This is a genomic window from Thermomonas sp. (assembly GCF_046293095.1).
Lineage (GTDB): Bacteria > Pseudomonadota > Gammaproteobacteria > Xanthomonadales > Xanthomonadaceae > Thermomonas.
Genome location: NZ_JBKBPN010000001.1, coordinates 54,936 through 110,398 on the forward strand (window position 1 = coordinate 54,936; position 55,463 = coordinate 110,398).

Annotated in this window: 55 protein-coding genes and 2 tRNA genes (2 of these 57 cut by a window edge); 23 read left to right on the plus strand and 34 right to left on the minus strand. The window is 67.5% G+C overall.

What is annotated here, in order from left to right; translation table 11 throughout:
* The 7 genes in view from ACK4SG_RS00295 to ACK4SG_RS00325 are tightly spaced (at most 17 nt apart) and all read left to right on the plus strand, a layout consistent with a single transcriptional unit that may run on beyond the window.
* Positions 1-952 carry the 3' portion of an NAD(P)/FAD-dependent oxidoreductase gene (locus ACK4SG_RS00295; protein WP_409598875.1) on the plus strand. 311 nt of this gene lie to the left of the window's left edge, so the window shows 952 of its 1,263 coding nt (coding positions 312-1,263); the start codon falls outside the window, past its left edge; the stop codon is at positions 950-952.
* Positions 949-1,725 carry a DUF1365 domain-containing protein gene (locus ACK4SG_RS00300; protein ID WP_409598876.1) on the plus strand — a complete coding sequence of 259 codons (777 nt, stop codon included), beginning with the start codon at positions 949-951 and terminating at the stop codon, positions 1,723-1,725. Before ACK4SG_RS00295 ends, ACK4SG_RS00300 begins: the two co-directional genes overlap by 4 nt.
* Positions 1,722-2,975, plus strand: a complete 1,254-nt coding sequence (locus tag ACK4SG_RS00305) for a class I SAM-dependent methyltransferase (protein ID WP_409598877.1) — start codon at positions 1,722-1,724, stop codon at positions 2,973-2,975. The genes ACK4SG_RS00300 and ACK4SG_RS00305 overlap by 4 nt, the downstream gene beginning before the upstream one ends.
* Positions 2,972-3,481: a DUF2878 domain-containing protein gene (locus ACK4SG_RS00310; protein WP_409598878.1), complete on the plus strand. Its 510-nt coding sequence runs from the start codon at positions 2,972-2,974 to the stop codon at positions 3,479-3,481. The genes ACK4SG_RS00305 and ACK4SG_RS00310 overlap by 4 nt, the downstream gene beginning before the upstream one ends.
* Before the next feature lie 17 nt (positions 3,482-3,498).
* A complete protein-coding gene (locus ACK4SG_RS00315) occupies positions 3,499-4,272 on the plus strand; it encodes a DUF1295 domain-containing protein (protein ID WP_409598879.1) in 774 nt (257 codons plus the stop codon).
* Between the two features lie 17 nt (positions 4,273-4,289).
* Complete coding sequence (locus ACK4SG_RS00320) at positions 4,290-5,375, plus strand: SAM-dependent methyltransferase (protein ID WP_409598880.1); 1,086 nt, start codon at positions 4,290-4,292, stop codon at positions 5,373-5,375.
* Positions 5,376-5,381: 6 nt separating this feature from the next.
* Positions 5,382-5,939: a lipocalin family protein gene (locus tag ACK4SG_RS00325; RefSeq protein ID WP_409598881.1), complete on the plus strand. Its 558-nt coding sequence runs from the start codon at positions 5,382-5,384 to the stop codon at positions 5,937-5,939.
* A gap of 6 nt (positions 5,940-5,945) precedes the next feature.
* On the opposite strand, the gene ACK4SG_RS00330 is transcribed toward ACK4SG_RS00325, so the two are convergent.
* The 3 genes from ACK4SG_RS00330 to ACK4SG_RS00340 all read right to left on the minus strand — a co-directional run bounded on the left by ACK4SG_RS00330 (position 5,946) and on the right by ACK4SG_RS00340 (position 9,098).
* The gene (locus ACK4SG_RS00330; RefSeq protein ID WP_409598882.1) at positions 5,946-6,341 is read right to left on the minus strand and encodes a hypothetical protein; all 396 of its coding nucleotides are present in this window, start codon (positions 6,339-6,341) and stop codon (positions 5,946-5,948) included.
* A 100-nt stretch (positions 6,342-6,441) separates the two neighbouring features.
* A complete protein-coding gene (gene cueR, locus ACK4SG_RS00335; protein WP_409598883.1) occupies positions 6,442-6,888 on the minus strand; it encodes a Cu(I)-responsive transcriptional regulator in 447 nt (148 codons plus the stop codon).
* Between the two features lie 17 nt (positions 6,889-6,905).
* A complete protein-coding gene (locus ACK4SG_RS00340) occupies positions 6,906-9,098 on the minus strand; it encodes a heavy metal translocating P-type ATPase (RefSeq protein WP_409598884.1) in 2,193 nt (730 codons plus the stop codon).
* A gap of 139 nt (positions 9,099-9,237) precedes the next feature.
* Here ACK4SG_RS00340 and ACK4SG_RS00345 point away from each other — a divergent pair, with 139 nt between their 5' ends.
* From ACK4SG_RS00345 to ACK4SG_RS00355, 3 genes are all read left to right on the plus strand, one after another.
* Complete coding sequence (locus tag ACK4SG_RS00345; protein WP_409598885.1) at positions 9,238-9,444, plus strand: heavy-metal-associated domain-containing protein; 207 nt, start codon at positions 9,238-9,240, stop codon at positions 9,442-9,444.
* A gap of 1 nt (position 9,445) precedes the next feature.
* Positions 9,446-11,194 carry a copper resistance system multicopper oxidase gene (locus tag ACK4SG_RS00350; RefSeq protein WP_409598886.1) on the plus strand — a complete coding sequence of 583 codons (1,749 nt, stop codon included), beginning with the start codon at positions 9,446-9,448 and terminating at the stop codon, positions 11,192-11,194.
* 77 nt (positions 11,195-11,271) lie between these two features.
* Entirely contained in the window at positions 11,272-12,093 is an 822-nt protein-coding gene (locus tag ACK4SG_RS00355; RefSeq protein WP_409598887.1) for a copper resistance protein B, read from the plus strand.
* A gap of 58 nt (positions 12,094-12,151) precedes the next feature.
* Here ACK4SG_RS00355 and fur read toward each other — a convergent pair whose 3' ends face one another.
* Positions 12,152-12,550: a ferric iron uptake transcriptional regulator gene (gene fur, locus ACK4SG_RS00360; protein WP_409598888.1), complete on the minus strand. Its 399-nt coding sequence runs from the start codon at positions 12,548-12,550 to the stop codon at positions 12,152-12,154.
* A 145-nt stretch (positions 12,551-12,695) separates the two neighbouring features.
* On the opposite strand from fur, the gene ACK4SG_RS00365 reads away from it, so the two are divergent.
* Positions 12,696-13,085 (plus strand): outer membrane protein assembly factor BamE, encoded by a 390-nt coding sequence (locus tag ACK4SG_RS00365; protein ID WP_409598889.1) that lies wholly within the window; start codon positions 12,696-12,698, stop codon positions 13,083-13,085.
* Between the two features lie 13 nt (positions 13,086-13,098).
* On the opposite strand, the gene ACK4SG_RS00370 is transcribed toward ACK4SG_RS00365, so the two are convergent.
* Both ACK4SG_RS00370 and ACK4SG_RS00375 read right to left on the minus strand, forming a co-directional pair.
* Complete coding sequence (locus tag ACK4SG_RS00370) at positions 13,099-13,368, minus strand: RnfH family protein (protein WP_409598890.1); 270 nt, start codon at positions 13,366-13,368, stop codon at positions 13,099-13,101.
* Complete coding sequence (locus tag ACK4SG_RS00375; protein ID WP_409598891.1) at positions 13,369-13,800, minus strand: type II toxin-antitoxin system RatA family toxin; 432 nt, start codon at positions 13,798-13,800, stop codon at positions 13,369-13,371.
* A 59-nt stretch (positions 13,801-13,859) separates the two neighbouring features.
* Between ACK4SG_RS00375 and smpB the strand changes: the two genes are divergently transcribed.
* Positions 13,860-14,354: an SsrA-binding protein SmpB gene (smpB, locus tag ACK4SG_RS00380; protein ID WP_409598892.1), complete on the plus strand. Its 495-nt coding sequence runs from the start codon at positions 13,860-13,862 to the stop codon at positions 14,352-14,354.
* A 106-nt stretch (positions 14,355-14,460) separates the two neighbouring features.
* Here smpB and ACK4SG_RS00385 read toward each other — a convergent pair.
* The 4 genes from ACK4SG_RS00385 to ACK4SG_RS00400 form a co-directional block, all read right to left on the minus strand.
* Positions 14,461-14,536: transfer RNA gene (locus ACK4SG_RS00385), tRNA-Glu, on the minus strand.
* 23 nt (positions 14,537-14,559) lie between these two features.
* Positions 14,560-14,635 (minus strand) — tRNA-Ala (locus ACK4SG_RS00390).
* Positions 14,636-14,704: 69 nt separating this feature from the next.
* Positions 14,705-15,178 (minus strand): DUF1249 domain-containing protein, encoded by a 474-nt coding sequence (locus tag ACK4SG_RS00395; RefSeq protein WP_409598893.1) that lies wholly within the window; start codon positions 15,176-15,178, stop codon positions 14,705-14,707.
* 85 nt (positions 15,179-15,263) lie between these two features.
* A complete protein-coding gene (locus ACK4SG_RS00400; RefSeq protein ID WP_409598894.1) occupies positions 15,264-16,085 on the minus strand; it encodes a pyruvate, water dikinase regulatory protein in 822 nt (273 codons plus the stop codon).
* Positions 16,086-16,163: 78 nt separating this feature from the next.
* On the opposite strand from ACK4SG_RS00400, the gene ppsA reads away from it, so the two are divergent.
* Together ppsA and ACK4SG_RS00410 are read left to right on the plus strand one after the other, a co-directional pair.
* The gene (gene ppsA / locus ACK4SG_RS00405; protein WP_409598895.1) at positions 16,164-18,551 is read left to right on the plus strand and encodes a phosphoenolpyruvate synthase; all 2,388 of its coding nucleotides are present in this window, start codon (positions 16,164-16,166) and stop codon (positions 18,549-18,551) included.
* 90 nt (positions 18,552-18,641) lie between these two features.
* On the plus strand, positions 18,642-19,541 hold the full coding sequence (locus ACK4SG_RS00410; RefSeq protein ID WP_409598896.1) for a mechanosensitive ion channel family protein: 900 nt from the start codon (positions 18,642-18,644) through the stop codon (positions 19,539-19,541).
* Between the two features lie 20 nt (positions 19,542-19,561).
* Here the strand turns inward: ACK4SG_RS00410 and orn are convergent, their stop codons facing one another.
* Positions 19,562-20,134, minus strand: a complete 573-nt coding sequence (gene orn / locus ACK4SG_RS00415; protein ID WP_409598897.1) for an oligoribonuclease — start codon at positions 20,132-20,134, stop codon at positions 19,562-19,564.
* Between the two features lie 58 nt (positions 20,135-20,192).
* On the opposite strand from orn, the gene ACK4SG_RS00420 reads away from it, so the two are divergent.
* Entirely contained in the window at positions 20,193-20,672 is a 480-nt protein-coding gene (locus ACK4SG_RS00420; RefSeq protein WP_409598898.1) for a DUF2721 domain-containing protein, read from the plus strand.
* On the opposite strand, the gene tadA is transcribed toward ACK4SG_RS00420, so the two are convergent.
* The 12 genes from tadA to ndk form a co-directional block, all read right to left on the minus strand.
* Entirely contained in the window at positions 20,673-21,155 is a 483-nt protein-coding gene (gene tadA / locus ACK4SG_RS00425) for a tRNA adenosine(34) deaminase TadA (protein ID WP_409599671.1), read from the minus strand.
* A 133-nt stretch (positions 21,156-21,288) separates the two neighbouring features.
* Entirely contained in the window at positions 21,289-22,863 is a 1,575-nt protein-coding gene (gene guaA, locus ACK4SG_RS00430) for a glutamine-hydrolyzing GMP synthase (protein WP_409598899.1), read from the minus strand.
* A gap of 63 nt (positions 22,864-22,926) precedes the next feature.
* Positions 22,927-24,387: an IMP dehydrogenase gene (gene guaB / locus ACK4SG_RS00435; RefSeq protein ID WP_409598900.1), complete on the minus strand. Its 1,461-nt coding sequence runs from the start codon at positions 24,385-24,387 to the stop codon at positions 22,927-22,929.
* Positions 24,388-24,607: 220 nt separating this feature from the next.
* The gene (gene folD, locus ACK4SG_RS00440; RefSeq protein ID WP_409598901.1) at positions 24,608-25,474 is read right to left on the minus strand and encodes a bifunctional methylenetetrahydrofolate dehydrogenase/methenyltetrahydrofolate cyclohydrolase FolD; all 867 of its coding nucleotides are present in this window, start codon (positions 25,472-25,474) and stop codon (positions 24,608-24,610) included.
* A 66-nt stretch (positions 25,475-25,540) separates the two neighbouring features.
* Positions 25,541-26,575, minus strand: a complete 1,035-nt coding sequence (locus tag ACK4SG_RS00445; protein WP_409598902.1) for a DUF2272 domain-containing protein — start codon at positions 26,573-26,575, stop codon at positions 25,541-25,543.
* A 70-nt stretch (positions 26,576-26,645) separates the two neighbouring features.
* On the minus strand, positions 26,646-28,046 hold the full coding sequence (der, locus tag ACK4SG_RS00450) for a ribosome biogenesis GTPase Der (RefSeq protein ID WP_409598903.1): 1,401 nt from the start codon (positions 28,044-28,046) through the stop codon (positions 26,646-26,648).
* Positions 28,047-28,187: 141 nt separating this feature from the next.
* Positions 28,188-29,366 carry an outer membrane protein assembly factor BamB gene (gene bamB / locus ACK4SG_RS00455; protein WP_409598904.1) on the minus strand — a complete coding sequence of 393 codons (1,179 nt, stop codon included), beginning with the start codon at positions 29,364-29,366 and terminating at the stop codon, positions 28,188-28,190.
* The gene (locus tag ACK4SG_RS00460) at positions 29,366-30,013 is read right to left on the minus strand and encodes a YfgM family protein (protein WP_409598905.1); all 648 of its coding nucleotides are present in this window, start codon (positions 30,011-30,013) and stop codon (positions 29,366-29,368) included. Before ACK4SG_RS00460 ends, bamB begins: the two co-directional genes overlap by 1 nt.
* A gap of 71 nt (positions 30,014-30,084) precedes the next feature.
* The gene (locus ACK4SG_RS00465) at positions 30,085-30,873 is read right to left on the minus strand and encodes a helix-turn-helix domain-containing protein (RefSeq protein WP_409598906.1); all 789 of its coding nucleotides are present in this window, start codon (positions 30,871-30,873) and stop codon (positions 30,085-30,087) included.
* A gap of 2 nt (positions 30,874-30,875) precedes the next feature.
* On the minus strand, positions 30,876-31,685 hold the full coding sequence (locus ACK4SG_RS00470) for a tetratricopeptide repeat protein (RefSeq protein WP_409598907.1): 810 nt from the start codon (positions 31,683-31,685) through the stop codon (positions 30,876-30,878).
* Positions 31,675-32,901: a 23S rRNA (adenine(2503)-C(2))-methyltransferase RlmN gene (gene rlmN, locus ACK4SG_RS00475; protein WP_409598908.1), complete on the minus strand. Its 1,227-nt coding sequence runs from the start codon at positions 32,899-32,901 to the stop codon at positions 31,675-31,677. The genes ACK4SG_RS00470 and rlmN overlap by 11 nt, the downstream gene beginning before the upstream one ends.
* Before the next feature lie 13 nt (positions 32,902-32,914).
* A complete protein-coding gene (ndk, locus tag ACK4SG_RS00480) occupies positions 32,915-33,340 on the minus strand; it encodes a nucleoside-diphosphate kinase (protein WP_409598909.1) in 426 nt (141 codons plus the stop codon).
* 222 nt (positions 33,341-33,562) lie between these two features.
* Here ndk and ACK4SG_RS00485 point away from each other — a divergent pair, with 222 nt between their 5' ends.
* The 3 genes from ACK4SG_RS00485 to ACK4SG_RS00495 all read left to right on the plus strand — a co-directional run bounded on the left by ACK4SG_RS00485 (position 33,563) and on the right by ACK4SG_RS00495 (position 37,930).
* Positions 33,563-34,192 (plus strand): TetR/AcrR family transcriptional regulator, encoded by a 630-nt coding sequence (locus tag ACK4SG_RS00485; protein ID WP_409598910.1) that lies wholly within the window; start codon positions 33,563-33,565, stop codon positions 34,190-34,192.
* A gap of 21 nt (positions 34,193-34,213) precedes the next feature.
* Positions 34,214-36,583: a 3-hydroxyacyl-CoA dehydrogenase/enoyl-CoA hydratase family protein gene (locus ACK4SG_RS00490; protein WP_409598911.1), complete on the plus strand. Its 2,370-nt coding sequence runs from the start codon at positions 34,214-34,216 to the stop codon at positions 36,581-36,583.
* Between the two features lie 141 nt (positions 36,584-36,724).
* Positions 36,725-37,930, plus strand: coding sequence for an acetyl-CoA C-acyltransferase (locus ACK4SG_RS00495; RefSeq protein WP_409598912.1), 1,206 nt, complete (start codon positions 36,725-36,727; stop codon positions 37,928-37,930).
* Between the two features lie 66 nt (positions 37,931-37,996).
* Here the strand turns inward: ACK4SG_RS00495 and galU are convergent, their stop codons facing one another.
* From galU to cmk, 7 genes are all read right to left on the minus strand, one after another.
* A complete protein-coding gene (gene galU / locus ACK4SG_RS00500; protein ID WP_409598913.1) occupies positions 37,997-38,908 on the minus strand; it encodes a UTP--glucose-1-phosphate uridylyltransferase GalU in 912 nt (303 codons plus the stop codon).
* A gap of 10 nt (positions 38,909-38,918) precedes the next feature.
* Complete coding sequence (locus ACK4SG_RS00505) at positions 38,919-40,847, minus strand: polysaccharide biosynthesis protein (RefSeq protein ID WP_409599673.1); 1,929 nt, start codon at positions 40,845-40,847, stop codon at positions 38,919-38,921.
* The gene (locus ACK4SG_RS00510) at positions 40,844-41,842 is read right to left on the minus strand and encodes a hypothetical protein (RefSeq protein ID WP_409598914.1); all 999 of its coding nucleotides are present in this window, start codon (positions 41,840-41,842) and stop codon (positions 40,844-40,846) included. Before ACK4SG_RS00510 ends, ACK4SG_RS00505 begins: the two co-directional genes overlap by 4 nt.
* Positions 41,829-43,007 (minus strand): lipopolysaccharide assembly protein LapB, encoded by a 1,179-nt coding sequence (lapB, locus tag ACK4SG_RS00515; protein ID WP_409598915.1) that lies wholly within the window; start codon positions 43,005-43,007, stop codon positions 41,829-41,831. Before lapB ends, ACK4SG_RS00510 begins: the two co-directional genes overlap by 14 nt.
* 317 nt (positions 43,008-43,324) lie before the next feature.
* Entirely contained in the window at positions 43,325-43,627 is a 303-nt protein-coding gene (locus ACK4SG_RS00520) for an integration host factor subunit beta (RefSeq protein WP_409598916.1), read from the minus strand.
* A 79-nt stretch (positions 43,628-43,706) separates the two neighbouring features.
* Positions 43,707-45,407, minus strand: a complete 1,701-nt coding sequence (gene rpsA / locus ACK4SG_RS00525; protein ID WP_409598917.1) for a 30S ribosomal protein S1 — start codon at positions 45,405-45,407, stop codon at positions 43,707-43,709.
* Positions 45,408-45,574: 167 nt separating this feature from the next.
* Positions 45,575-46,255 (minus strand): (d)CMP kinase, encoded by a 681-nt coding sequence (cmk, locus tag ACK4SG_RS00530; protein ID WP_409598918.1) that lies wholly within the window; start codon positions 46,253-46,255, stop codon positions 45,575-45,577.
* 138 nt (positions 46,256-46,393) lie between these two features.
* Between cmk and ykgO the strand changes: the two genes are divergently transcribed.
* From ykgO to ACK4SG_RS00555, 5 genes are all read left to right on the plus strand, one after another.
* Entirely contained in the window at positions 46,394-46,519 is a 126-nt protein-coding gene (ykgO, locus tag ACK4SG_RS00535) for a type B 50S ribosomal protein L36 (RefSeq protein ID WP_010342887.1), read from the plus strand.
* A gap of 115 nt (positions 46,520-46,634) precedes the next feature.
* Positions 46,635-46,964, plus strand: coding sequence for a hypothetical protein (locus tag ACK4SG_RS00540; RefSeq protein WP_409598919.1), 330 nt, complete (start codon positions 46,635-46,637; stop codon positions 46,962-46,964).
* A 51-nt stretch (positions 46,965-47,015) separates the two neighbouring features.
* Positions 47,016-48,047 carry an agmatine/peptidylarginine deiminase gene (locus ACK4SG_RS00545; protein WP_409598920.1) on the plus strand — a complete coding sequence of 344 codons (1,032 nt, stop codon included), beginning with the start codon at positions 47,016-47,018 and terminating at the stop codon, positions 48,045-48,047.
* Positions 48,047-48,934: a carbon-nitrogen hydrolase gene (locus ACK4SG_RS00550; protein ID WP_409598921.1), complete on the plus strand. Its 888-nt coding sequence runs from the start codon at positions 48,047-48,049 to the stop codon at positions 48,932-48,934. The genes ACK4SG_RS00545 and ACK4SG_RS00550 overlap by 1 nt, the downstream gene beginning before the upstream one ends.
* On the plus strand, positions 48,927-50,141 hold the full coding sequence (locus ACK4SG_RS00555; RefSeq protein ID WP_409598922.1) for a TraB/GumN family protein: 1,215 nt from the start codon (positions 48,927-48,929) through the stop codon (positions 50,139-50,141). Before ACK4SG_RS00550 ends, ACK4SG_RS00555 begins: the two co-directional genes overlap by 8 nt.
* 9 nt (positions 50,142-50,150) lie before the next feature.
* Here the strand turns inward: ACK4SG_RS00555 and ACK4SG_RS00560 are convergent, their stop codons facing one another.
* From ACK4SG_RS00560 to ACK4SG_RS00575, 4 genes are all read right to left on the minus strand, one after another.
* Complete coding sequence (locus ACK4SG_RS00560; protein ID WP_409598923.1) at positions 50,151-52,856, minus strand: GNAT family N-acetyltransferase; 2,706 nt, start codon at positions 52,854-52,856, stop codon at positions 50,151-50,153.
* Positions 52,857-52,961: 105 nt separating this feature from the next.
* A complete protein-coding gene (locus ACK4SG_RS00565) occupies positions 52,962-53,381 on the minus strand; it encodes a DUF6326 family protein (RefSeq protein ID WP_409598924.1) in 420 nt (139 codons plus the stop codon).
* Between the two features lie 22 nt (positions 53,382-53,403).
* Positions 53,404-54,099: a DUF4386 domain-containing protein gene (locus tag ACK4SG_RS00570; RefSeq protein WP_409598925.1), complete on the minus strand. Its 696-nt coding sequence runs from the start codon at positions 54,097-54,099 to the stop codon at positions 53,404-53,406.
* Positions 54,096-55,463, minus strand: the end of a protein-coding gene (locus ACK4SG_RS00575) for an efflux RND transporter permease subunit (protein ID WP_409598926.1). It continues 1,707 nt past the right edge of the window; 1,368 of the gene's 3,075 nt are visible here — the last part of the coding sequence; its start codon lies beyond the right edge, outside the window; its stop codon occupies positions 54,096-54,098. The genes ACK4SG_RS00570 and ACK4SG_RS00575 overlap by 4 nt, the downstream gene beginning before the upstream one ends.

Genomic DNA, 55,463 nt, shown 5'->3' on the forward strand with positions numbered 1-55,463 from the left:
GTTCTGTCATCGCCGCAACCTGGTCTCACCGCGCTTCCTGGGCATGGTGCGCGACCTGTTCCGGTTCTACCGGCAGGCGCCCTCGCTGCTGGACGGCGACAGCCCCGGCCCGGGCATCGGCGACTGGCTGGATGACAACGGCTACGGCGAGGCCTTCCGCGACGACCATCTGGTGCCGATGGCGTCGGCGCTGTGGTCCTCCCCGCCGGAGCAGATCCTGGCCTTCCCGGCCCGCTATCTCGTGCAGTTCATGGCCAACCACCAGATGCTGCAGGTCAGCGGCCGCCCCGAATGGCGGGTGGTCCGCGGCGGTTCGTCCACCTACGTGGCGGCCCTGCGTGCACGCTGGCAGGTGCAGGAGCGGCTGCGCTGTCCAGTACGCAGCGTAAGCCGCGATGCCCACGGCGTGACCGTGGACAGCGCGGTGGGTAGCGAACGCTTTGACCGCATCGTACTGGCTTGTCACAGCGACCAAGCCTTGGCCCTGTTGACGGATGCCACCGCCGAAGAGCGCGACGTACTGGGCGCCATCGCCTACCAGCCCAACGACGTGGTGCTGCATACCGATGCCCGCCTGCTACCACGCAATCGCAAAGCCTGGGCTGCCTGGAACGCCTACGTGCCCGGCACCCCGGATGCGCCCTGCACAGTCAGCTACTGCATGAACCTGCTGCAGGGCCTGCAGTCACCCGAGCCGTTCGTGGTCACCTTGAACCGCAGCGACGCCATCGACCCGGCCAAGGTCTTGCGCCGCCTGCATTACCAGCACCCGGTCTATAACGCCGTCTCGGTAGCGGCACAGCGCCGCAAGGCGCGCATCCAGGGCCACCACCACACCTGGTTCGCGGGCGCCTACTGGGGCTGGGGCTTCCATGAGGACGGCATGAGAAGCGCCGTCGAAGTCGCCGCCGGCCTGGGCGTCCGTTGGTCCGAGGACGGGAGTTCGCAATGAGCTCGCACCCGTGCAGCGCGGTGTACGAAGGCACGGTTCGACATCGTCGCCACCTGCCGCGCCCACATGCGTTCGAATACCGGATGGCGCAGCTGTATCTGGATCTCGACGAGCTGGAAACGGTGTTTCGTGGGCGCTGGCTGTGGTCAGCGACGCGACGCGCACTGGCCGAGTTTCGCCGGTCGGATTTCCTTGGCCCGCCGGAGCGCCCGCTCAAAGAAGCCGTGAAGGATCGCGTCGAAACCGCCACCGGCGAGCGCCCGGCTGGCCCGGTGCGGCTGCTGACACACCTGCGTTATGCCGGGGTGATCTTCAACCCGGTCAGCTTCTACTACTGTTTCGACGCCGACGGTGAGACCCTGCACAGCATCGTCGCGGAGATCACCAACACGCCGTGGCAGGAGCGCCATGCCTACGTGCTGCCGGTCGCCCAGGCGGTCCGGCATGGCCGCAGCCTGCACTGGCAGTTCGACAAGACCTTCCACGTCTCCCCCTTCATTGGCATGGCGCGTCGCTATGACTGGCGTTTCAGTGTTCCCGGGGAGGATTTGCATGTGCATATGGACGTGTTCGACGGTCAGTCGCGCGAGTTCGACGCCCATCTGACCCTGCACCGCCGCCCCCTGACCGGCGCGGCACTGGCCCGCGTGCTGTGGCGCTATCCCCTCATGACCACCCAGGTGGTGGCCGCCATCCATTGGCAGGCGCTGCGGCTGTGGCTGAAGCGCACGCCCGTCCACGACCATCCCCGTTTGTCCGGAGGCCGTCCTTGAACGCCATCGTCCAGTCCGACCCCGCGCCGCGCTTCGGCGCCTTCGATCGCTTCCTGCGCCAGCGCCTGCTGGAGCGCCTGACCGGCTTCGGCCACGGTCACCTGGAAGTCCGCGACGCGCTGGGCATCATCACGTTCGGCCGTGCGGGTGATGGCCCCAGCGTCACCCTGGAGGTGCTGGACCCGGGCTTCTACCGCGCGCTGGCCGGCAACGGCAGCGTGGGCGCGGGCGAGGCCTACATGGACGGCCTGTGGCGCTGCAGTGACCTGGTGGGCCTGGTGCGCCTGCTGGTGCGCAACCGCGACCTGCTGGATGGCATGGAAACCGGCAGTGCACGACTGGGCGGCTTGGCGATGAAGGCCATCCACCTGCTCCGCCGCAACACCCGCTCGGGCAGCCGGCGCAACATCGCCGCCCATTACGACCTTGGCAACGATTTCTTCCGGCTGTTCCTGTCGGAGGACATGATGTACTCCTCCGCTTACTGGGCCAGCGCCGATGACACGTTGGAGGCCGCCTCCACCCGCAAACTGGACTTGATCTGCCGCAAGCTGAACTTAAGCCCCAACGATCATGTGATCGAGATCGGCACCGGCTGGGGCGGGTTTGCCGTGCACGCCGCCAGGTACTACGGCTGCCGCGTCACCACCACCACTATTTCGCACGAGCAGTACACGCTGGCGCGTCAACGCGTGCAGGCCGCCGGGCTTGGCGACCGCATCACCCTGCTGCAATCGGACTACCGCGACCTCACCGGCCAGTACGACAAGCTGGTGTCGATCGAGATGATCGAGGCCATCGGCGCCGAGTATCAGCCCGCTTACTTCGGCCAGATCGGGCGGCTGCTCAAGCCGGATGGGCTGGCGCTGGTGCAGGCCATCACCATCGAGGATCACCGTTACGAACAGGCGCTGACTTCGGTCGATTTCATCAAGCGGCACATTTTCCCGGGCTGCTTCATCCCCTCGATCAACGCCATGCTGGCGGCCAAGACCCATAGCAGCGATCTGGCGCTGGTGGGGCTGGAAGATTTCGGGCTGTCCTACGCCCGCACCCTGCAGGCCTGGCGGGAACGCTTCCTCGCCCAGCTGCCGGCAGTGCGCGCACAGGGGTATGACGAACGCTTCATTCGCATGTGGGAGTTCTATCTGGCCTATTGCGAGGGCGGGTTCCGCGAGCGCGCCCTGGGCGTGGCGCATCTGTTGCTGGCCAAACCCGGCTGGCGCCCGTCCGGAGCGGAGGCGGCATGACCGTCTGGCTGACCCTGCTGGGGTATCAGGCCGTCTGGTTTGCGGCGGTGATCGGTGCCGGCCACGGCCTGTGGTGGCCGGGGGTCACCGCCGCCGCGCTGTTTGCGCTGTGGCGGCTGTGGGTGTCGTCGCAGCGCCTGCTGGAAGCCCGGCTGGCGCTGCTCGGCGTGGGCCTGGGTCTGGTGCTGGAAACCCTGTGGGTGCGCACCGGCCTGCTGGACTACGCAGCAGCCCCGGCACATGGCGTGCCGCTGTGGATTCTGGCGCTGTGGCTGGCGTTTTCCCTGTGCGTGGTGCCATTGCTGGGCTACCTGCACCGGCGCCTGCTGCTGGCTGCGGTGTTGGGGGCCATCGGCGGCCCGCTGGCCTATCTCGGTGCCGCGCGCGGCTGGCACGTCGTCGAGTTCGCCCAGCCGCACTGGCAGAGCCTGCTGGCACTGGCGGCAGGCTGGGCGGTGGCGATGCCGCTGCTCGCCTGGCGCGCCCGGCTCGGCCTGCAACCCTGACATTTGCGAGGTGCATCATGCGTCTGAGCGAACAAGCACTGCTGATCTGGCTGCTGGCGGCCGCAATGATGGTGCTGGGCTGGCGCTGGCAGCGTCGGCGCAACAACGCCGGCATCGTCGATGTGCTGTGGTCGGCAGGGCTGGGCATGGCCGCGCTGGTGCTGGCCTTGACTGGCACCGGTGCGCTGTCCGCCCGCCTGCTGGTGGGCGTGATGGCCACTGCCTGGGCGCTGCGGTTGGCCCTGCACCTGTGGGCGCGCGTGCGGAGCGAACCCGAGGACGGCCGCTACCGCGCCTTGCGCGAGCACTGGCACGGCAGCCAGGCAATGTTCTTCGGCTTTTTCCAGTTCCAGGCACTGCTGGTGGTGCTGTTCGCATTGCCGCTGGCGGCGGTGGCCGCGCATCCCGCCCCGGCGACCTGGCAGCTCGCCGCGGCGGCGCTGATCTGGCTGTTTTCGGTTGCCGGTGAGGCGCTGGCAGATGCACAGCTGGCGCGTTTCCGGGCCAATCCGGCCAACCGCGGCAAGACCTGTCGCAGCGGACTGTGGCGCTACTCGCGGCACCCCAACTACTTCTTCGAATGGCTGCACTGGTTCAGCTACGCCATCGCCGCCATTGGCAGCCCGCTGGCCTGGCTGGGCTGGCTGGGGCCGGTGGTGATGTACCTGTTCCTGCGCTACCTGAGCGGCATTCCGTTCACCGAACAGCAGGCCCTGCGCACGCGGGGCGATGACTACCGGGACTACCAGCGCCGCACCCCGATGCTGTTCCCCTGGTTTCCCAAATCCTGACACTGAAAGGAGCGCCCATGTCCGTGGTCACCCTGCAACACGACGAACTGCCCCGCGACCGACCTGCTCCGGGTCTGCTGGGCCTGGCCGAACGCGGCTGGCTGCCGGATGCCCTGATCCGCGCCGGCATCCGTCGCCTGTGCAGACAGCGCCTGAAGGAAGAACTGGCCGGCGGCGTGGAAGCCCAGTCCGCACGCCAGCGTGCGCGGCTTGATGCGTTACGGGAAAGCCCGCTTGCGATCGAAACCGAGGCCGCCAATGCCCAGCACTACGAGCTGCCGCCGGCGTTTTTCACCCGGTGCCTCGGCCCACGGTTGAAGTATTCCTGCTGTTACTACCCGCGCGGCGACGAAACGCTGGGCGAGGCGGAGGACGCGATGCTGGCGCTGTACTGCGAACGCGCCGGGCTGGCCGACGGCCAGGACATTCTGGAGCTGGGCTGCGGCTGGGGCTCGCTGACCTTGTGGATGGCCGAGCGCTTCCCGAACGCCCGCATCACCGCGGTCTCCAACTCCAACGGCCAGCGTGGCTTCATCGAAGCCCGTTGTCGCGAGCGCGGGCTGGAGAACGTGCGCGTGCTGACCCGTGACGTGAACACACTGGAGCTGCCGACGGACGCCTTCGACCGCTGCGTGTCGGTCGAGATGTTCGAGCACATGCGCAATTACGAGCGCCTGCTGGGGCGCATCGGCAGCTGGCTGCGCCCGGGCGGCCGGCTGTTCGTGCACATTTTCGCGCACCGCACCCTGCTCTACCCGTTCGAGACGCAGGGTGAGGACAACTGGATGGGCCGGCACTTCTTCACTGGTGGCCTGATGCCGGCGGCCGACACCCTGCTGCATTTCCAGGGCGCACTGCACATCCGCCAGCAATGGTTGCTAGACGGCACCCACTACGAGAAGACGGCCAACCACTGGCTGCAACAGCAGGACGCGCATCGTGACGAGGTGATGGCGATCCTGCGCGAGGCCTGCGGCGACGCGGCCGGGCTGTGGTACCAGCGCTGGCGGATGTTCTGGATGGCCTGCGCCGAGCTGTTCGGTTACGCCGATGGCCAGGAATGGCTGGTGTCGCATTACCTGTTCGAGCGGGCCAGGCGCTGAACCGGCATGTCCAGAAGGCTGACCCGCTGGCGGATGCTATGGCTGGGGCTGATGCTTGCCTGCGCCCAGGCCGCCGCCCGCCGCCTGCCGCCCATTCCGGCGGCGGCCCAGCTCGACCTGCCGCGCTTCATGGGCACCTGGTATCTGGTCGGCGGCATCCCTACCCCGTTCGAGCGCCACGCCTGGAATGCCGTGCAGACCTACACGCTGCGCGATGACGGCAGCATCCTGACCACCCTTACCTTCCACGAGAAACGCGCCGACGGGCCACGCCGGCACACCGAGGCACCCGCCACGGTGCGTCCGGGCACCGGCAACGCGGTGTGGGACGTGCGTGTGTTCGGCCCCTTCAGGTCGCAATACAAAGTGGTCTGGCTGCGCGCCGATTACGGGGCGATGCTGGTGGCGCGCGATGCCCGTGACTACGCCTGGCTGTTTTCCCGCACCCCGCAGGTGAGCGCAGCCGATCGTGCGCATGCGCGCCAGCTGCTGGCGGATGCCGGATACCCGTTAGAGCACTGGCGCGATATCCCGCACACGGCACGCGCCGGCAGTCATCGCTGAACGGGCTCAGCCGCCGCAAACAGCGCGCACCTGCGCATCCAGCCGGCTCAGCTGGGCAAACCTTCGACGCAGCCCCAGCCGCTCCAGGGCCGCCCGGCGCTTGGCATGGGCGGCGCGGCAGCGGTCAGCGGTGGTCGCGACCAGATGATGCTGCCGCGGCCCGGCGGCAAGCCGGCCAGGTGGTTGGCTTGCCCGGCGCGGGCGCGTCGCCGCCTGCGCTGCGGGGACCACCGGATCAGGCCAATAGTCCACGACCCGGTCCAACCGCGTCGCCCCGGTGCAGGGCCGGGACTGGTAGCTGACCGCAGCCGCCGGACCCACGCAGCGATAGAGCTGCTCGGCCTGCGCAGGCCAGGCAATCGCACTGCAAAGCAGCAGGACAATACGGACGAGTCGCTGCATCGGTCGCTCCGGCGGGATGGGAGCAGACAGGATTGCGCCGGATGCCGGCCAGCGCCGTCGGCGCACACACCGTCAGGGGGTCGGAAAACGGCGCACCGATTCACTTGCCGTCAGCGAGATCCTCCAGGATCGGGCAGGTCGGCCGGTCGTCGCCCTGGCACTTGCGTGCCAGGGTTTCCAGCGTGTGCTGCATCGCCTGCAACTCGCGGATCTTTTCACCCAGCGCGGCTGCATGGGCGCGCGCCAGCTGCTTGACCTCGGCGCTGGCGCGGTGCGGGTTGTCCCACAGCGCCAGCAGGGCCTCGATCTGCTTGATCGAAAAGCACAGCGAACGCGCGCGCCGGATGAAGCGCAGCCGGTGCAGGTCGGCCTCGCCGTACAGCCGGTAGTTGGCGAACGTGCGCGCCGCCGGCGCCACCAGGCCGATGCTTTCGTAGTGGCGGATCATCTTGGCCGAAACACCGGTCAGCGTCGCGGCCTGGCCGATGTTGTGCAAGCCCTGCTCCAGCGCATCGGCCAGCTCGGGGCGAACGGTCTTGCAGGTCATGGCGTTTTCCTTGCAGGTCAATCGCGGGCGCGTGGCGTCCAGCGCCGCAGCAGCAGGGCGTTGGTGACGACGCTGACGCTGGACAGCGCCATCGCGGCACCGGCCAGCATCGGATCAAGCAGGCCCAGCGCCGCCAGCGGGATGCCCACCACGTTGTAGACGAAAGCCCAGAACAGGTTCTGGTGGATCTTGCGGACGGTGCGCCTGGAGATGTCGATGGCGTCCGTCACCAACCGCGGATCCGGCCGCATCAGGGTGACGCCGGCCGCGTGCATCGCCACGTCGGTGCCGCTGCCCATCGCGAAGCCGACCGTCGCCGCGGCCAGTGCCGGCGCATCATTGAGACCGTCCCCGACCATCCCGACCGGGCCCTGCGCCGCCAGCGCGCGGATCGCCGCCACCTTGTCCTCCGGCAGCAGTTCGGCGCGGACGTCGTCGTCACGCAAACCGATCGCGGCGCCGATGGCATGGGCCGCACCGCGGCTGTCGCCGGACAGCATCACCGGCCGCAGGCCCATGGCCCGCAGCGCGGCGATGGCCTCGGCGGACTGCGGGCGCACCGCGTCGCCAAAGGCCAGCAACCCGCGCAGCTGCCAACCCGCGGGCGTGGCCACGGCCAGCCACGACGGGGTCAGCCCGGCCTGCGCGGCGGCATCCGCCAGCATCCGCACGGTGGACAGGTCGACGCCCAGCTCGCCCATCCAGCGGGCATGCCCCAGCGCGACCCGGGCCTCCCCCAGACGCCCCTGCACGCCGCGCCCGGCCACCGCGGTGATGTCGGTGACCCCGGCGGCCGCGATGCCGCGTTCTCGTGCGGCATCCAGCACCGCCTTCGCAAGCGGATGCTCGCTACCCTGCTGCAACCCGGCCGCCACCGCCAGCAACCCCGTCTCGTCGCCATCCAGCGCATGCAGCCGCACCAGCGCCGGTTTGCCGACGGTGAGCGTCCCGGTCTTGTCGAACGCCACTGTGCGTAGGTGGCGCGTGGTTTCCAGCGCTTCCACGTCCTTCACCAGGATGCCGGCGCGCGCCGCCACGCCGGTCCCGGCCATGACCGCCGCAGGCGTGGCCAGCCCCAGCGCGCAAGGACAGGCGATGACCAGCACCGCGACCGCATTGAGCAGCGCCTGCGTCCAGTCGCCCTGCAGCAGCCCCCACCCCAGCAGCGTGGCAAGGGCGATCACGATGACGGTCGGGACGAACACCGCGCTGACGCGGTCGACGATGCGCTGGATCGGCGCCTTCTTCGCCTGCGCGTCCTCCACCAGCCGCACGACTCGGGCCAACGCGGTCTCGGCGCCCACCGCGGTGGTGCGCAGCCGCAGCCGCCCCTCGCCATTCATCGCACCGCCGGTCACGGTGTCACCCGGCGCTTTCGGCACCGGCAGCGACTCGCCGCTGAGCAGCGATTCATCGCTATGGCTGCGGCCGTCCAGCACCACGCCGTCCACCGGGATGCGCTCGCCAGGCAGCACCACCACCTCGTCGCCCACCGCCACGTCGTCGATCGGCACGCTGGTCTCGACGCCCGCGCGCAACACCCGCGCGGTCCCGGGGCGCAGCGCCTGCAGCGCGCGGATGGCGTCGGTGGCCTGGCGCTTGGCGCGCCCCTCCAGCCATTTGCCCAGCAGGATCAGGGTCACCACGACGGCCGACGATTCGAAATACAGCGGCGGCGCGTGGTGGCCCTCCGCCGGCGCCAGCAGGTGGTACACGCTCAGCCCGTAGGCGGCGCTGGTGCCCAGCGCGACGAGCTGGTCCATGTTGCCGCTGCGCGCGCGCAGCGCCGCAAACCCGGCGCGGTAGAACCGTGCGCCCAGCCAAAACTGCACCGGCGTTGCCAGCAGCCACTGCGCCCAACCGGGAAGCGCCCAGTGCACGCCGAGCGGCATCAGCAGCATCGGCGCCGCCAACGGCAGTGACAGCAGCATGGCCAACCACAGGTGGCGGGTCTCCCGGGACTCACCGCCGGCAGACGTCGGTGGCGCGGCCTCGGCGTGCAAACGCGCGTGGTACCCCGCCTGTTCAACCGCCTGCAACAGCCGTTCGGCGGGAACGCCGGGCGCGACGACCGCGGCGGTTTCGGTGGCGAGGTTCACGCTGGCGTCGCGGACGCCCTCGACCTTGCGCAGGGCCTTTTCCACCCGGCCCGCACACGATGCGCAAGTCATCCCGGTGATGTCCAGGCGCAGGGGGGAATCGGATGGCATGGCAGCCTCCATCGGCGGAATTGACAGGCACCAGCTTGAACTTTACCAAGATGGGAAGGTCAACAGGCTTGAACCCGCTTGACCTTCCCACGGTGGCAGGCCAGACACTGCCCCCTGTTTCGTCCATGTGGAGTTCCCCATGCTGCTTCAAGTCCGGAACATGTCTTGCCAGCACTGCGTCCAGGCCGTGACCCGTGCACTGCGCGCGCTGGACCCTAACGCCACCGTGGAGGTGGATCTGGCCCGCGGAGAGGTGCGTGCACAGGGCGCCTTCGGCGCGGATGCCGCCCTCGCCGCACTGGCCGACGCCGACTATCCGGCCACCCTGCTCTCGCTGGAGGACTGACATGGCCCGCCCGCCCGACGCCGACCGCCGACGTCTGCTGCGCGGTATGGCGCTGGGCGCCACCGCGCTGGGGCTGCGGCCGTTGTGGGCGCTGGCCTCGCCGGGCCAGCCCACCGTGCTGGCCGGCAACGCCTTCGACCTGAGGCTGGGCCGCACGCCGGTCAACATCACCGGGAAGACCGTGTCGGCGTTCGCCGTGAACGATCTGTTGCCGGGTCCGATCCTGCGCTGGCGTGAGGGCGACACCGTGCGTATCCGCGTGCGCAACACGCTGGCGGAAACGAGTTCGATCCATTGGCACGGCCTGCTGCTGCCGGCCAACATGGACGGCGTGCCGGGGATGAGCTTCGATGGCATCCCGCCCGGCGGCGACTATCTGTATCAGTTCAAGGTGCGTCAGAGCGGCACCTACTGGTACCACAGCCATTCCAGCCTGCAGGAGCAGGCCGGCCTGCTGGGGCCGATCATCATCGACCCGCTGGGGCCGGACCCGCTGGCCTGCGCGCGCGACTACGTGGTGCTGCTGTCGGACTGGACCGACCTCGACCCGATGCACCTGTTCGCGCGCATGAAGAAGCGCAGCGACTACGACAACCTCTACAAGCGGACCGCGCTGGATTTCCTGCGCGATGCCCGCAAGGACGGGCTCGACGCCACCCTGGCCGACCGCAAGGCCTGGGGCGCGATGCGGATGAGCCCCACCGACCTGGCCGATGTCAACGGTCACACCTACACCTACCTGGCCAACGGCCATACCGCCGCACAGAACTGGACCGCGCTGTTCACGCCCGGCGAGCGAGTCCGCCTGCGTTTCATCAACGGTGCGGCGATGACGTTTTTCGACGTGCGGATTCCCGGCCTGACGCTCACCGTGATGGCCGCCGACGGGCAACCGATCCAACCGGTGGACATTGACGAGTTCCGCATCGCGCCGGCGGAAACGTTCGATGTGATCGTGCAACCGCAGGACGATGCGGCCTACACCGTGTTCGCGCAGGCAATGGACCGCAGCGGCTATACCCGCATCACCCTGGCGCCACGCCCCGGCATGGCGGCCGCGGTTCCGGTACCCGACAAGCGTCCGCTGCTGACCATGGACGACATGGGCCACGGTGGCCACGCCGGCCACGGCAAGCCCGCCGCCACCGAAATGGCCTGCGGCGCCGCGATGGGCATGCCCGGCATGGCCATGGCCGGGATGGACCACGGGACGCACGGCGGCGCCATGCAGAACCACCCCGCCAGTGAGACCGGCAACCCGGATGTGGACATGCAAACCATGATGCCTGTGCCGCGCCTGGACGACCCTGGCATCGGCCTGCGTGACAATGGCCGCCGGGTGCTGCGCTACGCCGACCTGCACAGCCTGCAGCCCCCGGCTGACGACCGCGAACCGTCGCGCACTATCGAACTGCACCTCACCGGCAACATGGAGCGCTTCACCTGGGGCTTCGATGGCATCCGCTTTGCCGACGCCGCGCCAATCCGGCTGCGTTATGGCGAACGCGTGCGCATCACGCTGGTCAATGACACGATGATGGAGCACCCCATCCATCTGCATGGCATGTGGAGCGACCTCGAGGACGAACACGGCCAGTTCCTGGTCCGCAAGCACACCGTCAGCGTGCCGCCAGGCACCAAGCGCAGTGTCCGCGTCACCGCCGATGCGCTGGGCCGCTGGGCCTTCCACTGCCACATGCTGCTGCACATGGAAAGCGGCATGATGCGTGAAGTGCGGGTGGAGGAATGACCGTGCGCGCATGGCCCCTCCTCCCGCTGGCACTGTGGCTTGGCACTGCTGGCGCACAGACCCACGACCACCACACGATGCACGCATCCCAGGCCGCGCAGGACGTGCCCGCGGCGCCGGCGAAGGCCGCGGACAAAGACCAGACCGATCCGCACGCGGCGCATCGCGCGATGGCGGCGGGCACCTCCAGTTCGATGGGAAGTACCTACCAAGTCCCGCCACTGACGGATGCCGACCGCGTTGCGGCTTTTCCGGCACTTCACGCAGCCCATGCGCATGGCGATCCGCTGGTGTGGATGGTGCAGGCCGATCGTCTGGAATACACGCAGGACGATGCACTGGCGTGGGAAGGCCACGCCTGGATCGGCCGGGACCGCGGCCGGCTGTGGCTGCGCAGCGAGGGCGAACGCGTGCGGGGGGCCACCGAGGCCAGCCTCGAAGCCCTGTGGGGACGCCCTGTCGATGCGTGGTGGGACGTCCTGGCCGGCGTGCGGCACGACCAGGGGCACGGCCCCGCGCGCGACTGGCTGGCGTTGGGCGTGCAGGGCCTGGCGCCCTACAAGTTCGAGGTACAGGCCACCGCCTACCTCGGCCGCGGCAGCCGCAGCCTGCTGCAGGCCGAAGCCGAGTACGACCTCCTGCTGACCAACCGGCTGATCCTGCAGCCGCGTGTCGAAGCGGTGCTGCACGGCCGCGACGACCTGGCGCGGGACGTCGGTGCCGGGCTGTCGTCCACATCGCTGGGGCTGCGCCTGCGCTACGAGGTCCGCCGCGAGTTCGCGCCCTACGTCGGCTACAGCTGGTCCACCAGACACGGCCGCACGGCGGACATCGCGCGCTCAGCCGGCGAGCCCGTGCATGACCGCAGCTGGGTGGCCGGCATACGCGTCTGGTTCTGAGGTGGTTCGGAGCGGACGCGTCGCGTGCCGGCGGCACGCCGGGTGACGCCCCTGCGTCCTAGCGCTTCCTGCGGACGTACAGCACCAGCGCGTGGTCGGCGATCTCGTAGCCATGCTCGGCCGCGATTTTCTGCTGCAGGCGTTCGATTTCCTCGCTCTGGAACTCGATCACCTTGCCGGTATCGACATCGACCATGTGGTCATGGTGCGAACCGCGGTCCAGTTCATAAACGGCGGTGCCGCCCTCGAAGTTGTGCTTGAGCACCAGATGCGCGGCCTCGAACTGGGTCAGCACCCGGTAGATCGTGGCCAGACCGATCTCCTCACCCTCGGCCAGCAGCTGCTTGTAGATGTCCTCGGCGGTCATGTGCCGCGGTTTGGCATGCTCCAGCAGCTCCAGGATGCGCAGCCGTGGATGGGTGACCTTCAGGCCGGCCTTGCGTAGATCCTGCGACATCGACATTCCTCCGTGGGCCGATCCGGCACCGGGCAACAGGTGGTGAACAGCACGGCGTGCACCGCGGAAAACACCCCCTGCTGCGGCTCGTCGCGGCGTGCCGGGAGTGTATCATCGGCATTTCCATCACAGTCCCGGCCCGCCGATGCGCAAGCTGCTCCTCGTCCTCATCGCCACCCTGTTGGTCAGCGGTTGCGGCCTGCTCTACCGGCAGCCGGTGTTCCAGGGCAACCTGCTCGACAAGGCCGCGGTGGACCAGCTGCAGGCAGGCATGGATCGGCAACAGGTGATGGTGCTGCTTGGCACGCCGTCGATCCGCGACCCGTTCCACCACGACCGCTGGGATTATGTGTCTTCACAACGCATCGGCCGCACCGGCGCGCCGGTGGTCAAGACCATGACGCTGTGGTTCGAGAACGGCCAGCTGGCCCGCTGGGAAGGCGAATATTTCCCCGAGCAGGACTCCGAACTGGCGAAGAACGCCATCCACTACTTCGGCCCCAACTTGGCCAAGGACAAGAAGAAACGCCGCTGAGTCGCTGCCGACATCAGCGACGCCCCACTCTCCGCGACTGCGCGCGCCGTCGGCGCGCCTGCATCGGGTCGCACACCAGCGGCCGCAGCAGTTCGATCCGATCCCCATCGTGCAGCCGGGTGTGGCCGCTTACCGCCTGGCCGAACACCGCCAACGCCACGAACTCGCTATCCAGGTGCCAGCCGGCCGCCGCCAATGCGTCCTCGACGCATGCATCTGGAGCCAACACCACGTCCACCGCCTCGTGGCGGTCCGGCCAAGCGCGCACCAACTGCACGCGCATTCAGCCGCCCCCCTTGTCCGCCTCGCGCACGAAATCGTCCACCATGCGATCGGCCAGGCCCTGCATGCCCAGCTGCAGCGCCGGGCCCAGCAGGCGGTTCAGCGGCTCGAAGTCCAGCCGCAGCGTCACCTTGCAAGCGCATTCGTCCAACGCATGGAATTCCCAGCGCCCCTGCAGGTGGCGGAACGGGCCATCGCGCAGCGCCATGTCGATATGGTGGGGAGGCGCCAGCAGGTTCTCGGTGGTGAACCAGATATGGAACCCGCCAATCCCCAGATCCAGCCTTGCCAGCAGGCGGTCGTCGGTTTCTTCCAGCACCTGCGCCTCGCGGCACCATTCGAACCGCCGGGGATAGGCCTTCACGTCGTTGACCAGGGCGAACATCCGGGCCGCGGAATGTTCAACGAGGGCGCTGCGCTGGATGACGGGCATCGTGGGGTCCATGCGACCGGGACGCGCCGCGACGGGTCCGGATCGGCGAGAATGTCGGAATGAGCAAGAAGAACGGCAAGGATAAGCCAAACGGCGGCGGCACCATCGCCCTCAACAAACGGGCGCGCCACGAGTACTCGTTCGAGCAGAAGCTCGAGGCGGGACTTGCGCTGGAGGGTTGGGAGCTGAAGGCGATCCGCGCGGGCCGCGCCAACATCGGCGACGCTTACGCGGTGGTTCTGCACGGCGAACTGTTCCTGGTTGGCGCGCAGATCACGCCGCTGATCCAGGCGTCCACCCACGTGGTGGCCAACGACCGGCGCACCCGCAAGCTGCTGCTGCACCGGCACGAGATCGACACGCTGATGGGCCGCATCCAGCGCGACGGCTACACCCTGATCCCCACCGCGTTGTACTGGAAGGGCAACAAGGTGAAGGCCGAGCTGGCGCTGGCCAAGGGCAAGCAGACCCACGACAAGCGCGAGGCCAGCAAGGAGCGCGACTGGAACCGCGAGAAGCAGCGCCTGCTGCGGCGGCACAACAAGGACGCCTGACCGGGCGTCCGTGCGCCTTCGGCGCCGGCGAACCGATCGGCGAAAACAAAATGGCCACCCGGAGGTGGCCATTTGTCGTTACCGATGAAGTCTGCGGGTCGGGAGGTGGCGTCCCCACGGGGATTCGAACCCCGGTCGCTACCGTGAAAGGGTAATGTCCTAGGCCTCTAGACGATGGGGACAGAACCGCAAACTTGTTGAAACGTGGTGGAGCCAGCCGGGATCGAACCGGCGACCTCCTGCATGCCATGCAGGCGCTCTCCCAGCTGAGCTATGGCCCCACGGGCTGGAAAGACGCGCATTCTGGAGGCGAAATCGGAAGCCGTCAAGCCTTTTGCGAAGTTTTTTTTTCAATCGCCGCTGCCAAGTGCGTGCAGCGTGCCGAGGCCGTGCCCGCGCTCGGCCAGGTACTGCAGCCACTTGCCCAGGAAGGTGTTCATCCGCAGGCGATGGTCAAGGATGCGCTCGGGTGGCGGGAACATGCCGATCACGTCCTGCCAGCGGCGCGCGGCATAGCAGTGGGTCGCCTCCAGCTGGCGCGCATCACGGTACAACCGCAGGCTGGCGGACGGATCCGCCATGCCGGTCTCAGGATCCAGCAGGCCGTAGCTCATGCGCAGCTCGGTGGTGTATGCATGGCATTCCAGCACGTCAAGGCGGACGTCCAGCCCATCGCCGATCGAGGACACATACGTGCCGGGCCCGAGATGGGCGGGATCGAACAGCCGCTGCAGACGCCCGTGGTTCTCGGCGTACAGGGCCATCAGCCAGCCGAAGCGGCTGAGAGTCGGCAAGCGGTGGCGGCGTTGAAGGGCAAGGCGCATGGCCTGATCCTACACGTGACCTCCCCGGCGCGGCAGCATTGACGCCCGCGCCCACCGGGCGCAGGCTGGCGAAGTACCGGCCGCGTCAGAACATCTCGCGGTTGATGCCCAGGTGCTCCATGACGCGGCTGGAGATTTCCTCGATCGAGGCATGGGTGGTGCTGAGCATCTCGATCCCCTCCCTGCGCATCATGGCCTCCGCCTGCGCCACCTCGCGCCGGCAGGTGTCCAACTGGGCATAGCGGGAATTCGGGCGACGCTCCTGGCGGATCTGGTGCAACCGGGCCGGGTCGATGGTGAGGCCGAAGAGCTTGTGCCGGTGCTGCCGCAACAGTGCAGGCAAGCACTCGCTCTCCAGGTCTTCGGGCGTCAACGGATAGTTGGCCGCACGCACGCCGTGATGCAGTGCCAGGTACACGCAGGTCGGCGTCTTGCCCGCCCGCGAGACGCCCACCAGGACAAGGTCGGCATCGCCATAATCCAGCCGCGCACCATCATCGTGTGCCAGCGCATAGTTCATGGCATTGATGCGGCGGTGGTAGGTCTCGAAATCCACCATGCCGTGGGCATGCCCGACCCGCGGCTGCCGGGTCTGGCCAAGCTCGCGCTCCAGCGGACCGATGAACGGCGCGAAGATGTCCAGCATCAGCGCTCCGCTCTGTGCCAGTACTGCCGTCAAGGCAGGGTCCACACACGAACTGACCACGACCGGGCGCATGCCGGCTGTCTCGCCCGCATGGCGGATTTTCGCGGCAGCCTCCGTCGCCTTCTCAAGGGTATCGATGAACGGCAGCCGGTCGCTCATGAACCGGATAGCCGAAAACTGCGTGAGCAGGCTGTGGCCGATGGTCTCGGCAGTGATGCCGGTACCGTCGGAGACATAGAACACGGGACGGACGGGGGCCATAGGGATTCCTTGTGGGCGCTCGGGGTAAAATAGCGGACTTCCGCGCGCCTGCGCCGCCCACGCCCCACGGAGCCTGCCTTGAGCAACCCTGCCTCGACCCGCAACGTCCTTTGGCTGCACGACCTGCGCCTGTCCGACCTCGCCCAGGTGGGTGGCAAGAATTCCTCTCTGGGGGAAATGATCGGCCAACTGTCCGGCCTCGGGGTGTCCGTGCCGGGCGGCTTTGCCACCACTGCCGATGCGTTCAAGGCCTTCATCGCCCACAACGATCTGCACCAACGCATCTATGACCGGCTTGCCGCCATCGACGTCGAAGACGTGCCCGCCTTGACCCGGGCGGGTGCAGAGATTCGCGGCTGGGTGATCGATGCGCCGCTGCAGCCGGAACTGGATCGCGACATCCGCGAGGCTTACGCCCGGCTGTGCGCCGACGCGGGCAGCCAAGACATCGCCGTCGCGGTGCGCTCCTCCGCCACCGCCGAGGACCTGCCCGATGCCAGCTTCGCCGGCCAGCAGGAAACCTTCCTCAACGTGACCGGCGCCGATGACGTGGTGCGCAAGGTCAAGGAAGTCTTCGCCAGCCTCTACAACGACCGTGCGATCGCCTATCGCGTGCATCACGGCTTCAAGCACGAGGACGTGTTCCTGTCCGCCGGTATCCAGCTGATGGTGCGTTCCGATGTCGGCGCATCCGGCGTGCTGTTCACTCTCGACACCGAATCCGGCTTCCGCGACGTGGTGTTCATCACTGCCAGCTACGGCCTGGGCGAGATGGTCGTGCAGGGCGCGGTGAATCCGGACGAGTTCTACGTCTTCAAGCCCACCCTCAAGGCCGGCAAGCCGGCGATCCTGCGCCGTTCGCTGGGCAGCAAGCAGCTGCGCATGGTCTATTCCGACGTGCCGGGCGAACGTGTACGCACCGAGGAAACACCCGCGGAGCTGCGCAACCGCTTCTCGATCACCGACGCCGACGTGCAGGAACTGGCCAAGCAGGCGCTGGTCATCGAGCAGCACTACGGCCGCCCGATGGACATCGAATGGGGCAAGGACGGTCACACCGGCATGCTCTACATCCTGCAGGCGCGCCCGGAGACCGTGAAGTCGCGCGCACATGCCACCCAGATTGAGCGCTATACCCTGGGCGCCCGCGGCGAGGTGCTGGCCGAGGGCCGTGCCATCGGCCACAAGATCGGCAGCGGCACCGCGCGCGTGGTGCGCAGCCTGGACGACATGAACCGCGTGCAGCCCGGCGACGTGCTGATCGCCGACATGACCGACCCCGACTGGGAGCCGGTGATGAAGCGCAGCGCCGCCATCGTCACCAACCGCGGCGGCCGCACCTGCCACGCTGCCATCATCGCCCGCGAACTGGGCGTGCCGGCGGTGGTCGGCACCGGCAACGCGCTGGACGCAATCCGCGACGGCGACACCGTGACGGTGAGCTGTGCCGAAGGCGACACCGGCTTCATCTACCAGGGCGCCCTGCCCTTCGAGCGCACCACCACCGACCTCGGCAACATGCCGCCGGCGCCGCTGAAGATCATGATGAACGTGGCCAACCCGGACCGCGCGTTCGACTTCGGCCAGCTGCCGAACGCCGGCATCGGCCTGGCACGCCTGGAGATGATCATCGCCAGCCACATTGGCGTGCACCCGAAGGCGCTGCTGGAATACGATGCGCAGGATGCCGCCACCCGGGCCAAGATCGATGCCCGCATCGCCGGCTACGCCGGCCCGGTGGAGTTCTATATCGAGCGCCTCAAGGAAGGCATCGCCACCATCGCCGCCTCGGTCTACCCGAAGCCGGTGATCGTGCGCCTGTCCGACTTCAAGTCGAACGAATACGCCAACCTGCTCGGCGGCTCGAAGTACGAGCCACACGAGGAGAACCCGATGATCGGGTTCCGCGGCGCCTCGCGCTACATCGACCCCAGCTTCAAGGCCGCGTTCGCGCTGGAGTGCGTGGCGGTCAAGCGCGTGCGCGAGGCGATGGGGCTGGACAATGTGTGGGTGATGATCCCGTTCGTGCGCACCCTGGACGAAGGCCGCAAGGTCGTCGAGGTCCTGCGCGAGAACGGCCTGGTGCAGGGCGAGAACGGCCTGAAGATCATCATGATGTGCGAGGTCCCATCCAACGCGCTGCTGGCCGACGAATTCCTGGAGATCTTCGACGGCTTCTCGATCGGCTCCAACGACATGACCCAGCTCACCCTCGGGCTGGACCGCGACAGCGCCATCGTCGCCGGCCTGTTCGACGAGCGCGACCCGGCCGTGAAGAAGATGCTGGCCATGGCCATCGCCGCCGCCCGCAAGAAAGGCAAATACGTCGGCATCTGCGGCCAGGGCCCCAGCGACCATCCGGATCTGGCGCAGTGGCTGATGGAACAGGGCATCGAGTCGGTCTCGCTGAACCCGGACACGGTGGTCGATACCTGGCTGGCGCTGGCCAAGGCCAAGGCAGGCTGAAACTCCTGCGCCCGGCCTTCACGCCAGGCCGGGCACACTGATGCTCTTTCCGCAGCGCTCCCTCCGGGCGCTGCCCCTGCCGGAGACCGCATGCCCGCCGCCCTGTCGCTGTTCGCCCCTGCCACCGAGGCCACCCGCCACGAAGCCGCCACCCTGATCCGGGATGTCCGCGGGATCGACTGGCTGAACCTGCTGGAAACTTGGGGCCTGCGGCTGCTAGCGGCGATTGCGATCTTCGTGATTGGCCGCTGGCTGGTGCGCCGATTGTCGAATGCCCTGGACCGGGTGCTGGGACGCGCCAATGTCGACCCCACCCTGGGCGGCTTCCTGCGCAACATCGCCTATGCGGTGATGCTGGTGCTGGTGATCTTCACCGCACTGACGGCTCTCGGCATTCCCACCACGTCGATGTTCGCCATGCTCGGCGCCGCGGGTCTGGCGGTGGGCCTGGCGATCAAGGATTCCCTGTCCAATATCGCTGCCGGGGTGATGCTGATCGTGCTGCGGCCGTTCCGTGCCGGCGATCATGTGGTGATCGGCGGTCAGGAAGGCATCGTCCAGGAAATCCGTGTGTTCCAGACCTGGCTGCGCAGTTTCGACCATCGCGTGCTGATCCTGCCCAACAGCCAGATCGCCACCGCCGAAATCATCAACTACTCGATGCTGCCGCTGCGCCGGATGGAGGTCAGCGTGGGCGTGGGCTACAGCGATGACCTGAAACTGGCGCGCACACTGTTACTGCAGATCGCCCGCGACAACCCGCTGATCGTGGACGACCCTGCACCGGTGGTGCGCGTGATGGCGCTGGCCGACAGCAGCATCACCCTGACCCTGCACGCCTTTGCCCGCAACGAGGACTACATGGACGCACGCAGCCAGGTGGTGGAAGCCGTGCGCGACGTGCTCACCGCAAACGGCATCAACATTCCGTTCCCGCAGCGCGACCTGCATCTGCATTACCCAACGCCGCCTCCGACCAGCGCCAGTTGAAAGCGCAGGGCGGGTATCGCTCAGGTGTTGCTGGCCGGACCCGCCAGGGCCGCGAAATGGACGCGGTAGTGGCGCAGCTCCGCGATCGAGTCGTGCACGTCGCTCAACGCGGTGTGAGCGGATTCCTTCTGGAACCCGGCCAGCACCTGCGGCGCCCAGCGCTTGGCCAGCTCCTTGATCGTGCTGACGTCCAGATTGCGGTAGTGGAAATAGGCTTCCAGTGTCGGCATCAGGCGGTGCAGGAAGCGCCGATCCTGGCAGATGGAGTTGCCGCACATGGGCGACGTGTTGGCCGGCACCCACTCGCGCAGGAAGGCCAGCGTGCGCGCCTCGGCCTCCGCCATCGGCACGCCCTCCTCCAGCACCCGGCGCCACAGCCCGGACTTGCCGTGCTGGTTGCGGTTCCAGTCATCCATCGCCTCCAGCGTGGCGAGGGGGTGGGCGATGGCCAGTTCCGGACCTTCGGCCAACACGTTGAGCTGGGCATCGGTCACCACCGTGGCGATTTCCAGAATGGAATCGCGCCCTGTGTCCAGGCCGGTCATTTCCAGGTCGATCCAGATCAGGCGGTCTTGGGCAGCATCGGCAGGCATGGGGCTCGCACGCGTGTTCAGGTAGCGGCATGATACCGGCTTGCCGATGGGACGCCGCATGCTCCAGCAAACCGCCACCGCGATCGCCACCAATGCGCTGGGCCACCACGCCATCCTTTCCGCGATGCTGGCGCCGGCGTTCTTCCTCACCGCCACCGCCGGCCTGCTGGCCTCGGCCAACGCCCGCCTGGCACGCGTGGTAGACCGGCTGCGCGCACTGCTAGCCAGCTGGGAACAGGGTTCGCCCGATGCCGGCGAACGCGAGGACCAGATCCGCCGCCATCGCCAGCGTGCACACCTGGTGCTGCGTGCCTGCCGGCTGCTTTACGGCGCACTGGCCAGCTTCGTGGGCACCAGCCTTGCATTGGCAGCCGATGCCCTGCTCGACTCCCGGCTGGGCGGCCTGCCGACGGCGATGGCGGTGCTGGGCGTGCTGTTCCTGCTTGCGGCCAGTTTCGCCATGTGGCGAGAAGTCAGCCTAGCGGTGAAGAGCTTCGACCTGGAGCTGGACCAGGTGATGGCACAGAAACGCCGCTGATCATCCCCGCGCTTTGCCGCGCCGGGCACGGAAATAGTCCGTGAGCATGGGCCCGGCGATCTCCGCCAGCACGCCGCCGACGACGTCAATGCGGTGGTTGTGGCGCGCATCCTCCAGCAGGTCGAACACGCTGCCGGCGGCGCCGGTCTTCGGATCAAATGCGCCGAACACCACACGGGCGACGCGGGCGTGCACCATCGCCATCGCGCACATGGCGCAGGGTTCCAGGGTCACGTAGAGCGTCGTCCCCAGCAGGCGGTGGTTGCCCAGCCGGCGGCCCGCTTCGCGCAGGGCGACGATCTCGGCATGGGCGCTGGGATCGTGCTCGCCGATATTGCGATTCCAGCCCTCGCCCAGCACCGCACCGTCGGCGGACACCACGACCGCACCCACCGGAATCTCGTCGTCCTCGTCACGGGCGCGCTCGGCCAATGCCAGCGCGTGGCGCATCCAGCGTTCGTCGGTGGACTGCAGGTCGGTCATCGAGCGATCGATGTGGTGGATGCGGGTGGATGGAAGAGGCACTCGTGGCGGTCAGACGCATCGACCAACCCGGTTCCGCCTGCTCGACGCGGCAATGAACGACCTGCGCACCCGTGGTGCGCGAGCAGGCCGTTCATTCCCATTCGATCGTGGCCGGCGGCTTGCCGGAAATGTCGTAGACCACGCGGGAAACGCCGCGCAGCTCGTTGATGATGCGGTTGGATACGGTGCCGAGGAAGTCGTACGGCAGGTGCGCCCAGTGCGCGGTCATGAAGTCGATCGTTTCCACCGCGCGCAGTGCGATCACCCACTCGTAGGCACGGGCATCGCCCACCACGCCCACCGACTTCACCGGCAGGAATACCGCGAACGCCTGGCTGGTCTTGTCGTACAGGCCGGCCTTGCGCAGCTCATCGATGAAGATGGCATCGGCCTTGGCCAGCAGCTCGGCGTACTCGGGCCTCACCTCGCCAAGGATGCGCACTCCCAGCCCCGGGCCCGGGAACGGATGGCGGTAGACCATCTCGCGCGGCAGGCCGAGTTCGACACCCAGCCGGCGCACCTCGTCCTTGAACAGCTCGCGCAGCGGCTCCACCAGCCCCAGCTTCATATGCTCGGGCAGGCCGCCGACGTTGTGGTGGCTCTTGATGACGTGGGCTTTGCCGGTCTTGCTGCCGGCCGACTCGATGACGTCCGGGTAGATGGTGCCCTGCGCCAGCCACTTGGCGTTCTTCAGCTTGGCCGATTCCTCGTCGAAGATCTCGACGAACAGATTGCCGATGATCTTGCGCTTGGCCTCCGGGTCCGACACGCCCTTCAGCTTTTCGAAATAGCGCCCGGCCGCGTTCACGCGAACCACCTTGACGCCCATGTGCTCGGCGAACATCGCCATCACCTGGTCGCCTTCCTGCCAGCGCAGCAGGCCGGTGTCGACGAACACGCAGGTCAGCTGGTCGCCGATCGCCCGGTGCAGCAGCGCCGCGACCACCGAGGAATCCACGCCGCCGGAGAGGCCGAGGATCACCTCGTCCGACCCCACCTGCTCGCGCACGCGGGCGATCTGGTCGTCGATGATGTTGGCCGCCGTCCACAGCGTGGCGCAGCCGCAGATATCCACCGCAAAGCGGCGCAGCAGCGCCTCGCCGGCCGCGGTGTGGGTGACTTCCGGATGGAACTGCACGCCGTAGATCTTCCTGGCGTCATCAGCGAACGCGGCGATGCCCAGGCGGTCGGTACGGGCGGTGACGGTAAAGCCCTCCGGCGCGCGGGCGACGTGGTCGCCGTGGCTCATCCACACGTTGCGCAGCGCGTCGGTGGTGGCCACCTTCGACAGCAGCGCGTCCTCGCCGATGATCTCCAGCGTCGCATGGCCGAATTCGCGCTGGTTGCCAGCCTCGGTGGCGCCGCCCAGCTGCACGGCCAGCGTCTGCATGCCGTAGCAGATGCCCAGGATCGGCACACCGGCCTCAAACACCTGCGCAGGCGCGGCGGGGCAACCGGGCTGGGTGGTCGACTCGGGCCCGCCGGAGAGGATGATGCCCTTCGCGCCGAACGCGGCGATCTCCGCCGGGTCGTGGTCCCAGGCCCAGATCTCGCAGTACACCCCGATCTCGCGGATGCGGCGCGCGATCAGCTGGGTGTACTGCGCGCCGAAATCGAGGATCAGGAGCTTGTCGGAGTGGATGTCGCCGTGCGCGGACTGGGTCATCGTGGTGGTTTCATATGTTGGAAACAAAGAAGGGAAACTCGCGTCTCCCTTCCGTGGCATGCCTCAACCCGCGCGGTAATTCGGCGGTTCCTTGGTGATCTGCACATCGTGGACGTGGCTCTCGCGCTGCCCCGCACCGGTCACCCGTACGAACTGCGGGCGCTTGCGCATGTCCTCGATGGTGGCGCAGCCCACGTAGCCCATGGTGGCGCGCAGGCCACCCACCAGCTGGTGCACCACGCCGGCCAGCGGGCCGCGGTACGGCACCCGCCCCTCGATGCCTTCCGGCACCAGCTTGTCGGCATCCGAGGCATCCTGGAAATAGCGGTCCTTCGAGCCCTTCTCCATCGCGCCGAGCGAGCCCATGCCGCGGTAGCTCTTGTAGCTGCGGCCTTGGAACAGCTCGGTTTCGCCGGGGCTTTCCTCGGTGCCGGCGAACAGGCCGCCGATCATCACGCTGGACGCCCCCGCCGCCAGCGCCTTGCCGATGTCGCCGGAATAGCGGATGCCGCCGTCGGCGATCAGCGGAATGCGGTCCTGCAGCGCGCTGGCCACCATGTCGATGGCGGTGATCTGGGGGACACCCACGCCGGCCACGATGCGGGTGGTGCAGATCGACCCCGGGCCGACGCCCACCTTCACCGCATCGGCACCGGCATCCATCAGGGCCAGCGCGGCATCGCCAGTGACGATGTTGCCACCCACCACCTGCACCTTCGGGTAGTGCTTCTTGACCCAGGCCACGCGGTCGATCACGCCCTGCGAATGGCCGTGCGCGGTGTCCACCACGATCACGTCCACGCCGGCGGCCACCAGTGCCTCGACGCGTTGCTCGGTGTCGCCCCCCACGCCGACCGCGGCGCCCACCAGCAGGCGCTCGCTGGCGTCGTAGGCCGCGTTTGGGTTGTCCGACTTCTTCTGGATGTCCTTGACGGTGATGAGGCCGCGCAGCTCGAAGGCGTCGTTCACCACCAGGACTTTCTCGATGCGGTGCTTGTGCAGCAGGTCCAGCACCTCGTCGTCGCTGGCGCCCTCCTTCACGGTGACCAGCTTGTCTTTCTTGGTCATCACGTAGCGGACCGGATCGTCCAGTTTCTTCTCGAAGCGCATGTCGCGGCCGGTGACGATGCCGACCAGGTGGCCCGAGGCATCCACCACCGGCACGCCGGAAATGTTGCGCGCGCGGGTGAGCTTGAGCACCTCGCCGATACTGGTGTCCGGGCCCACCGTGAACGGGTCGCGGATCACGCCGGCCTCGAAGTTCTTCACCCAGGCCACCTGCGCGGCCTGCGCCTGCGCGGTCATGTTCTTGTGGATGATGGAGATGCCGCCCAGCTGGGCCATTGCCACCGCCAGCCGCGCTTCGCTCACGGTGTCCATCGCCGCGGAGGCAATCGGCAGGCGGATGCGCAGGTCGCGGGTGAGGCGCGTTTCCAGCGAAACGTCCTTGGGCAGGACGGCGGAATGCGCGGGGACGAGCGAAACATCGTCGTACGTCAGTGCTTCAGCCAGGATGCGGAGCATCGGCAGACCCATGAGCAGTGGGGAAGCGCGTCATTCTAGCGCTTTTTGCCTCTGCCTTGCTGTCACCCGGCGGTGCGGCCGGCCACCCACGTGCCAGCGCCTCCCGCAAAAGCGGTCACCGGCCCGCCCTGCAGGATCCTGCCCCGGAGGCTATCCGCCTGGTTGCGGGGCAGGCCTGTGGCCGCTCCGCAATTCCGGGGCTTCCTGCCGGGAGAAAACCTCAGCCCTTGGCGTCGGCCAGTTCCGCCGCTTCCAGGGTGTTCTGCATCAGCGTGGCCACGGTCATCGGCCCCACCCCGCCCGGTACCGGGGTGATCCAGCTGGCGCGTTTTGCCGCCTCCTCGAAGCCCACATCGCCCACCAGACGGCCGTCGTCAAGGCGGTTGATACCGACGTCGATCACCACCGCGCCCGGCTTGACCCAGTCGCCCGGGATCAGGCCCGGCCGGCCCACCGCCACCACCAGGATGTCGGCCTCGCCAACGTGGCGCTTCAATACGTCCGGCGGGGTGAACTTGTGGCAGCTGGTCACGGTGCAGCCGGCGATCAGCAGCTCCTGCCCCATCGGCCGGCCGACATGATTGGACACGCCGACGATGGTGGCGCTCTGCCCGCGCACCGGCCGGTCGGTCCAAGCCAGCAGCGTGGTGATGCCGCGCGGCGTGCACGGGCGCAGGCCGAACTGGCGCAGCGCCAGATGGCCGACGTTCTGCGGATGGAAGCCATCCACGTCCTTGTCGGGATGGATGCGCTCGATCAGCGCGCTGGCATCATGGATGCCGGGCAGCGGCAGCTGGATCAGGATGCCGTGGATCTTCGGATCGGCGTTGAGCTGGTCGATCAGGGCCAGCAGTTCGGCCTCGGTGGTGCCCGTTGGCAGGTCGTAGTCGAAGGCCTGGATGCCCACCTTGTCGGCCGCGCGACGCTTGTTGCGCACGTAGGACTGGCTTGCGGGATCGCTGCCCACTAGCACCACCGCCAGACCGGGCCGCGACTTGCCCTCGGCCAGGCGCGCATCCACGCGCGCCCTCAGGGTCTCCAGGAGTTCGTCGGCGATGCGTTTTCCATCAAGGATGCGGGCAGTCATGCGGTACGGCCGAGGAGCGTCGGGGCGCGCATTATCGCGCAGCCGCCCCCGTTGCGCCTTGCTGCCCTACTCCGAGCCTTGCAGCGGCACGCTATCCGGCGGCACCAGCGGTGCCTGCCCCGGTGCGGGGCAGCGTGGCACGCCCGAGCCCAGCACGCAGTTGATGCAGCAGGTCGGCGCCACTGGCGCACTGGGCAGGAACGACGGCGGCGCCACGGGCCCCAGCCGGGCAAGCGCGTCCTGCGGCTTGAGCTTGAGCAACGCAGCCCAGTCCTGCCGGTTGAAGCTGCACGCGGCCTGCGTTTCCGGCGAGCACTCGACGTCGCCGTCGGTCCGGCGCGGCACGCCCCACAGCTGGCCCTGCGCATTGAGGTTGAACAGGCGCATGGTGACCGCCTGCTGTACGTTGCCGCCCACCGCATAGGCTTTGCCGCTCTCGACACCAACGACAAGATCGCAATGCATCGGCAGGCTGCTGGTGTTGCCGTCGATCGCCTTGGCCAACCCCTCGGGGCCGTACACACGGCCGGTACGCACGTAGCAGAGCATGTCGCCCGTCGCCAGCGCGGCCGTCATCGGATCAACCAGCACGTAAGGACTGTCGGCGGATTCCCGGCGGGCGGCGCGGACGTAATCGAAATGGCTGGCTGAGCTGCGGAACCCGGGCACGCCCGCGCGTTGCATAACCCAGCTGATGAACGCGGCCGACCAGGGGTTGTCGATGACGAAGCCGCGACAGCCCAAACCGGGATAAGTCAGGCTGACGGCGGCGTACTGGCAGTCGCTGGCGCCCGGCTTGAATCCCATCGGCCCCAGCAGGCCGCTGGCCTGCCAGTAGAACGCCACGCGCCGCCACGGAGCCCCGCCATCCTTCAACCCGCTGGCCTCCGCCTCGTAGGCATTGAGGCTGGCCAGACGGCCGTCCGCATCGATGAACGGCCGGTTCCAGCGCAGGTGCTCGTCGCAGGCGATCGCGGCGATGCGCGTCGCCACTTGCGGGTCGGCCTGCCGGCCTGCCAGCGTCGGGCAGGGGTCCGCGGCCAACGCCTGGCCACCGGCCAGCAGCAGCAACAGGCAGAGCCAGGCAAGCCTCCAGGTCATCCGGACCATATCGTCCCTCCTCATCCGCATTGCGCCACTGCAATGAAGTGCCATGGACTGCAGACGGGTTTCAGCCGCTGCGCTTGACGTGGCGCATCAGGCGCCGCTTCTTGGCGACCTGGCGCTCGGTCAACTCGTTCTTCCTGCCTTCGTACGGGTTGCTGTTCTCGCGGAACACGAAGCGGATCGGCGTACCGACCAACTTGAAGCGTTTGCGGAAGAAGTTCTCGAGATAGCGCTGGTACGTGGCGCTGAGCGTCTTCAGGCGCGTGCCGTGGACGACGAATGTTGGCGGCACGTCTCCCCCCGGATGGGCGAAGCGCAGCTTGGCCACGTGGCCGCGTACTACCGGCGGCGGATTGGCGGCATACGCCGCCTCGATCGCGCGGGTCACGTCCGAGGTGCTGAATTGGCGGGTGGCCGACCCATGCGCGCGGTGGATCGCCCGGAACAGCTCGCGCAGGCCCGAGCCATGCAGTGCGGAAATGCGCACGCGCTCTGCCCAGTCCACGAAGGACAACTTGCGCGCCACCAGCGCCTCGGCCTGCTGGCGCTCGTAATCGGTGCGGCCATCCCACTTGTTGAGCACGATCACCAGCGCACGACCGGCATCCAGCACGGCGCCCAGCACGGTTGCGTCCTGATCGGTCACGCCCTCGCTGGCATCCAGCATCAGCACCGCGACCTGGCACTGCTCAATCGCCTGCAGGGTTTTGAACGCGGAGAATTTTTCCACCGCTTCCTCTACCCGCGCGCGACGACGCAGACCTGCGGTGTCGATCAACCGGTACTTGCGGCCTTCGCGTTCCAGGTCCACCGCGATGGAGTCGCGGGTGGTGCCAGGCACTTCGGAGGCGATCATCCGCTCTTCGCCGAGGATGCGGTTGACCAGCGTGGACTTGCCGACATTGGGCCGACCAACGAAGGCGATGCGGATGCGCTCAGGGTCATCGTCGAGGGTTTCCGCATTGCCCGCCTCCGGCAACCATCCGGCGATCTTCGCCATCAGGACGTCGAGCCCGGTGCGATGCGCGCCCGACACCAGCAGCATGTCCGAGAGGCCGTAGCGGGCGAACTCGGCCTGCGCGGCACGCTGGTCGATGCCATCGGCCTTGTTGACCACCAGCACCGTGCGCTTGGAGAGCTTGCGCAACCAGCGCAGGATTTCATCGTCGAGAGCAGACGCACCTTCGCGGCCATCCACCACGAACAGAATGATATCGGCCTCCTCGGCAGCAGCGCGGGACTGGCGTGCTGTTGCACCCGCCAGCCCTTCGTCCTCGCCAGCGATGCCACCGGTATCAACCAGCACGAACGGCCGATCCTCCAGCAGGCGGCACACGCCATAGTTGCGGTCGCGGGTCACCCCGGGCTCGTCGTGCACCAGGGCATCGCGGGTGCGCGTCAACGCATTGAACAGCGTGGACTTGCCGACATTGGGACGCCCGACCAGGGCTACGAGGGGAAGCATTGGATCACACCTTTGGCCGCGGATGCCCGCAGCATTGCGTTGGAATTCCCGGGCACTGGGACCCGGCTCAAAACAACGACGGCCCCGGCAGGGTAGCCGGGGCCGCCAGGATCTGCCAGCCGATGCGGCCGGCGCGGCGCGTCACTGCAGCGTGAACGCAGCCAGCTTGCCGTCCACGGATTGCACCACCAGGATGCCATCGGCCGCGACGACAGGCTTGCCCGCCACCGCCTTGCCCAGCTTGCTGCGCGCGGCGAACGCGCCGTCGTTCAGGCGCAGCCAGTGCACCACGCCTTCGAAATCGCCAACCACCGCGTAGTCGCCCTGCACCGTCGGCGCCGATACAGCGCGGTTCAGCAGGCCGGCCTGCTTCCAGAGGCTACCACCGCTGTTCTTGTCCAGGCCCACCACGTTGCCATCCTTGTCGGTAATGACCACAGCGGAATTGCTGAGCCCCAAGCCGCGCGGGCCGCCGCTGTCGCTGACCCACATCACCTGGCCACTCGGGCCGTCGATGGCAACGGTGCGGTTCTTGTAGCTGGTGGCAAACAGCGTCGTGCCCTCCAGTACCGCCTCGCCGTCCACGTCGGCCATGCGTTCGAGCTCGGTGCGGCCGTCCGGCTCGGCGACCGGGGTCGTCCACAGCACGTTGCCGTCATTCATGTTGAGTGCGGTCAGGCTGCCATCGTCACCGCCGACGAAGACGATGCCCGGGCCCAGCGTCAGGCCGCCGGTGCCGCGCACCGTAAGCGTGGGGGTATCGACGCTATGGAACCAGCGACGCGCGCCGGTCTCGGCGTCGAATGCCGTGACCCGACCGTCGTTGGAATGTACAAACACCATACCCCCGCCGATCGCCGGCGCGGCCAGGACTTCATTGTTGACCTTCGCGGTCCATTTCTCATGGCCATCGGTGGCATCCAGGGCCAGCACGTCGCCCTCCAGGCTCCCGGCAACCACCAGTCCGCCGCCCACGCCGGGCCCGCCGCTGAGTGGCAGCTTGGTGTCGTGGTGCCAGCGCTGCGCGCCGGTGGCAAGGTCGAGCGCGTACACCCCCCCCTCCACGGCCGCCGCATAGACGGTGCCATCGGCGATAGCCGGATGCTGGCCGATGCCCAGGTACTTCTCGCCCTTGCCGACCTGGACGGTCCACAGACGCTTGACATTGATCGTGGGCGTGATGTCGACAAGCTTCGCCGGCTCACCGGCCTTGTCCTTGTGGCGGCCGCCGAACAGGTTCTTGACCGAGCTGCAGCCGGGCACCACCAGCAGCGCCGCCAAGGCGATGCCACACATCCGCAGGTAATGTTGCTTGTCCATCAGCCATTGGCTCCCGTATGCGGCAGGGCACCGCCCGCCTCGACCAGTTTCATCTCGACCAGCCGGTGCTGCGGATCCGCCACGTCGATCAGCGCCAGCGCCTTGCGGTAGGACGCCTGGGCCTTGGCCTTCTCGCCCATCGCGAACTCGGCATCGCCGCGTGCCTCCAGCATCAATGCGTTGCGCCCGTCATCGAGCAGCGGCAGGGCTTCCGCAGCCTTGCCCGCATCAATCAGCAGGCCTGCCAGGCGCAGCTGCACGACCGGCTTGAGATCGGTCTTCTCAACCTGGCCAAGCGCGCGCAGGGTGGCGATGGCATCGTCGCGCTGGCCCGCATCCACCTGGGCCCGGGCCAACTGCAGCGCGGCAAGCGCCGCCAAGGTTGGATTGGCTTTCTGCAGCGTTGCCAGCAACGCCTTGCCCTTGTCCGCGGGGATCTTGCCGGCCTCAAGCGCCTCGCTGGCCTGGGCATACGCAGCGCTTGCCGCCATGCCCGCTTGCAGCCGCTGCCCTTGCCACCACTGCCAACCGGCGATCACCGCTAGGCCAAGGCCCACGCCGCCAATCAAGCCAAGCGCATTGCTGCGCAACCAGTTGCGGACTTTTTCGCTTTGTTCGTGCTCGTTGAGCAGTTCGTCGATCGCCATGCTGCCTCTCGCCCGCCGTCCTGGACGGGGCGCCTGTCATTGTATCGGGGGATGCCCGAACCGCCGGCAACTCAATTCGCCGCGGTGAGCGTGCCGTCGGAGGATACCTCAAAGCGCGCGACGTTCGCGCGGGCATGCGCCACCGCATCGACGGGCCTGCCGCGACTTTCCAGCGTCACCGCGGCCGCATTGCCGATGGTCATGCGGGCCACGCGCGCAGGCGCGTAGCGACGTTCGGTACCCGCCGCCAGCAGCGCCTTCTCCAGGACACTGCCGTCGCGGGCGACCACTTCCAGCCAGGTCGGGGCGCTTGTCCGCAGCAGGATGTCTGTCGGTGCTTGCGACACCGCCAGCGGTGCCATCGACGCGACAACCGTCCGCGGCGCAAGCTCATCGGCGGGCAGCGCGGTGGCCGGAGCATCCAGGGGCGCCACCGCGGTTGCTGCGCTGGCCTCCGCCAAGTGTTGGCGGGTAGCCACCCATGCCGGGATCACCAGCGACAGGGTCAGCACGATGTAGACCAGACGACGGCCAATCTGTTCGGCCCACCATTGGACCTTGGGAATATGGGTCCGGCTCACCAGATGGGTGGGTTCGACCTGACCGACGTCCAGCGCCTCCATCATCGGCGCCGTGGTGAGCCCCAGCAGCCGGGAGTAACTGCGCACTTGGCCACGCACGAAGACCGGCGCGCCCAGTTTGGCCCAATCCTCCGCCTCCAGCGAGCGGACGATGCGTGCAGGCATGTGCAGGCGCCCGGCAACCTCCTCCACGCTCAAACCCGCCGCTTCGCGCGCCGACCGCAGGCGCTCGCCGCAGCCGGCCAAGGCCTCATGGGTCGGATCAGGATGGCGGGTCAAGGTCATTGCCGGGGCGGAACCGTGCTGGAGCCTGAAGAAATCGCCTGCAAACGTAAAAGATAGCGCGAAGCGGCCACATTGTCGCCTGTTTTTTCCTCGATCCGGGCGGCAAGCTGCAAAGCAGCCGGGTCATCGGGGGCAAGCGCAAGCCAGCGTTCGGCAAACGCCCTCGCCTCGAGGTAAGCACCGCGCGCATATTCCAGCGCAGCCATTCCCGACAGCGCCGGCACGTTTTCCGGATCCAGCGCCAGGACCGCGCGCCAGCTGGCCTCGGCTCGCACCGGCTGGCCCGCTTTTTCGGCACAAGCACCGGCATTCGCCAACGCCACCGCGGGGGTGCTGTAAGCCGGATCGGCCAAGGCACGATCGAACCACAACAGCGATGCCTGCGCCTGCCCGTTGGCGCAAAGCCAACGTCCGTAGTTGTTGGCATAGATGCCATTGCCCTGCGAACCCGTGGCTGCGGCCTGGAAGTACTTGCCTGCCGTAGCCTCTTCCCCACGCGCCTCGGCAATCAGGCCCAACAGCGTCTGGGCGTCGCCGGAACCGGGCTGCGCTTTGAGTACCTTGAGCGCACTGGCCTGCGCCTCATCGAATTTGCCCTGCTGGTAGAGCAGACTGGCCGAGGCCAGCAGCAGGGTGGGATCACCAATGTCCTGGGCGTGCTTGCCACTCACATCGTAGCGTGGCGCCACCTGGGTGTAGCCGCGCTGATGCGCGCTGGGGCGGACGATGGTCAGCCGCTCGAGCTGGCTGCAGCCGGCCGCCACCAGGCAGCCCAAGACCAGCAGCGCAAGCCTTTTACGCTGCATCGGCAGCCCCCGTGGCCAACAAGTGTTTGCGGTGCTCGGCGGAACGGCGCGTGCGGTCCATCACCTGCCCTTTCAGCTGGCCGCAGGCGGCATCGATATCGTCGCCGCGGGTGCGCCGCACCGGCGCGATCATGCCGGCGTTGTTCAGCAGTTTCTGGAACGCCCGGATGGCGCCTTCGTCGGGGCGCTCATAGCGGGCGCCCGGGAACGGGTTGAACGGAATCAGGTTGACCTTGGCCGCGTCCTTCATCTGCACGCGGCGGTCAAAATCGCGCAGCAGCGCCACCAGCGCGCGGGCATGCTCCGGCTGGTCGTTGACGCCGCGCATCAGGGTGTATTCGAAGGTGACGGACTCGCCTTTCTTGCGCAACGCATAGCGCACGCAGGCATCCATCAGCTCAGCGATCGGATACTTGCGGTTGAGCGGCACCAGCTGGTCGCGCAGCTCGTCAAACGGCGCATGCAGCGACACCGCCAGCGACACATCGCTTTCCTGCGCCAGCCGGTCGATCATCGGCACCATGCCGGCAGTGGACAGGGTAACGCGCTTGTTGGCCAGGCCGTAGCCAAGGTCATCGCGCATGATGCTCATCGCGCGCACGACGTTATCGAAGTTGGCCAACGGCTCGCCCATGCCCATCATCACCACGTTGGTGAGGCGGCGCTGCTGGTGCGGGACATTGCCGAGATGACGCGCCGCCACCCATACCTGACCGATTATTTCGGCAGTGGTGAGGTTGCGGTTGAAGCCCTGGGTCGCGGTGGAGCAGAACGTGCAGTTGAGCGCACAGCCCACCTGCGAGGAGACACACAGGGTGCCGCGCCCCTTGTCCGGGATATACACCGTCTCGATGGCGTTCTTGGCATCCATGCCCAACAGCCACTTGTGTGTGCCGTCGGCGGAGGCCTTGTCGAACACCACCTGCGGTGCGCGGACCACGGCATGCGATTCGAGCTTTGCCCGCAGCGCCTTGCCGAGGTCAGTCATCTGGGAAAAGTCGGTGACGTAGCGGTGGTGGATCCACTTCATCACCTGATGCGCACGGAATTTCTTTTCGCCCAGCACCTCTTCGAAGAAACGCTCCAGGCGGGGGCGATCGAAATCAAAGATGTTGGTGCGGCCGTCCGCGCCGGCGTCGACCGGGGTGACAGCAGACGCACCCCCGCCCTCGCCCACCAGAGCGATGTCGAGAGCGGAGGAGCGCGGGTGCGTCATGGCAACGGCCTCGTCAGCGCGAATAGACGTCGGTGGCCGGGAAGAAGTAGGCGATCTCGATCGCAGCGTTCTCCAGCGAATCGGAGCCATGCACGGCGTTGGCGTCGATGCTCTCGGCGAAGTCGGCGCGAATGGTGCCCGGGGCGGCTTCCTTCGGGTTGGTGGCGCCCATCAGTTCGCGGTTCTTGCGCACCGCGTCCTCACCTTCCAGCACCTGGATCATCACCGGGCCGGAAATCATGAATTCGACCAGCGCATTGAAGAACGGGCGCTCGCGGTGCACGGCGTAGAAGCCCTCGGCCTCGGCCTTGGACAGGTGCTTCATCTTCGCGGCGGCAACCTTCAGGCCGGCCTTCTCGAAGCGGGTGTAGATTTCACCGATGACGTTCTTGGCGACGGCATCGGGCTTGATGATCGAAAGGGTGCGCTCCAGCGCCATGGGACTCTCCGGATGTGGCGGGCGTCCATGCCGGATCGCCCGAGGATAACAGAAAAACCCGCGTACTGGCGCGGGTTTGGCCGATATGGCTACTGATGATTCTAACCGATTTCTCCAGCCGTCGGCACCTGCGCCCAAGTCCCGCGGATGGCCGGCGGGCGCGATTGACATACGCCAGCGTACGGAGTAATCTCAAACGAGCGTTTGATTTGGAGGCGCACGATGGCCGCCGCGCAGCATTTCTCGACCAAGGATCGGATCCTCCACGCTGCCGAGGCGCTGTTCGCACAGCAGGGCTTTGCCACCACCTCGCTGCGCCAGGTGACCAGTCTGGCCGACGTCAACATCGCCGCGGTCAACTACCACTTCGGCAGCAAGGACAACCTGATCAACGAAGTGTTCCGCCGGCGCATGGATGTGATGAGCGCAGAGCGGCTGGCGGCGCTGCGGCAGGCGGTGGAAACCGCACCGGGCCAGCTGGAGCCGATCCTGGCCGCCTTCATCGAGCCGGCGCTGGCCATGGCGCAGGACCGCCAGGGCGGAGGCGCCTTCATCCGGGTGATCGCCCGCACCTACGCGGAAAACAACGAGAATTTGCGCAAGTTCCTGTCCGACCAGTACGGCCATGTCCTGCGCGAGTTCGCCCAGGCGTTGGCCGACTGCCTGCCCGGCCTGGGCAAGGAAGCGCTGTACTGGCGCCTGGATTTTCTGTCTGGCGCGCTGACCTATGCCATGGCCGACTTCGGCCTGATCAAACGCCCCCTCAACGCCCCCGAGGCGGCCCACCGCAGGCGTGCCGCACAGATGCTGATCCGCTTCGCCGCGGCCGGCTTCCGTGCGGATGCAACCTGATTTTTCAAGGAGATGGAAAACATGTCTCAGAAACTGCTTGTACGCCGCGTCGCCGTGCTGGGTGCCGGCGTGATGGGCGCCCAGATCGCCGCCCACCTGACCAATGCCGGCATCGACACCGTGCTGTTTGACCTGCCGGCCAAGGACGGCGACCCCAATGGGATCGTGCGCAAGGCCATCGCCAACCTGGGCAAGCTCAGCCCCGCTCCACTGGCCAGCAAGGCGCTGGCCGACGCCATCACCCCGGCGAACTACGAACAGGATCTTGCGCTGCTTAAGGGCTGCGACCTGATCATCGAGGCGATTGCCGAGCGCATGGACTGGAAGCAGGACCTCTACAAGAAAATCGCTCCGTTCGTACCGGCGCACACCGTGCTGGCGTCCAACACGTCTGGCCTTGGCATCGATGCGCTGGCCTCGGTGCTGCCGGAAGAACTCCGCCACCGCTTCTGCGGCGCGCACTTCTTCAACCCGCCGCGCTACATGCATCTGGCCGAGCTGATCCCGGCCAGTACCACCGAGCCGGCAGTGCTGGATCAGCTGGAAGCCTTCCTGACCACCCAGCTGGGCAAGGGCGTGGTGCGCGCCAAGGACACGCCCAATTTCATCGGCAATCGCATCGGCGTGTTCTCGATCCTGTCGGTGATCCACCACACCCGCCAGTTCGGGCTGGGGTTTGACGAGGTGGATGCGCTGACCGGACCGCTGCTGGGCCGGCCCAAATCGGCCACCTACCGCACGTCCGACGTGGTCGGCCTGGACACCATGGCGCACGTCATCAAGACCATGGCCGACACCCTGCCGCAGGACCCCTGGCATGGCTACTTCCAATCGCCCGACTGGCTGCAGGCGCTGATCGCCAAGGGCGCGCTGGGCCAGAAGACTGGCGCCGGCATCTTCCGCAAGGCGGGCAAAGACATCCTGGTTCTTGACCTCGACACGCAGGACTACCGCATGGCGGATCGTGGCGCCGCGCCAGAGGTTGTGGAGATCCTGAAGCTGAAGAACCCGGCCGAGAAGTTCGCCAAGCTGCGCGAAAGCACCCATCCGCAGGCGCAGTTCCTGTGGGCCTGCTTCCGCGACCTGTTCCATTACAGCGCTTACCACCTGGCCGACATCGCCGACACCGCGCGCGACGTGGATCTGGCCATCCGCTGGGGCTACGGCTGGGCGCAGGGCCCGTTTGAGACCTGGCAATCGGCGGGCTGGTCGCAGGTGGCGCAGTGGATCCGTGATGACGTCGCCGCCGGCAAGGCGATGAGCAGTGCCGCTCTACCGGCCTGGGTGTCTGCACGCGATGGCGTGCATACGGCAGAGGGCAGCTACAGCCCGTCCCGGAACGCCGTGCTGCCCCGTTCGTCGCTGCCGGTCTACCGCCGCCAGCGCTTCCCCGACCCGGTGCTGGGCGAGCGTTTCGCGCCGGGCCAGACCGTGTTCGAGAACGACGGCGTGCGCATGTGGCACGACGGCGACGATATCGCCGTGGTCAGCTTCAAGACCAAGATGCACACCGTTTCCGACGCTGTGCTGGATGGGCTGCAGGAGGCCATCACCCGCGCCGAGCGCGACTTCGCCGGCCTAGTGATCTGGCAGCCGAAGGAACCCTTCTCCGCCGGTGCCGACCTGGCGGGCGCGCTGGGCGCGCTGCAGGCCGGCAAGCTGGCCGAGTTCGAGGCCATGGTGGCCAACTTCCAGGCCACCAGCCAGCGGATCAAGTATTCGCTGGTGCCGGTGGTGGCGGCAGTCCGCGGCCTAGCGCTGGGCGGTGGCTGCGAGTTCCAGATGCACAGCGCGATAACCGTGGCGCACCTGGAAAGCTACATCGGCCTGGTCGAGGCCGGCGTCGGCCTATTGCCGGCCGGTGGCGGGTTGAAGGAGTTCGCGGTGCGCGCCTCCGCGGCGGCGGGCCCCGGCGGCGACGTGTTCGCCGAGCTGAAGAAAGTGTTCGAGACCGTGGCGATGGCCAAGGCCTCCAACTCGGCGCTCAACGCCAAGGAACTGGGCCTGCTGCGCGGCACCGACAAGATCGCCTTCCACGCCCACGAGCTGCTGCATATCGCCAAGGCCGAGGCGCGCGGGCTGGCTGAGGGCGGCTATCGCCCGCCGCTGCCGGCGCGCCGCATCCAGGTCGCGGGCGACGTCGGCATCGCCACGTTCCGGATGCTGCTCGTCAACATGCTGGAAGGCCGCTTCATCAGTGAGTACGACTACGAGATCGCCGACCGCATCGCCACCGTCCTGTGCGGCGGCGACGTGGATCGCGGCGCACTGGTGGACGAGGACTGGCTGCTCAAGCTCGAGCGCAAGCACTTCGTCGAGCTGGCACAGCAGGAAAAAACCCAGGCCCGCATCGCTCACATGCTCAAGACCGGCAAACCGCTGCGTAACTGACATGAAACAGACCAGGCAGCGCACCCAGGCGTTTCCGCGGCAGGCGAACAGTGTGCGTTCCGCCCGCCTGCGCGGCACCGGATGCGTTGCCGCAGCGGCACAGCCTTGTGCCGTCTCCTTTCCAGACATTGGAGTTCATCCATGAGCAAGCAGATCCAGGACGCCTACATCGTCGCCGCCACCCGCACCCCGGTTGGCAAGGCGCCCAAAGGCGTGTTCCGTAATACCCGCCCGGACGACATGCTGGCGCACGTGCTGAAGGCCGTGATTGCGCAGGCACCGGGCATCGACGTCAACCGCATCGACGATGCCATCATCGGTTGCGCCATGCCGGAAGCCGAGCAAGGCATGAACGTGGCGCGCATCGGCGTGCTGCTGGCCGGCCTGCCCAATACCATTGCCGCGCAGACCATCAACCGCTTCTGCTCGTCCGGTTTGCAGGCGGTGGCCCTGGCTGCCCAGCAGATCCAGCTGGGCCATGCCGACCTGATGCTGGCCGGCGGCACCGAATCGATGAGCATGGTGCCGATGATGGGCAACAAGGTGGCGCTGTCGCCAGCGGTGTTCCGTGATGATCACGTGGCGATTGCCTACGGCATGGGCATTACCGCCGAGAAAGTCGCCGATGAGTGGAAGGTCTCGCGCGAGGATCAGGACGCCTTCGCCCTGGCCTCGCACCAGAAAGCGCTGGCGGCACAGGCGGCTGGCGAGTTCCGCGACGAAATCACTCCATACGATGTGGTGGCCCGGCTGCCCGATCTTGCCGGCAACACCGTGCAGGTGAAGCAGGTGCGGGTGGAAAACGACGAAGGCCCGCGTCCCGACACCTCGCTGGAAAGCCTGGCCAAACTGCGCCCGGTGTTCCGTAACGGCCAGTTCGGCGGCAGCGTCACCGCCGGCAACGCCTCGCAAATGAGCGATGGCGCCGGTGCGGTGCTGCTGGCGTCCGAACAGGCGATCAAGGACTACGGGCTGACTCCGCTGGCCCGCTTCGTCAGCTTCTCGGTGGCCGGCGTGCGTCCGGAAGTGATGGGCATCGGCCCAGTGGCGGCCATTCCCAAGGCGCTGGCACAGGCCGGCCTGCGCCAGGATCAGCTGGACTGGATCGAGCTCAACGAGGCCTTTGCCGCGCAGGCGCTGGCGGTGATCCGCAGCCTCGGCCTGGACCCGACCCGGGTCAATCCGCTGGGCGGTGCCATCGCGCTCGGCCACCCGCTGGGGGCCACCGGGGCCATCCGCACCGCCACGTTGGTGCATGGCCTGCGCCGGCGCAAGCAGAAGTACGGCATGGTGACCATGTGCATCGGCACCGGCATGGGCGCCGCCGGTATCTTCGAGGCGCTTTGAGCGTAGTGCCAGGAACGAAAACGGCGCCGTCAAGGCGCCGTTTTCGTTGACAGGGTGCGCGCCGGTTTACGTTTCGACCACACCCATTTCGCCCAGCGCATCCTGCATCAGTCGGCGCGCCGCGTCGCTGAGTTTCTCGTTGTCCAGCGCATAGCGGATGGTGGCCTCGATGAGGCCCAGGTGGGTGCCGCAGTCGAACCGGGTGCCGTGGAAACGAAAGGCATCGACGCGCTCGCGATCCAGCAGCGCGGCGATGGCATCGGTCAGCTGGATCTCGCCGCCGGCGCCTTTGGGAGTACTTTCCAGCAGATCGAAGATCGCCGGCGACAGCACATAGCGCCCGACCACCGCCAGCGTGCTGGGGGCCTGCTCGGGCCGGGGCTTTTCGACGATCTGGCGGATCCGCCCGGCCTGCCCGGTAAATGCGTCGGTGGCCACGATGCCGTAGCTTCCAGTCTGCTCGCGCGGCACGTCCTGCACCGCCACCACACTGGCACCGGTGGCCTGGGCATGGTCGGCCATCTGCTTGAGCGCACCATCGCCGCGACTCCAGATCAGATCGTCCGGCAGCAGCACGGCAAAGGGCTCACTCCCCACCACCGGGCGGGCGCACAACACTGCATGGCCCAGCCCCAGTGCCTCGGCTTGGGTCACGAACACGGCGCGCACGCCCTCGGGCAGCACGTTGCGGACCAGCGCCAGTTGCTCCTGCTTGCCCGACCTTTCCAGCTTCTGCTCAAGCTCATAGGCCTTGTCGAAGTAGTCCGCCACCGCGTGCTTGTAGCGGTTGGTGACAAACACCAGGGTGTCACAGCCGGCTGCGATGGCTTCGTCCACCGCGTACTGGATCAGCGGCCGATCGACAATCGGCAGCATCTCCTTGGGCACGGTCTTGGTGGCCGGCAGGAAGCGGGTGCCGAGCCCGGCGACGGGAAAAACGGCTTTGCGGATGCGCGCTGGGGACTGTGTCGTTGGCATCCGGCTGATTCTACAGCGGCTGCCTATCCGCAGTCTCAGACCGCTTCCCGCCCGGGAAGGCCACGACGCGGCTCACCACTGGTTCAGCCGCGTGATCCTCGACAGGCATGAACTCGGGAACCGCCTCGCGCAAGGCCTGCGCAAGACCCTCCAGATCATGGTCGGCGATCTTGCGCCGCATTGCCTCCAGTGCCCGCAGTACCCGCTCCGGCATCACGGCACGTGGCTCTGCCTGCAGGATGTCGGGATAGACCGTGCAGCTGTAACGCTCGTCAACGTGGAACAGGGTCTCGTGGAGCCGCTCGCCCGGGCGCAGGCCGGTGTACTCGATCACGATGTCCTTGCCCGGCTGCTTGCCTGCCAAGCGGATCATTTGCTCGGCCAGCAACCGGATCGGCACCGGCTCCCCCATGTCCAGCGTATACACCGCCTGTTGGGCACCGATCGATGCCGCCTGCAGGATCAGCAGGCAGGCCTCGGGGATCGTCATGAAATAGCGGGTGACGTCCGGATGGGTGACGGTCACCGGCCCGCCGCGCCGGATCTGTTCGCGAAACAGCGGGACCACGCTGCCTGACGAATCCAGCACATTGCCGAAGCGGACGATCACCATCCGGGTGGAGCGCGGATCCACCAGCGCCTGGCACGTCATTTCGGCCAACCGCTTGGTGGCGCCCAGCACGTTGACCGGATCCACTGCCTTGTCGGTCGAAATCAGGACGAAGGTGCCGACATTCGCTGCGCGGCAGGCCTTGGCCACGGTCCAGGTCGCGATGGCATTGTTGCGGATGGCTTCGCGCAGTTGGCCTTGCAGCAAGGGCACGTGCTTGTAGGCCGCTGCATGGAACACGGCCTCAGGCGCCACCACGGCAAGCGCGTGCTCGATGAGGGCAGGATCACCGCAATCGCCAAGGACCGGCACGCATTCGATCCCCGGAAAGTCGCGGCAAAGTTCTGCATGGATCCTCGACAGCGCCAATTCGCTGATCTCGACCAGCCCGATCCGCTTCGCACCGTGGCGCGCGCATTGCCGGCAGAGTTCCGCACCAATTGAACCGCCGGCACCCGTCACCAGCACCGATTGCCCGCCCAGCCAGCGCCTGATTGCCTTCCAGTCCGGTGTCCTGGGCTTGCGACCCAGCAGGTCTTCGATCGCCACTTCCTTGAGCTGGCCCGGCAAGGCCTGGCCCTCGAGGAGATCGGTAAGCCGGGGAACCCGGCGGAACGGCAGCCGGCTGTCCTCGCACAAGCCAATGATCCTGCGCATCGCCGCGGCATCCACGGAAGGCATCGCGATCACCAGCAGCTGCGCGCCGGTTTCGCGGGCAATCCGGCTGACGTCGCTGATTTTGCCAAGGACCGGAAGACCCTGCAGACGCGTACCGTGCAGCTGAGCGGCATCGTCCAGAAACCCAATGGGGTCGTAGCGACCCAGCCGCCGCAAATCCCGGACAAGCGATTCGCCAGCTTGGCCGGCCCCCAGAATGAGGACGCGCTCCGCACCTTCGCCCGGCTGCAGCAATCGATGATCCTTCCAGGCGCGAAAAATCAGGCGCGGGGCACCGAGGAGCACCGTCAAAACGAACGGATACAGCAGAAGTGCGGCACGGGAGACAAGATCCAGGCGGCTGTAGAAAAACAGGCCCGCAACGATGGCGAGCAGGCCCAGAAGGCTGGCCTTGAAGATATTCAGCAGGTCCGGAACACTGGCGAACCGCCAGAGCCCTCGATAAAGCCCTACTCTCCAAGACACCAGGCCCTGGGCGATCAGTACGATCGCCACGGTGCTGGACCAGGGGGCCAAATCAAACGAAGATCGCTGCAGCGCGTAGCGGAGATAATGCAGCCCCTGCCAGCACACCCAGACCATCACCAGATCGTGCAGGATCACCGCGATTCGCGGCAATCGATACTTGAGGCGATGCGTCCATGTGCTCATCGGCCGATTCCTTGGTGTCTGCACATGATCCTGTTCTGCAGATAATGCCACATGGCCACCGAAGCAGCCGCAAAAGCCAGTGCGCCTGATCCAATTGCTGGCCCGCCGGATCGCCCCATGGCCAGCATGATCGCGATCGCCCCCAGTGTCCATCCTGCATAGGCCAACGTGACCGGAACATGACCCACGCGCCGCGCCAGCTGCTGGTAAAGGTGCTGCACATGCGGCTGCCACCAGCGCTCACCTCGAACCATGCGCCACCCCAACGTCAGGCTGGCATCGACCCAGCAGGCTGTGGCGGGCAGCAAAAGCAGTGGCAGCTGCTCGCGCGGCAGCCCGATCATCGCCAACGCCGCCCCTGCCGCCAACAGATAGCCCAGCGCCCCACTGCCCACGTCGCCCAGGAAAATCCGTGCTCGCGGGAAATTGAACGGGAGGAAGCCCGCACAGCCGGCGGAGATGGCGACCGCCAGCACGCGGGCCGGGCCGGTTGCCAGCCATGCAAGCGCCAGCATCCACAGTAGTGCCTGACTGGCCGCAAGACCGTCGATGCCGTCGATGAAGTTCCAGATATTGACCAGGACCGGCACCAGCAGGCCCGCCACTACTGCGAGGCCGAAAGGGGCACCCCAGGCAGCGGCCGCCAGTCCAAGGCACAGACCTGCCACTACGTGGGCCAACAGGCGCGGCCAGGCGGGCAGCGACCGGTGATCGTCCCACCAGCCGACCGCTGCCACCAGCAGTAGGCCAATGCCTGCCAGACCGGCCGCACGCGCATTGTCCAGCGATAGCAGACCGAACGTCCCCAATCCGACGGCGACGATGCCGATGCCGCCGCCGCGCGCGGTGGGCAGTGCGTGGCTGCGGCGCATGCCAGGCGCATCCAGCAGCCCGCGGCGACGAGCATGGCGTCCCGCCCAGGCGGTCCCCAGCGCCGAGAGCAGCACTGCACCCACCGCCAATGCGGCGAGCGGGCCGGGTTCAGACCACCGCATAGTTCAGCAGCGGCTTTACCGTTCCCCATTCCTTGCAGCTGGGACACTGCCAGTGGTGGCTGCGTGCACCGAATCCGCACCGGTTGCACCGATAACTGGGATTGCGCACCAACAGCTGTTCGGTGATGTGCTTGAGGTCGTGCAGCGTGGCCTCCGCATCGGCACGATCCGCCAGGCTGAGCTCGATCAGCGCTGCTTCGCCACGGACGGATGGCCGGTCCTTCAGCTGCTCAGCAAGGAAGCGACGGGCGGCACTGACGCCCTCGTCGGCTTCAACCATGCGGGTCAGCGCCAGCACCGGCGAGATGCCACGGTAGTGTTCGCACATCGCGGACAGGAACGCACGCGCGCCGATACGTTCGCCCACTTTGTCGTAGTTTTCGAGCAGGCCGGGCAGGATCACCGGCAGATACTCGGGGTCATGCCGGGCGGCACGCTCGAAGGCGCGGATTGCCGCTTGTGGATGACCGGCATCCGCTTCGATGCGGCCTTCGATGATGCCTGCCCGCACCGAAGTGGGGTCGGCCGCATAGGCCCGTACGATGGCCTGACGGGCACCCTCGACGTCACCATGGGCGCGATGGCGATCCGCCAGCTCGCACTCGAACTGTGCGATCAACCTGCCCATCGGCTCGCCGGTGGCGGCCTCATAGCGGGTGGCGTTGTGGATCGCCTTTTCCCATTCGCGCTCGGACTGGTAGATGCCGATCAGGTGGCGCAATGCCTGCGGCGCACGCTGGTCCAGCTGGGAGAGATCGTTGAAGACGGTTTCGGCACGGTCCAGCAGGCCGGCACGCATGTAGTCCTCGCCCAGCGCGGACAGCGCCTGGATTTTCTGGGTGTCGCTGAGATCGGCGCGTTGGGCCAAGGCCTGGTGCAGACGGATCGCACGATCCACCTCACCCCGGCGGCGGAACAGGTGGCCCAGCGCCACTTGGGTCTCGAAGGTATCCCTGTCCAGCTCCGCGACGTGCAGGAACAACTCGATTGCCTTGTCCGGCTGCTCGTTGAGCAGGTAGTTGAGACCGCGGAAATAGGTGCTCGAAAGTTTGCTGACCTGATGGTCGCTGTGCTGCTCGCCGCCACGGCGGCCCAGCACCCAACCGAACAGCCCGGCCAGCGGCACAAAAATGACGAACCATACCCACTGATTGAGGAAATCCACGTTCACTCCCCTGCATCCGTTGCCGCGACCTGCCCTGCCCTGTCATGCCGCTGTGCATGTGCCGGCACGCTGAACACCATACCCCCGGCATGCGCCGGATACTCCGCCCCGGAAGCGGGCCGGCGAGGTTGACCCGGCGGCGCCAAAATCCAGGCCCACGGTACGCGCCCAGGACACCCTCCGCCAACCCGGCAGCAGGCAGCAGGACCTGCGGCATGTCGCAGGAATCGTGCCACGCATCGATCTGCGCATCACCTGGATGCGGCAAGCTTAGCGGGCCAGGGATCGCCGGCCAGCTTTTCCGTCAGATGCCGCGCTCAATCCTGCGACGGTTGCGGCAGTACACCGGTCACCCGCTCGCGCAGCTCCTTGCCCGGCTTGAAATGCGGGACATGCTTGCCAGGCAGGGGGACGGCATCGCCAGTCTTCGGATTGCGGCCGGTCCGTGGCGGCCGGTAATGCAGCGAGAAACTGCCGAAACCGCGGATCTCGATCCGCTCGCCAGCGGCCAGTGCGCCGCCCATCATCTGCAGGAGCGTCTTCACCGCCATATCGACGTCGTCAGCCTTCAGGTGCGGCTGGCGGCGTGCGAGCAGTTCGATGAGTTCGGACTTCGTCATGGGGGGCGGGAGAGTCGGATGACACGAAGACGGCGGCCCGGCTGGAGCCGGGCCGCCTCGGATCAGCTGACCGGAAGGATCAGTCGGCCTTGCTGTTCAGCTGCTCGCGCAGCAGCGCGCCCAGCTTGGTGGTGCCGCTGGCCGCATCGGCATTGGCCTTGTTGTATTCGGCCAGCGCTTCGGCGGTCTCCGCCGCGTCCTTGTCCTTGATGGACAGCTGCAGGCTGCGGCCCTTGCGGTCCATACCCACGAACTTGGCTTCGACCTGCTGGCCGACCTTCAGCACCTGGCTGGCATCGTCCACGCGGTCGTGGCTGATGTCGCGCGCCATGACGTAGCCTTCCACGCCATCGCCCAGGTCGATGGTCGCGCCCTTGGCGTCCACGTCCTTGACGGTGCCGGACACCTTGCTGCCCTTCGGGTTAGCGGCCATGAACTGGCCCAGCGGGTCCTGCTCCATCTGCTTGACGCCCAGCGAGATGCGCTCGCGCTCCGGATCGACCGCCAGCACCACGGCCTCCAGGGTGTCGCCCTTCTTGTAGTTGCGGGCGATGTCCTCGCCGGTGGAGTTCCAGCTGATGTCGGACAGGTGGATCAGGCCATCGATGCCGCCTTCCAGGCCGATGAAGATGCCGAAGTCGGTGATCGACTTGATCTGGCCGGACACCTTGTCGCCCTTCTTGTGGATGGCAGCAAAGGTTTCCCACGGGTTGCTGGTGACCTGCTTGATGCCCAGCGAGATGCGGCGACGCTCCTCGTCCACGTCCAGCACCATGACCTCGATTTCGTCACCGACCTGCACCACCTTGGCCGGGTTGACGTTCTTGTTGGTCCAGTCCATCTCGGAGACGTGCACCAGGCCTTCCACGCCCGGCTCGATCTCGACGAACGCGCCGTAATCGGTGACGTTGGAGACCTTGCCGAACACGCGGCAGTTGGCCGGGTAGCGGCGGGCGATGTTGTCCCACGGATCCTCGCCCAGCTGCTTGAGGCCCAGCGAGACACGGTTGCGCTCGCGGTCGTACTTGAGCACGCGCACTTCCAGCTCCTGCCCGACCTCGACCACTTCGGACGGATGACGCACGCGCTTCCACGCCATGTCGGTGATGTGCAGCAGACCGTCGATGCCACCGAGGTCGACGAACGCGCCGTAATCGGTCAGGTTCTTGACCACGCCCTTCAGCACGGCGCCCTCGACCAGCTTCTCGAGCAGCTGCTCGCGCTCTTCCGAATGCTCGTTCTCGACCACCGCGCGGCGGGAGACGACGACATTGTTGCGCTTGCGGTCGAGCTTGATGAGCTTGAACTCCAGCTCCTTGCCTTCCAGGTAGACCGGATCACGGACCGGACGCACGTCGACCAGCGAACCCGGCAGGAATGCGCGGACGTCCTTGATGTCGACGGTGAAACCGCCCTTCACCTTGCCGCTGATGCGGCCGACGATGGTCTCGTTCTTTTCGAGCGCTTCCTCCAGCTCGTCCCACACCATGGCGCGCTTGGCCTTCTCACGCGACAGCACGGTCTCGCCAAAGCCGTTCTCCAGCGAGTCGAGGGCGACCTTGACCTCGTCGCCGATGCCGACGTCGATCTCGCCAGCCTCGTTGCGGAACTGCTCAATGGGAACAATACCCTCGGACTTCAGGCCGGCGTTGATGACCACGACATCGTTGCGGATGTCGACCACGGTGCCTTTGACGATGGCACCGGGCTTGAGCTTGGCAAGATTGGCCTGGCTGGCTTCGAACAGTTCGGCGAAGGATTCGGTAGCTACGGAGTTCATGAAAAATCTCGGGTGGATACACAGGCTGCCCGCAGCAACGGGGCGGCCCACCTGGGTTGGTTGGCGTTGACGCAGGAAGCGCCTTGGCCATGTGTGGATGGAGGATGGATGACCGCGGCTGCCCAAGGCATCCGCGGAACGGTTTCTGCTGTGCGGGCGCCAGGCCTTCAGGCCGCAGGCGGGACGACGACGTCGAGGACGCGGTCGACCACCGTGTCGATGGGAAGCCCGGTGGTGTCGATGATCACGGCATCGGTTGCCGGACGCAGCGGCGCCACCGCGCGACTGGCATCGCGGGCATCGCGGGCGAGGATCTCGCGCAGCAGACCGTCGATTGTGACCGAAACCCCTTTTTCTTTCAACTGCTTATATCGCCTCTCCGCGCGCTCTTCGGCGCTGGCGGTCAAAAACACCTTGTAGGGGGCGTCGGGGAAGATCACCGTCCCCATGTCGCGGCCGTCGGCCACCAGCCCCGGCGGCTGGCGAAAGGCGCGCTGGCGCTCCTTCAGGGCGGAGCGGACCTCGGGGATCGCGGCGATGGCGGAGGCGGCCGCGCCGGCGGTTTCGGTGCGCAGCTCCAGGGTGGCATCCACCCCATTCACGATCACCCGCGGCTCGCCGGCACCGTCCTCACGAAACACCACCGTGGTATCGAAAGCGCATCGCACCAGGGCGGAAGCGTCGGACAGATCGATGTCCGACCAGCCTGCGGCGATACCCACCGCCCGGTACAGCGCGCCCGAATCCAGGTAATGCCAGCCAAGCCGGGCCGCCACGAGCCGGCTGATGGTGCCTTTGCCGGAACCGGAAGGGCCATCGATGGTCAGAACGGGCACGGTCATGTCCATGCCTGCATTATGGCGCCTGCGCGCGCCCCCGCACACCGGCACACGGGGCCGGCAGGCCAAGCTGTTGAAAAAGCAGACGAATACCCGCTACAATGCGCGGCTTACTGCTCCATCCCATCCATTTGCCGAGGTTTCATCATGAAGGTCCTGTCCTCCCTGAAGTCGGCGAAGGCCCGTCACCGCGACTGCAAGGTGGTTCGCCGTCGTGGCAAGGTCTTCGTGATCTGCAAGTCCAACCCGCGTTTCAAGGCGCGCCAGCGCTGAAACCGGTGTGAAGGCGCCGCGCCCCGCGCGCGGCCCGACCCCGCAAAGGCCGCCGCGAGGCGGCTTTTTGCGTATCGGCGTATAGAATCCTGCTTCCACCCCCGGGAGTACCGCCATGGCCCATCTGTTCCGCAACCTGCTTCTCGCCCTCTGCTTCACCGCCTCGGGCACCGCTTTCGCCGGCGACACCCTGCTGATCCAGCGAGTGCAGCAGGAGCCGGGGAACCTGCCCGCACGGGGCCTGCGCATGGCCGAGGTGGAAGCCCGATATGGCGCACCGGCCGAGCGCTTGGATCGCCGCGGCGGCCAGAAGCGCGCGTGGCCGGCGATCGATCGCTGGGTCTATCCCACCTTCACCGTCTATTTCGAACACGGCCGGGTGATCGACGCGGTGGCCAACAAGGTCAGCGCCGACGAAATCGGCCCCAAGCCCGCCTCCCGCTGAGGCGGCTTCCCGCAACCCGGGCCCGCCTGCCGGGCCGCTGACGCAGAACCGATGACCGCAACTTCCGTGCGCTTCCCCGCCGAGTGGGAACCCCAATCGGCGATCCTGATCGCGTGGCCGCACGCCGGCACCGACTGGGCCGACCGCCTTGGCGAGGTCGAAGAAACCTACATCGCCCTGGTTCAGGCCATCACCCGCTTCCAACCGGTGGTGATCTGCGTGGCCGACGACGACATCGAAACCTACGCGGAAATGCGTCTGCGCTCCAACCGCGTGGACATGGCGCGCGTGCGCTTCGTGACCGTCGCCTACGACGACACCTGGCTGCGCGACTCCGGCCCCATCACCCTGCGCGATGGCGCAGGCTTCCGCCTGCTCGATTTCCGTTTCACCGCCTGGGGCGGCAAGTTCGAGGCCGGACGCGACGACCTGCTGGTGGAAACACTGGCCGCACAGGGCCTGTTCCGCAACGCAACCCGCCAGCGCATCGATTTCGCGCTGGAAGGGGGCGGCATCGAGACCGACGGCGCCGGCACCCTGCTCACCACCTGGCGCTGCCTGCACGAACGCCACCCCGACGCGACCCGCGAGCAGCTGTCCGCGCAACTTGCGGTCTGGCTGCACCAGGACCGCGTGCTGTGGCTGGAGCACGGCGCGCTGGAGGGCGACGACACCGACGCCCATATCGACACCCTCGCCCGCTTCGCCCCCGGCAATGCGATCGTCTTCCAGGCCTGCGATGACGCGACAGACTCGCATCACGCCGACCTCAAGGCGATGGCCGACGAGATCGCCGCCCTGCGCACCCGCGACGGCCGGCCCTACACGCTGTTCCCGCTGCCGTGGGCCAAGCCCGTGATCGACGAAGGCCGCCGACTGGCGGCCAGCTACGCAAACTTCCTGATCGTCAACGGCGCGGTGCTGATGCCGGCCTACGGCGATCCCGCGGACGCCGCCGCAGCCGCTGTACTGGCGCAGGCCTTCCCGGGACGCGAGATCGTGCCGGTGCCGTGCCGGCCGCTGATCTGGCAGAACGGCAGCCTCCACTGCATCACCATGCAATTGCCCGAAGGACTGGTCTGATGTCCAAGTACAGCAAGCTCCCCGTCGCGCTGGTGCAGGAACGCAACCACGGCGATGCCGACGCCAACCTCTCAGTGATCGAAGCGCGCGTCGCCGAGGCCGCTGCTGCCGGTGCCCGGCTGGTGCTGCTGCAGGAACTGCACAACGGCTCGTACTTCTGCCAGCACGAGTCGGTGGCCGAGTTCGACCGTGCCGAACCCATCCCCGGCCCCAGCACCGCGCGTCTGGCGGCGTTGGCCAAGCGCCACGGCGTGGTGCTGGTCAGCTCGCTGTTCGAGAAGCGCGCCGCCGGGCTTTACCACAACACCGCGGTGGTGTTTGACAGTGACGGTACGCTCGCCGGCAAATACCGCAAGATGCATATCCCGGACGATCCCGGCTTCTACGAGAAGTTCTATTTCACCCCGGGCGATCTGGGCTTCACGCCCATCGACACCTCGGTGGGCCGGCTGGGCGTGCTGGTGTGCTGGGACCAGTGGTATCCGGAAGCTGCACGGCTGATGGCGCTGGCCGGTGCCGAGCTGCTGCTGTATCCCACCGCCATCGGTTGGGATCCGGACGATGCCCAGGACGAGAAGACCCGCCAGCGCGACGCATGGGTGTTGTCGCATCGCGGTCACGCGGTCGCCAACGGCCTGCCCGTGCTGGCCTGCAACCGGGTCGGGCACGAACCCTCGACGCTGGGCGCCGCTGGCATCGACTTCTGGGGCAACTCCATCGTGCTGGGCCCGCAGGGTGAACGCCTGGCCGAAGCCGGCACCACACCCACCCTGCTGCTGGCCGAAGTGGACATGCAGCGCAGCGAGCAGGTCCGCCGGATCTGGCCGTTCCTGCGCGACCGCCGCATCGACGCCTATGGCGATCTGGTGAAGCGCTACCGTGACTGAGGCCATCCCGCAGCGCGATGCCGGTTTCGCCGGCCAGCCCGTCATCGAGGTCGAGCGCGACGGCGTCCACTACACCCTGCTGGGCACGGCGCACGTGTCGAAGGCCAGCATCGATGCGGTCCATGCCGCCATCGACAGCGGCCAGTTCGACGCCGTCGCCGTGGAGCTGGACGAGCAGCGCCACAAGGCGCTGACCCAGCCCGATGCGCTGGCGCAGCTGGATCTGGTGAAAGTCATCCGCGAAAAGAAGGTGGCGCCGTTTGCCGCCAATCTGGCGCTGGCCGCCTACCAGCGCCGCCTGGCCGAGCAGCTGGGCATCGAGCCCGGCGCGGAGCTGAAGGCCGCGGCCACCGAGGCGGTGGCGCGCGGGCTGTCGCTGCAGCTCATCGACCGTGACGTCGGCATCACCTTCCGCCGCATCCTGCAGGGCCTGCGCTGGTGGGACCGCATGAAGCTGATCGGCAGCGTGATCGGCGGCCTGTTCGCCAGCGAGGATGTCACCGAGGACGACATCGAGCGCCTCAAGGAGGGCGACATGCTGGAATCGAGCTTCGGCGAATTCGCCCGCCAGACGCCCTCGCTCTACACCAGCCTGATCGACGAACGCGACCAGTACATGGCCGCCAAGCTACGCGAGCGGGACGACGGCGCACGACGCGTGCTGGCGGTGGTCGGTGCCGGCCACCTCAAAGGCATGGCCCGCTATCTCGCCGAGGACACGCGCGCGCCGGCGGCGCTCACTGCCGAACTCACCCATGTCGCCCGGAAGCGCAACATCCCCTGGGTCACCCTCACCCTGATGGTGCTCATCTGCGGCGGCATCGCGTGGGGTTATTTCCACGGCGGCCGCGACCTGGGCCGCGATCTGCTGCTGCAGTGGTTCGCCTGGACCGGCGGCCTGGCGGCGCTGGGGGCGCTGCTGGCGCGCGGGCACGTGCTGAGCATCCTGGCTGCGGCCATTGCCGCGCCACTGAAGCCGTTCCGACCGGGCCTGCCGCCCGGCATGTTCAGCGCGCTGGCGGAGGTCCACCTGCGCAAGCCGGCCTATCCGGACTTCCTGGCGCTGCGCGACGACGCGCAGACATTGGGCGGCTGGTACCGCAACCGCGTGTGCCGGGTGGTGCTGGTGTTCCTGCTGACCAACCTTGGCAGCGCAGCCGGGGTATGGATCTCCGGCGCCAGCATCTTCGCCCGACTGGTGCACTGAGCCTGCGGATCAGACGCCGGCGCTGGCCACATCCAGCCTCACGTCCATCACCACCGGATCGTCGGGATCCATGCTGACGGCAAAGCCCAACTGCCGGCACATGCGCAGCATGGTGGCGTTCTCTCGAAGTACCTGCCCCTCCACGACCTTCAGGCCCACGCTGCGCGCGTAATTCACCATCATGCGCATCAGCTGCCAGCCGATGCCGTAGCCCTTCAGATCCGAGCGAACCAGGATGCTGTACTCGCCTTTTTCGAAGTTGGCGTCCGCCAGCAGGTGGACCACGCCGAGCAGCTGGCCGGTGTCGGTGCCCAAGGCGACCAGGGCGATGGCACGTGCGTAGTCCAGCTGGGTCAACCGCGCGATGAACTCGTGGTTGAAGTGGCGTACGGTGGAGAAGAACCGCAGGCGCAGGTCCTCGTCACTGACACGATCGAAGAACTCGCGGAACAGCGCCTCGTCCTCTGGCCGCACCGGGCGTACGAACATGCGCTCACCGTTTGCCAGGTCGACCGTGCGCTCCCACTCGGACGGATAAGGACGGACCACCATCCGCGGGTGCCAGGGGCCGCGCTGCGGCGCAGCTTCGCAGGGGGCGATGGCCACCCGCGCGTCCACCGCGACCACACCATCGCGATCCGCCAGCAGCGGGTTGATGTCCAGTTCGCGCACTTCGGGCAGGTCGGCCGCCAGCTGCGCCAGCTTCACCAGCACCAGCGCCACCGCGCGCTCGTCGGCAGCGGGCACGTCGCGATAGGCCTTCAGGATGCGCGAAACGCGGGTCCGGCTGATCAGTTCATGGGCCAGGCGCAGGTCCAGCGGTGGCAGTGCCAACGCCTTGTCGTCGATCACCTCCACCGCCGTACCGCCGCGGCCGAAGACCACCACCGGGCCGAAAGTCGGGTCGTCCGCCAGGCCGACGATCAACTCGCGGGCCTTGGGCTTGACCACCATCGGTTGGATCGTCAAGCCGTCGATGCGCGCGTCCGGCCGCAGCGCTCGTGCGCGGGAAAAGATGGCCTCGGCGGCCTCGCGCACAGCGGCACCACTTGTCAGGTTCAGCCGCACGCCGTCGACGTCGGACTTGTGGACGATGTCCGGCGACAGGATCTTCAGCGCGACGGGCGTTCCCGCCGCGAGCATCGGCGCGGCGATGGCTTCGGCCTGCGCGGGATCGGCCGCCAGCACCACTGGGATCGCCGGGATCGCGTAGGCACGGAGCAGTGCGGCCACTTCCAACGGGTCCAGCCAGCGTCGTCCCGCCGCCAATGCGCCCTCCACCACCGTCCGCGCACCAGCGGCATCCACCTCGAAATCCTCGGGCAGGCTGGGCGGGGTTTCCATCAGCGCCTGCTGCGCCTCCTGGTGGCGGACGAGGTACATGTAACCGCGCACCGCGTCCGCCTCGGTGGCGTAGGTCGGCACGCCGGCGGCATCCAGCCGGGCCGTGGCGTCTTCGCCCGCCCCGACCCACACGCCCAGCACCGGCTTGTGGCCGGCAGCGCGCGGACGCGCGGACAGCAGGTCCGCGACCGCGCTGGCGGTTTCCAGGGACGACGACAGCGCGGTGGGCACGTGCATGGCCAGCACGGCGTCGTTATCGGGACTTGCCAGCAGCGCCTCCAGCGAGGCTGTGTAACGCTGCGCATCGGCATCGCCGATCACGTCGATGGGGTTGGCGCGCGACCATGTGGGTGGCAGCAGCGCATCCAGCCGCGTGCGAGTGGCGTCATCGAGGGTGGCAAGCGTACCGCCCATGTCCACCAGTCGGTCCACCGCCAGCACGCCGATGCCGCCGCCGTTGGTCAGGATCGCCAGCCGGCGCCCGGGCGCGCTGCGCAGGTGGCCCAGCGTTTCGGCGGCAGCAAACAGTTCGTCGAGCGCCATCACCCGCAGCAGACCTGCACGCCGGAACGCCGCGTCGTAGACGGCATCCGAGCCCGCCAGCGCCCCCGTGTGGGTGGCGGCGGCGCGCGCGCCCTGCGCATGTCGACCGGACTTCACCACCACCACCGGTTTGGCGCGCGCGGCGGCACGCGCGGCGGACATGAACTTGCGCGCATCGCGGATGGATTCGATGTACAGCAGGATCGCGCGGGTCCTGGGGTCCTGCGCAAACCAGTCGAGCAGATCGCCGCCGTCCACGTCGGCCGCATCGCCCAGCGACACCACGGCGGAAAATCCCACCCCGCGCGCACGCCCCCATTCCACCAGGCCCGACGCAATGGCGCCGGACTGCGACACTAGGGCGAGGTCGCCCGCCAGCGGCGCACCGGCCGCGAAACTGGCGTTCAACCGTGCATGCGGCGACATCACCCCGAGGCAGTTGGGGCCGACGATGCGCAGGCCGTGCGCGCGCGCGATGGCCTCCACCTGTGCCAGGCGGGAGCCAGGCCCCTGCCCCAATCCGGCGGTGACGATGATCGCCGCGCGGGCGCCAACGGCCGCCGCATCAGCGATGACGTCGGGCACGGTCTCGACCGGGGAGGACACGACGACAAGGTCCGGCCGGAACGGCAACGCGGCAAGCCGGGCGACCGACGCGACGCCCTCGATGGACGCATGGCGGGGATTGACCACGCCCATCGGGCCATCGAACCCCGCCTCGCGCAGGTTGCGCAGGATGGCACGCCCGACCGAACGCTCACGAGGGCTGGCACCCACCAGCGCCACCGAGCGGGGACGGAACACCGCATCAAGCGCGTAGAGGCTCATCCGGGGACGCCGACGTGAATGCACATGCCGACAGGGTAACCCGCGGCGCCCCTGCGTTGGCAGGCCGTGGCGACACGCCACGGCCCCCAGACTCACTATCCTGCGCTAAGCCGCCAGGCGCGGCCAGCGCCACGCCAGCCAGATGATCCCTGCGCACAGCGCGATTTCGATGCCGCTGTACGCGACATAAAACCACCACGCCCCGGGCATGGTCAGCGCCACGAACAGGGCATAGAACAGGGCCAGCCCGATCGAAAGCGGACGCAGGACGCGCAGCGGCACCACCAGCGACAGGACCACCATCAGGCCGGGCACGGCAAGCAGCAGCGCCACGAACAGCAGCGACCCCTGGCTGGCGGGGCCCATCGGACCAGCGCCGTCGAGCATGTGCTGGAGTTTGCCGGGCTTGTACAGGCCGAAATAGTCGCCGTAGAGGTAACAGAAGGTCAGGCTTGCCCACAGCGCCGAGAGTTTCAGGCGATGCGGGAGCGGCGGATCCGACAGCGGTGCGCGATGGAGGTGCATCAAATGTTCCAGCAAGGGATCGTCAGGCTGCAGACCCCGCCGGCGGAACGGATCCGGGGCGAGTCATGCGAACGCCAAAGGCCAGCAGCCACAGGCAGCTGCCGATCTCGCCGAGGGCCGCGGGCAGCGTGAGGTAATCCATCGGGATGCCCAAGCCGCCCGGCACCAGACCACCGAACACCTTGGCGACGTAACCAAGCCCCCCCAGCACCAGCAGGCCACCCAGCAGACGCGGCAAGCGCCCGGAGCGCAGCACCAGCATGCCGAACGGCAGCAACCACAGTCCCCAGAACAGGCTGGCGATGCGCAGGCCATGGCCATAGCGCTCCATCGCCGCGGCGAATGCGGCCTGTGCCGTGCCGTCCTCCGCCGAACCCTGCACCAGCGCCAGCGCTTCCATCCGATGGGTCGCCGCGACCAGGCCCACCGGCACGCTGGCCACCGCCAGCGCCACCATCAACACCGCCGCCTCGCGACCGGCATCGGCCAACACCCGGTAGAGCGCCAGCGGCACCAGCAGGAAAGCGACCTGCATCAACAGGAAGGCCGCAATGCCTGCGCGGAACAGGTCCGCCTGCGCCCTCGCCTCCAGCAGCGTGGCGCCCGTGCGGGACGGCACGTAGGCCAGGCAGAACAGTCCGGACAGCACGACCACCAGGTACAGCGCGCCAGCAAGCCGCCCGCCGCGCCGCAACCGTGCCGCGTCGGCAGGCATCATGCCGACACCGGCTGTTGGCGGCGCTGGGCGCGGTCCAGCTTGGCGCGGGCGATCAATCGCGCGGTGCCCGAACGCAAGTCATCCAGCAGCGCGTAGATGGTCGGCAGGAACAGCAGGCTGACCACGGTCGAGAATGCCAGCCCACCGGCGATGGCGCGCGCCATCGGATAGTACGGCGGCATCCCTTCGGCGGTCTTGGTCGACAGCGCGATCGGGATCATCGCCAGGATCGCGGTCCCCATCGTCATCAAGATCGGTCGCAACCGCTCGCGGCTGCCCTCCACCAGCGCATCGATGCGCGGCAGGCCGCGGCGGCGCAGGTTGTTGATGTGCTCGATCATCACGATGCCGTTATTCACCACCACGCCCATCAGCACCAGGATGCCGATCACCGCCATGATGTTCATCTCGGTGCCGGTCAACCAGAACAGCCAGTACACGCCGAAGATCGAGAACAGCACGCAGGACATGATGGCCAGCGGGAACAACAGCGACTCGAACACCGCCGCCATGATCACCAGCATCAGCACCAGCGCGATGACGATGGCGCGGAACATCTGCTTCATGCCGTCGAAGTTGATGTTGAAGCCGGCACCGTCGAAGGTGTAGCTGTAGCCTGGCGGGAACTGCACGCCCGCAAGGGTCTGCTCGATCGCCTTGCGCGCATCCTGCACCGATGTCCCCTGCGCCAGGCCGACCTGCACCTGCAGCATGGTCTGCCGGTTCTGCCGCTGGATCTGGGTCGCCGCAGGGGAGGTATCCACATCCACCATCGCCAGCAGCGGCACATCCGTACCGTTGGGGGCCCGCACCATGAAGGTGGACAGATCCTCGACGCCGTATTCCTCCGAGCCGGCAAAACGCACATTGACCGGGATTTCGACGTCCCCACGGTGGAAATCGCGCAGCGAGGAGCCGCGGAGCGCCATGCCCACGAATTGGGCCACCTGCTGGGCACTGAAGCCGTAGGCGGCGGCCCGCTCGCGGTTCACCCGCACCCGTAATTCGGTATTGGCATCGCCGGTATCCACGCGAACGTCGCGCAGCTTGGGGTTGCGCGACAGGATCGGCACGATGTCGCCCGCCAGCTCCTTCAGCGTCTGCGTGGAATCGCCAACCAGGCTGAAGGTGATGCCCTGGCTGGCATCGCCACCGCCCCCACCCGGCCAGCCGATCCCGATATTGGCACGTGCGGATTTCGGCAACCCCTTGCGCACCTGCTCGGTGATCTTCTTGTTCTGCTCGGCATCGTCGATGGTCAGGAACATCCGGGTCTGCGCCCAGCCCTGCTCGCTGTAGCGGCTGTAGACGCGATCGACCTTGAAGTCCTTCCGGTGCGCGTTGATGAACTGCTCCACGCGCGC

What these genes read in the sequence shown, in the direction of transcription:
- ACK4SG_RS00300 (WP_409598876.1), top strand. Translation starts at nt 949, where the DNA reads ATGAGCTCGCACCCGTGCAGCGCGGTGTACGAAGGCACGGTTCGACAT.
- ACK4SG_RS00310 (WP_409598878.1), top strand. Translation starts at nt 2,972, where the DNA reads ATGACCGTCTGGCTGACCCTGCTGGGGTATCAGGCCGTCTGGTTTGCG.
- ACK4SG_RS00315 (WP_409598879.1), top strand. Translation starts at nt 3,499, where the DNA reads ATGCGTCTGAGCGAACAAGCACTGCTGATCTGGCTGCTGGCGGCCGCA.
- ACK4SG_RS00320 (WP_409598880.1), top strand. Translation starts at nt 4,290, where the DNA reads ATGTCCGTGGTCACCCTGCAACACGACGAACTGCCCCGCGACCGACCT.
- ACK4SG_RS00325 (WP_409598881.1), top strand. Translation starts at nt 5,382, where the DNA reads ATGTCCAGAAGGCTGACCCGCTGGCGGATGCTATGGCTGGGGCTGATG.
- ACK4SG_RS00330 (WP_409598882.1), bottom strand. Translation starts at nt 6,341, where the DNA reads ATGCAGCGACTCGTCCGTATTGTCCTGCTGCTTTGCAGTGCGATTGCC.
- cueR (WP_409598883.1), bottom strand. Translation starts at nt 6,888, where the DNA reads ATGACCTGCAAGACCGTTCGCCCCGAGCTGGCCGATGCGCTGGAGCAG.
- ACK4SG_RS00340 (WP_409598884.1), bottom strand. Translation starts at nt 9,098, where the DNA reads ATGCCATCCGATTCCCCCCTGCGCCTGGACATCACCGGGATGACTTGC.
- ACK4SG_RS00345 (WP_409598885.1), top strand. Translation starts at nt 9,238, where the DNA reads ATGCTGCTTCAAGTCCGGAACATGTCTTGCCAGCACTGCGTCCAGGCC.
- ACK4SG_RS00350 (WP_409598886.1), top strand. Translation starts at nt 9,446, where the DNA reads ATGGCCCGCCCGCCCGACGCCGACCGCCGACGTCTGCTGCGCGGTATG.
- ACK4SG_RS00355 (WP_409598887.1), top strand. Translation starts at nt 11,272, where the DNA reads ATGCACGCATCCCAGGCCGCGCAGGACGTGCCCGCGGCGCCGGCGAAG.
- fur (WP_409598888.1), bottom strand. Translation starts at nt 12,550, where the DNA reads ATGTCGCAGGATCTACGCAAGGCCGGCCTGAAGGTCACCCATCCACGG.
- ACK4SG_RS00365 (WP_409598889.1), top strand. Translation starts at nt 12,696, where the DNA reads ATGCGCAAGCTGCTCCTCGTCCTCATCGCCACCCTGTTGGTCAGCGGT.
- ACK4SG_RS00370 (WP_409598890.1), bottom strand. Translation starts at nt 13,368, where the DNA reads ATGCGCGTGCAGTTGGTGCGCGCTTGGCCGGACCGCCACGAGGCGGTG.
- ACK4SG_RS00375 (WP_409598891.1), bottom strand. Translation starts at nt 13,800, where the DNA reads ATGCCCGTCATCCAGCGCAGCGCCCTCGTTGAACATTCCGCGGCCCGG.
- smpB (WP_409598892.1), top strand. Translation starts at nt 13,860, where the DNA reads ATGAGCAAGAAGAACGGCAAGGATAAGCCAAACGGCGGCGGCACCATC.
- ACK4SG_RS00395 (WP_409598893.1), bottom strand. Translation starts at nt 15,178, where the DNA reads ATGCGCCTTGCCCTTCAACGCCGCCACCGCTTGCCGACTCTCAGCCGC.
- ACK4SG_RS00400 (WP_409598894.1), bottom strand. Translation starts at nt 16,085, where the DNA reads ATGGCCCCCGTCCGTCCCGTGTTCTATGTCTCCGACGGTACCGGCATC.
- ACK4SG_RS00410 (WP_409598896.1), top strand. Translation starts at nt 18,642, where the DNA reads ATGCCCGCCGCCCTGTCGCTGTTCGCCCCTGCCACCGAGGCCACCCGC.
- orn (WP_409598897.1), bottom strand. Translation starts at nt 20,134, where the DNA reads ATGCCTGCCGATGCTGCCCAAGACCGCCTGATCTGGATCGACCTGGAA.
- ACK4SG_RS00420 (WP_409598898.1), top strand. Translation starts at nt 20,193, where the DNA reads ATGCTCCAGCAAACCGCCACCGCGATCGCCACCAATGCGCTGGGCCAC.
- tadA (WP_409599671.1), bottom strand. Translation starts at nt 21,155, where the DNA reads ATGACCGACCTGCAGTCCACCGACGAACGCTGGATGCGCCACGCGCTG.
- guaA (WP_409598899.1), bottom strand. Translation starts at nt 22,863, where the DNA reads ATGACCCAGTCCGCGCACGGCGACATCCACTCCGACAAGCTCCTGATC.
- guaB (WP_409598900.1), bottom strand. Translation starts at nt 24,387, where the DNA reads ATGCTCCGCATCCTGGCTGAAGCACTGACGTACGACGATGTTTCGCTC.
- folD (WP_409598901.1), bottom strand. Translation starts at nt 25,474, where the DNA reads ATGACTGCCCGCATCCTTGATGGAAAACGCATCGCCGACGAACTCCTG.
- ACK4SG_RS00445 (WP_409598902.1), bottom strand. Translation starts at nt 26,575, where the DNA reads ATGACCTGGAGGCTTGCCTGGCTCTGCCTGTTGCTGCTGCTGGCCGGT.
- der (WP_409598903.1), bottom strand. Translation starts at nt 28,046, where the DNA reads ATGCTTCCCCTCGTAGCCCTGGTCGGGCGTCCCAATGTCGGCAAGTCC.
- bamB (WP_409598904.1), bottom strand. Translation starts at nt 29,366, where the DNA reads ATGGACAAGCAACATTACCTGCGGATGTGTGGCATCGCCTTGGCGGCG.
- ACK4SG_RS00460 (WP_409598905.1), bottom strand. Translation starts at nt 30,013, where the DNA reads ATGGCGATCGACGAACTGCTCAACGAGCACGAACAAAGCGAAAAAGTC.
- ACK4SG_RS00470 (WP_409598907.1), bottom strand. Translation starts at nt 31,685, where the DNA reads ATGCAGCGTAAAAGGCTTGCGCTGCTGGTCTTGGGCTGCCTGGTGGCG.
- rlmN (WP_409598908.1), bottom strand. Translation starts at nt 32,901, where the DNA reads ATGACGCACCCGCGCTCCTCCGCTCTCGACATCGCTCTGGTGGGCGAG.
- ndk (WP_409598909.1), bottom strand. Translation starts at nt 33,340, where the DNA reads ATGGCGCTGGAGCGCACCCTTTCGATCATCAAGCCCGATGCCGTCGCC.
- ACK4SG_RS00485 (WP_409598910.1), top strand. Translation starts at nt 33,563, where the DNA reads ATGGCCGCCGCGCAGCATTTCTCGACCAAGGATCGGATCCTCCACGCT.
- ACK4SG_RS00490 (WP_409598911.1), top strand. Translation starts at nt 34,214, where the DNA reads ATGTCTCAGAAACTGCTTGTACGCCGCGTCGCCGTGCTGGGTGCCGGC.
- ACK4SG_RS00495 (WP_409598912.1), top strand. Translation starts at nt 36,725, where the DNA reads ATGAGCAAGCAGATCCAGGACGCCTACATCGTCGCCGCCACCCGCACC.
- galU (WP_409598913.1), bottom strand. Translation starts at nt 38,908, where the DNA reads ATGCCAACGACACAGTCCCCAGCGCGCATCCGCAAAGCCGTTTTTCCC.
- ACK4SG_RS00505 (WP_409599673.1), bottom strand. Translation starts at nt 40,847, where the DNA reads ATGAGCACATGGACGCATCGCCTCAAGTATCGATTGCCGCGAATCGCG.
- ACK4SG_RS00510 (WP_409598914.1), bottom strand. Translation starts at nt 41,842, where the DNA reads ATGCGGTGGTCTGAACCCGGCCCGCTCGCCGCATTGGCGGTGGGTGCA.
- ACK4SG_RS00520 (WP_409598916.1), bottom strand. Translation starts at nt 43,627, where the DNA reads ATGACGAAGTCCGAACTCATCGAACTGCTCGCACGCCGCCAGCCGCAC.
- rpsA (WP_409598917.1), bottom strand. Translation starts at nt 45,407, where the DNA reads ATGAACTCCGTAGCTACCGAATCCTTCGCCGAACTGTTCGAAGCCAGC.
- cmk (WP_409598918.1), bottom strand. Translation starts at nt 46,255, where the DNA reads ATGGACATGACCGTGCCCGTTCTGACCATCGATGGCCCTTCCGGTTCC.
- ykgO (WP_010342887.1), top strand. Translation starts at nt 46,394, where the DNA reads ATGAAGGTCCTGTCCTCCCTGAAGTCGGCGAAGGCCCGTCACCGCGAC.
- ACK4SG_RS00540 (WP_409598919.1), top strand. Translation starts at nt 46,635, where the DNA reads ATGGCCCATCTGTTCCGCAACCTGCTTCTCGCCCTCTGCTTCACCGCC.
- ACK4SG_RS00545 (WP_409598920.1), top strand. Translation starts at nt 47,016, where the DNA reads ATGACCGCAACTTCCGTGCGCTTCCCCGCCGAGTGGGAACCCCAATCG.
- ACK4SG_RS00550 (WP_409598921.1), top strand. Translation starts at nt 48,047, where the DNA reads ATGTCCAAGTACAGCAAGCTCCCCGTCGCGCTGGTGCAGGAACGCAAC.
- ACK4SG_RS00560 (WP_409598923.1), bottom strand. Translation starts at nt 52,856, where the DNA reads ATGAGCCTCTACGCGCTTGATGCGGTGTTCCGTCCCCGCTCGGTGGCG.
- ACK4SG_RS00565 (WP_409598924.1), bottom strand. Translation starts at nt 53,381, where the DNA reads ATGCACCTCCATCGCGCACCGCTGTCGGATCCGCCGCTCCCGCATCGC.
- ACK4SG_RS00570 (WP_409598925.1), bottom strand. Translation starts at nt 54,099, where the DNA reads ATGATGCCTGCCGACGCGGCACGGTTGCGGCGCGGCGGGCGGCTTGCT.